Below are 55866 nucleotides of genomic sequence, written 5' to 3'. Positions count from 1 at the left end.
ATTCCGGCTGATCGTCAAGCATTCCAGAATTGAAGCGAAAAAAGCCGAAAAGCTTGAAAAAACGCTGAACCAAGATGGGCATAAACGGTGAAAAGAGCCCCGGCTTCCTGCCGGGGTTCTTATGAAAAAGCCGTTTTTAACCGGTTCAGCCCTTCTTTTACGACAGACAGGGAACATCCGACATTCATTCTGACAAATCCTTCTCCACCCGGGCCGTATTTTGGGCCGGGCTCAAGGATGAGCTTTCCTTTATGAAGCAGCTTTTGCTTCAGCTCCTGATCGGAAAGGCCGAGCCCCCGGCAGTCGAGCCAAATCAAATAAGAAGCGTCAGGGGTCATCATCTTTACTTCGGGCAGCTCGCGGGCCAAAAAGCTGCGAACCTCTTCCATATTGTTTTCAATATAAGGAATTAAGCTGGCGAGCCAAGGTTCCCCTTTTGAGTAGGCGGCTTCAATTCCTGTAACGGCAAAAGTGTTTAAAGAACCCAGCCCCACGCGATGCATCGTTTTCATGAATGCGTTTCTCTTCGCCAGATCGGGTATGATGACGGCTGATGCCTGCAAACCCGCCAGATTAAACGTTTTGCTCGGGGCGATGCATGTGATGGAAAGCTCGGCTAATTCCCGGGAAATAGAAGCAAACGGGGTATGCTTCAATCCGCGGAGCATCAGGTCGGAATGAATTTCGTCCGAGATGACGGTTACCTGATGTGCAAGACAAAGCTCACCTAGTTTTGTCAGCTCATCCTTCGTCCAGGAACGGCCTGAAGGATTATGCGGATTACAAAGAATCAAGAGCTTCACATTCGGTTCCTGCAGCTTTGTCGCCAGATCATCAAAATCCATTTCATAGCGCCCGTTTTTTTCAATTAAAGGATTATGTAAAAGGGTGCGCCCGTTTTTCTTCACCATTTCAAAAAACGGAGTGTAAACCGGCGGCTGCACGATAACGCCGTCTCCCGGCTCTGTATACGTTTGAACAGCGATGCCAAGAGCGGTGACGATGCCGGGGCTGAACGTGATGAATGATGGATCGATCTCCCAGCCGTGCCTTGTGCCGAGCCATCCGGCAACAGCTTTTCTTGTGGCTTCATTTGCTGAAGTATAGCCAAACACGCCATGCTCTACGCGCTGCAGAAGGGCATCGATGACATCTTGGGGAGCGCGAAAGTCCATATCCGCCACCCACATCGGCAGCGCATCTTTCACACCGAACAGCTCCTGTGTCATATCCCACTTGACGGATTGCGTTCCGCGTCTATTATGTTCTATATTAAAATCCATGATCTCACCTCATGTCTCTTTCATATGTTATACATTAACGAGGATGACAGGAGATTGCAATGTTTAATCAAAGAAAAATAAAAGGGAGTGGCAGCCATGGAATGGAGCCGTATTTTAGCTTGGGCATTCCAGCGTCATCTCAATCCGCTGAGCTGGTATATTCGGCCAGTCTTTTTGATTGTGCTTGTCTATTTTTGCTATAAACGAAGCTGGAAGGGCATTGCAGCCACATTTGTGCTGATGATGAGCAGCATGGTCTGGTTTCCTGAACCGGAAACGATCAACCGGGATATGCAGGTTGTGTTGGAGTATGAGCGCATGCTTCTTGCCGATCCTGTAAAGGCGATTCTCACCGTTATGTTGATGATGATGTTTCTCATCCTCATCGGAACGGCATTTTGGCGGCGGTCCATCAAGTGGGGGCTGGTGCTTGTGAATGTGACGCTCATCGGCAAGGTTGCGCTCTCATTATTATTCACCGGGGAAAGCGGCTGGGCGCCCCTGGGAAACACTCTGTTTGGCCTGATTCTTGTAAACGGCATCGGCGCATATGTAATCGCAAGGCGAAAAAACAGAAAGGCGGATGTCTAAAACAAGCTTTTCTTCCCGGAAAGCCTGTGCCCTGTGGTACAATAGCTGTGTAAAATTACAGGGTAAGCGGTGATAAACATGGAAGAAAGTCAAGCAGCGATGCAAATCATCCAGACGGTAAAAAAATGGGACCCTTTTCAGGCAGGACAGGATTTTTATGAAACAGAGGCGGCGGAAATCGTTCAGGCCGTTTACACAGAAGACGATCCTGAACAGCTTGGGAAGACGATTCAAGCCGTTTTTGAAGTATCTTTTGATCAAGTGCTGCCCTTGGAGGACTGCATCAAGCTGGCGGAGAAGCTGCTCGTGATTAAAGATAGCAGCACTTGCTGACATAAAAGCGCGCGACGAGCTGCCGGTTTTCCGGCGGCCTTAAAAAAAACCGCCAAAACAGGCGGTTTTTTACGTGAGAATAAACTCCCCGATTTTGTCGGATACGTAATCAGGATTTTCTTCCGGGACAAGATGCCCGGTATCCTTTAAAGAAAAGAACCTTGAATCAGGCAGGTCCTGGTGCAGCCTTTTCCCAATCTGCACAGGAACGATGCGGTCTTCTTCCCCCCAGATTAAAAGAGAGGGCGTTTCAATTTTTTTCAGATCGTCAGGTGTTAAATCTCCTTCCCGATGGCGGATCAGCCGGGCGAGGGCCCTGAAAATCTGATCGTCGAGAAACGGCTTCAAATAGCCGTCGATCATTTCCTGATCGATCAAAGAGCTGTCATATACGACGTTCTTCAAATTTTTCAGTACGCCCTGTTTGGCAAGCCAGCGTTTAATGTATAAATAAAAATACGGAATATGGCTTCCGAAAATAAGCGACCGGGGCGACCGTTTCAAATATCCGGAACTGCACAGCAGGACGATCTTTTGAAACAATTCAGGCTTCTCTCTGACTGCATAAAGCGATATTTGACCGCCCATAGAATGGCCGACGAGAACGGCTTCCTTAATGTTCAGACCTTCAACCAGCTCGATGACCACCCTGGCCATATTCTGGTAAGAATAAATAAATGTCTGTGATTTTTCCGATTGGCCGAACGGAGGGAGGTCAATGGCGATTAAGTTGAATTCATCCTTCAAAAGCGGAATGATTTTTCTGTAGCAAAACGATGAGGAGAGAAAGCCGTGCAGTAATATCAGCGTTGTTTTGCCGGGATTTTCGTAATGTTCATAATATATATCAACCCCTTGAATCTTCTGTGTAGAAGGTTTTGTTAACAGCATAATCAAACTCACTCCGAATGGTTTTCTGTCCTGTAATGTGACCGGCTTCGCGTTGTCAGGCCAGCCTTTTTGTATGTTACTTATCGTACCCGAAAAAAATTTTTTCACGCTTTGATTTCGTTTTTTTACGGACTTACATTCACGGAAAATCGTGCTATAATATTCAGAAGATTTCTCGACAAAATAAAGGTGTGATAGCAGATGAAGTTAACAGAAAAAGAAACCGAAATTTTAGAAATTTTAGAGGAGAACAGCCGCCTGGAACCAGAAACGATCGCCAAGATGGCGAATATTTCCCAGGAAGAAACAAAAGCAATTATTGAAAAGCTTGAGAAAGAAAAGGTGATCATAGATTATTCGGCGATGATCGACTGGCGCAAAGTAGACGGCCATGAAGGCGTGACAGCGATGATTGATGTCAAAGTGACGCCGAAACGCGGCGTCGGGTTTGATGAAGTAGCGGAGCGCATCTACAGGTTTCAAGAAGTTGAATCCGTTTACTTAATGTCAGGCGTTTATGATTTATCTGTTGTCATCCGCGGCAGAACGATGTCGGATATTTCGCACTTCGTATCAGAAAAATTATCGACGCTGGAATCCGTCGTATCGACAACTACCCACTTTATTTTAAAGAAATACAAGCATGACGGTAAAGTTTTTGACTCCGGTGATGATGACAAAAGAATCGTGGTGTCTCCTTAAAATGAGATCAACGTATGTATCCAAAGCAGCACAGCAAATTAAACCGTCCGGGATCCGCAAATTTTTTGACCTTGCGTCCACAATGGAGGGCGTGATTTCCCTGGGCGTAGGTGAGCCTGACTTTGTCACGGCGTGGAATGTCCGCGAAGCCAGCATTATCTCCCTGGAACAGGGCTACACATCTTATACAGCCAATGCCGGTCTTCTGTCGTTAAGGAGGGAAATCAGCGGATATTTACACAAACGTTTTCATCTTGATTATTCACCGGAGAATGAGCTGATCGTGACCGTGGGGGCAAGCCAGGCGCTTGATATTGCGGTAAGGGCGATTTTAGATCCTGGTGAGGAAGTAATGATTCCGGAGCCTTGTTTTGTCGCCTATGAGGCGCTTGTTTCACTGGCGGGGGGCAAGCCGGTTCACATCCATACGACGGCAGAGCGCGGGTTTAAAGCGCGTCCTGAAGATTTTGAAGCTGCCCTGACGGAACGGACAAAAGCGATTATTCTTTGCACGCCATCAAATCCGACCGGGTCTGTTTATTCAAAAACAGAGCTGGAGGCAATTGCGGCTTTTGCGGAAAAGCATGATCTGATCGTCATCGCCGATGAAATTTATGCCGAGCTTACATATGATGAAGCATATACGAGCTTTGCCGAAATCAGCGGGATGAAAGAGCGGACGATTTTGATCTCCGGGTTTTCAAAAGGTTTTGCCATGACAGGCTGGCGCCTCGGATATGTCGCCGCTCCGGCTTTTTTAAGGGACCCGATGCTGAAAATCCATCAATATTCGATGATGTGCGCGCCGAGCATGGCGCAGTTTGCGGCTGAGGAGGCTCTGAAAAACGGTTTGGACGATGTCGGAAAGATGAGGAAAAGCTACCGGCGCAGACGGAACCTTTTTGTCGACGCATTGAATGAGATCGGGCTGGACTGCCACCATCCGGGAGGCGCATTTTACGCGTTCCCGTCCGTCAAAAAAACCGGCTTGAGCTCAGAAACGTTTGCCGAAGAGCTTCTCTTAAAAGAAAAGGTGGCCGTCGTACCCGGCAGTGTCTTCGGGCCGAGCGGCGAAGGCTATATCAGGTGCTCCTATGCGTCATCTCTTGAACAGCTTCAGGAAGCGCTGGTCAGAATGAAACGATTTGTTCAAAGCATATAACTAAAAAAAGCGGCACCTTTTATAAAGGTCCGCATCCAACATAAGGGGGGAATACTAGAAAGCCTAATTTATTCTCAGTATTCCCTTTTTGCTTGATTTTAAACTTCTATTTTTGAAAAAAGTTTTTTGCTTAAAACCGACTTGTATGATATAATTTTTTATTGCGTATAAAAAGAGTAAATTCATAAGATTTAGGAGTTGTTAGTTATGACGGCAAAATTTGAAGTGGGCAGTGTTTACACTGGAAAAGTGACCGGATTACAGGCGTATGGAGCGTTTGTTGCCTTAGATGAAGAAACTCAGGGACTCGTGCATATTTCTGAAGTAACGCATGGTTTCGTTAAAGATATCAATGAACACTTGGCGATCGGCGACGAAGTGCAGGTGAAAGTACTTTCTGTAGACGAGGAAAAAGGGAAGATCAGCCTTTCTATCCGCGCTACACAGGCAGCTCCTGAACGTAAAGAAAGCAAGCCTAGAAAACAGAAGGCGGTTCAAGCTGAAGAAGCTTCAACTCCTCAAGGCTTCAACACGTTAAAAGATAAGCTTGAAGAGTGGATTGAGCAGTCAAACAGAAAAGACTTAATTAAAAAGTAAGGTTTAACACAAAAAACTCCGGTTTCAGACCGGAGTTTTTTTCATGTATCCGCTGATTTAGGTTTACCGCATTTCCGGCTGTTTCGCTTCATCACGGACGGTTTCCTCGTTAGGCTTAAAGAGAAGCCCGAGGTTGATTAAACCGGCAATACCCACAAGCGCGTAAATCGTCCGGGAGAAGGCGGATCCTGGACCTCCAAAAATAGCTGCGACCAAATCAAATTGAAAAAAACCAATCAGTCCCCAGTTAATAGCCCCAATAATCGTCAGTACTAATGCAATTCGTTGAATGGTGCTCATATACTTGTTCCTCCTTTTTTATATCATAAAACATTTATAGATTGTGACGGTTTTGGAAAGTTTATACGTGAAAGAGCAGATCGCTTTACATGGCGGAAGGTCTTTCAACATAATAGTGGTTAAAGGAGGAGATTGCATGGATAACTTTACATATTGGAATCCCACAAAACTCATATTCGGCCGGGGCGAAGTCGAAAAGCTTGCAGACGAAGTGAAAAACTACGGCCGGAATGTGCTGCTCGTATACGGAGGAGGCAGCATTAAACGAAACGGTTTATACGATCAAGTCGTCTCCATCCTCGAAAAAGCCGGGGTGAATGTTCATGAGCTGGCGGGCGTTGAGCCGAATCCCCGGGTTGCAACCGTGAATAAAGGTGCTGCCATTTGCAAAGAGAAGGGTATTGACTTCCTTTTGGCAGTCGGAGGCGGAAGCGTCATCGACTGTACAAAAGCGATCGCCGCAGGTGCAAAGTATGACGGAGACGCCTGGGATATCGTCACGAAAAAACATATCCCGACTGAGGCGCTGCCGTTTGGGACGGTATTGACATTGGCGGCGACAGGATCAGAAATGAATTCCGGGTCCGTTATTACAAATTGGGAAACCAATGAAAAATACGGATGGGGAAGCCCGCTGGTATTCCCTAAATTTTCGATCCTTGATCCGGTCAACACCTTCTCGGTTCCTAAAGACCATACGATCTACGGGATCGTTGACATGATGTCACACGTGTTTGAGCAATATTTTCACCATACGAAAAATACGCCGTATCAGGACCGGATGTGCGAATCCCTGTTAAAAACGGTCATTGAAACGGCTCCGAAACTGATAGAAGATCTGGAAAACTACGAACTGCGGGAAACGATCCTCTATACGGGTACAATTGCGCTTAACGGGATGCTGTCAATGGGCGCCCGGGGAGACTGGGCGACACATAACATCGAACACGCCGTTTCAGCGGTGTACGATATTCCGCATGCCGGAGGGCTCGCAATTCTCTTCCCGAACTGGATGAAACATACGCTGTCTGAAAATGTCGGCCGCTTTAAACAGCTCGCCGTGCGCGTCTTCGATATTGATGTTACGGGCAAAACAGATCGTGAAGTCGCTTTGGCGGGAATTGAAAAACTGTCTGAATTCTGGACCAGCCTGGGGGCGCCGAATCGCCTCGCAGATTACGACATCACGGATGAAAAGCTTGATGTGATTGCCGATAAAGCGATGGCAAATGGCGAGTTTGGCCGTTTTAAAACATTGAATAAAGAAGATGTTGTGTCTATTTTGAAGGCTTCTTTGTAAAATGCCGGCAAACGGCTCGGGAAGGACGGTCCTTCCCGGCCTTTTTTTATATGTTGTCAATTTGACAAAAATCTAATGTTCGCTGAGAAAATCCGATTTTTCCGCGTGTGTCGCCTGATCTGTACCTTTTTCATCACTTGATTTCACAGTGGAGTTCATATAAAGTGAAAAGGGAAGAGGCTGTCGCCGAAAATCGACATGTCAAAAGCCCCGGCTGCATATAAATGAAAGCGCTGGCGGAATTTGAAGAAAACAGTGAGTACTGGAGGTTTATTAGATGACGCATGTCCGTTTTGATTACTCAAGAGCATTGCCTTTCTTTAAAGAAAAAGAACTTACATATTTGCGTGATTTCGTAAAAGTAGCCCACCACAGCATTCATGAAAAAACAGGTGCTGGAAGCGATTATTTAGGCTGGGTCAACCTTCCGACAGATTACGACAAGGACGAATTTGCGCGCATCAAAGCATGCGCCGAAAAAATTAAAAACGATTCCGACATTCTGCTCGTCGTTGGTATCGGCGGTTCATACCTCGGAGCCAGAGCTGCGATCGAAATGCTGAACCATTCATTCTACAACGTATTGCCGAAAGGAAAACGGAAGACGCCTCAGGTGATCTTCATCGGCAATAATATCAGCTCTTCTTATATGAGAGACGTGATGGATCTTCTCGAAGATGCCGATTTCTCCATCAACGTCATTTCCAAATCAGGAACGACGACAGAGCCGGCGATTGCTTTCCGGATTTTCCGCAAGCTTCTTGAAGATAAATACGGAAAAGAAGAAGCAAAACGCCGTATTTATGCAACGACTGATAAGGCCCGCGGCGCATTAAAAACACTCGCCAATGAAGAAGGCTATGAATCATTCGTCATTCCGGACGATGTCGGCGGGCGTTATTCCGTTCTGACAGCAGTTGGCTTGCTGCCGATCGCCGTAAGCGGAGCCGATATTGATGAAATGATGAAAGGCGCTGCAGACGCCAGCAAAGACTTCGCTTCCTCAGAGCTGGAAGACAATCAGGCTTACCAATATGCAGCGGTCAGAAACATCCTTTACAACAAAGGCAAAACAATCGAGATGCTGATCAATTACGAGCCGGGCCTTCAGTACTTCGCTGAATGGTGGAAACAGCTGTTTGGCGAAAGCGAAGGAAAAGACGAAAAAGGAATTTATCCGTCTTCCGCCAACTTCTCCACCGACCTTCATTCTCTAGGACAATATGTGCAAGAAGGAAGAAGAGACTTGTTTGAAACGGTTGTAAACGTTGAAAACCCAAGACATGAGCTGACGATTGAAGAAGCGGAAAATGACCTGGACGGCTTGAACTACCTTGCCGGCAAAACGGTCGATTTCGTCAATAAAAAAGCGTTCCAGGGCACGATGCTTGCACATACGGACGGAAATGTTCCGAACCTGATTGTGAACGTACCGGAAATGAACGCTTATACATTCGGATATCTCGTCTATTTCTTTGAAAAAGCCTGCGCGATGAGCGGATACCTACTTGGCGTCAATCCATTTGACCAGCCTGGGGTAGAAGCATACAAAGTCAACATGTTCGCCCTTCTCGGCAAACCTGGCTTCGAAGAGAAAAAAGCCGAGCTTGAAAAGCGTTTGAATCAGTAACATAAAAACAGCCTCCTGTGCTTATCGTGCGGGAGGCTGTTTTTATGTTTCTTAGGAAGGAGGTATGTTCAGGTACAGCGGAACCTACTGGATGAGCCCTGCAAATTGATCTCTTTGATCCGCTTTCGCAGACAGGGACGCCCGCTACAGATTCATCGGTACTATCATCGTTCAGCCGATTATAGAAGAGAGCGTCTGGAAAACGGTAGGAGCTGCTTTGATCTTTATCATCGTTCTGTTGTTGATTGAATACTTGAAAATGAAATTCGATTTTTTGGAAAATGTGATTTCTGGAAAGGCTGTAGTGTTGGTCGAAAATGGAGCACTCAATCTGAAAAATCTTAAAAAGCACAGGATGACCGTTGATCAGCTAGAAATGAGGCTGAGAACGCAAGGCATCTCCAAAATGTTTGATGTGAAAAACGTAACGCTGGAATCAAACGGTCAAATCGGCTATGAATTAACAGATGAGGCAAAACCGCTAACCGTGGGTGAGTTCAAAAATTTGCTGCAGCTCCATACCTCAGCCAAAAGCGCATCCGCAGACGACAACCTGTTCAAAGAAATTTCCGAAGGCCACCCGGAAAGCCATGACAAGCAATTGCAATGAAGATCCGCATGAATTTTTTCATACAGGACAGTCTAAAAAGCAAAAAGGAGTTTTTACATGATCAGCATCCCTTCCGACATAGAAAACCGTTCTTTTTCACTTTATCATTTGGAACAAACGCTGAAGCCGCTCGGTTACGTCATCAGCGGAGGCTGGGAGTATGACCGCGGCTTTTTTGATTATAAGCTCGATGATTCTGACGGATATCTTTTCTTGCGTCTTCCATTTGAGGCTGAAGACGGGCAGCTTGATTCACAGAATGCAACGGTCAAATTGGGCCGGCCGTTTCTGCTCCGCCATGTCTACCAGGAAGCGCTCGACGATCATGTGATACAGGGAAACTTCCGGGCATCTTTTGACCAATTTGCAGAGCCGAAGGAAAAAGACGCCGATATTCCTGATGTGTATCAGGACCTGGGGCGTTCTACCGTAAAAGAGCTGGAAAAAGCACTCTTATTCTAAAACGACAGCAGCTTATCCGATTTCTTGACCGTATAAGAAAAAGAAGGCGGCAGAATAGGGCCGTCTTTTTGCTGAACACCGACAATGAAAATATCGTCCTTCATAAAATGATGGACAACCTCTTTAAAAGTATTGCCCGCCATCCGTTCGGGAACGGGAATGGCGTGGATTTTCAAGTGAATGTCGGCTTCCTGAAAAATCGGCTCAGGAAGCTGACTTTTTATGAGAAAATGCTGGAGCATTGCCGTTTTCAAAAGCTCCGCCGTACTGATGATTTGATTGGCTCCTGCCCGCTCGGCATTTTTTCTTTGTTTTTCCGTTACGATTTCGACCACGCAATAAACGGAAGGATTGAGCCCTTTTACAGCAAGCAGTGTCAAGATCGACTGCATATCCGCGTCCGCTTCGTTTTTGTGCTGGTCGGCGGTGATAAACACGATCTCGGCCTCTTCAATGTTGGCTTTTTTTAAAACAGCATCATCTGCTGCATGTCCGCGGATGAAATGGATGTTTTCCATGAGGGGGCCCTCCCTTAATGTTTCGTCGATCAGCACGATCGTTTTGCTAGCATCGGCGGATTGCAATGTCCGCATCAATTTATTGGCTTTTTCATTCCAGCCGATCAAAATCATATGGCCGCTGCCCCTATAATGCACCTTGCCTTCCGTATAGCTCTGCTGTTTGCTGAACGCGGCTGTTGCCATCGTCGCGAAATACGCCGTGACAAATGCCGCTCCCAATAAAATAAGCAGCATGCCGACGGTTTTCCCCAAGGGAGTTTTCGGTACAAAATCGCCGTATCCGACCGTAGAAACCGTGATGAGCGCCCACCAGATTCCTTCAAAGACATTTGGAAATTGATCAGGCTCCACCAATGAAATCAGCTGACCGAACAACACGATCAATAAAAGAATGATGATTGCAACGCGAAGATATAACGGCCACCTGAGCCATGCGATAAACACGCGGTTTGATTTCATGCTTTTTCACCATCTTTCAAAAGAGAAAACGACAATATTTCTTTTATGATCGCGTTTAATTTTTGATTGATGCTTTCTTTCCCGTACTGCTCGATCGCATGCCTGATGATGTCAGCCGTTTCATCTTCATAGTCAATCAGCGGCTCGTCTTTTTCCGATTCGTTGTAAAGCAGAATGAATGCATCGAGTCCTTCATTCATTTTGTCTATTGCCGTGCTTAATTGTTCTTTTTCTTGATCTGTTACTTTCACCGTGCCACCACCTGAATGAACTTTTTAAACAGTATGTCCCTCTTTTGCAAAAAATTTTCAGTGAATAACGATCCGCGCGTAACGGACAATAAATAGGAGTTCACTCTCCGAGTCCGTCTGATTTTTTAGACGTCCGGGCATATTGAATCTTGTCTTTCCATACACTTTTACAAAACGGGTGAGGGATGAGAGACGCATGTCCTGTTTGACGAGACTCATCATGATTTTCATTGGCGGCCAGCTTATGGCCGGGGCGTCCGTTCAATTTATTTTTGATTTAAATGCCGTTCATCATTCTTCTGACGGGGTTTTTTGGAGGGAATTTTTCAAGGAGCTGATCATGAGGCCGCCTTTATATGTGATGATATCAGGGATGGTGTTTTTGTTTGTCGGGGTCTGTTTCCCGCGAAAAAGCAGGTAATGCACTTTTCTGTACAAAAGGGAATCCCTCACATAAAATATATAATAATATTATGATCAAACCATTTAACATAAGAGGGAAGATGATTGCATGAGCATGATTTTTTACTTGTTGACATTTGCTGCATTAGGTTTGTCGATTTGGGCACAATTTAAAGTAAAGGGCAACTTTGAAACATATTCGAAAGTAGAGGCTTCAAGCGGGAAAACTGGAGCTGAAGTGGCCAGACAGATTCTCGATCGAAACGGCCTTTACGATGTACCGGTTGAGCCGGTAAGAGGAACCTTGACAGACCATTACGACCCGACAACACGCGTCGTGCGCTTATCTGAACCTGTATACTATGGCCGTTCGATCGCATCGGTATCCGTTGCGTCCCATGAGGTCGGACATGCCCTGCAGCATCAGGAATCATACGGCGCACTTGTTTTAAGACATAAAATCTTTCCGATCGCGAATTTTTCTTCAGGTGTGGCGCCCTTCTTGTTCCTTGGCGGCATGCTGCTCGGAAGCTTTAATCTGATCGGCCTCGGCATCATTTTGTTTTCAGCGGCCGTATTCTTTCAGCTCGTGACATTGCCGGTTGAATTCAACGCAAGTTCAAGGGCAAAGAGGATCATCGTTTCAGAAGGGATGATCCGCAACACGGAAGAGCGAGGCGTAAGCAAGGTGCTTGATGCCGCGGCCTTGACGTATGTCGCCGCAGCGCTTGTTTCATTGTTTGAATTGCTGCGCTTTGTGGCGATTTTCCTGTCCGGTCGTAATAATGATTAACCTTTAGTCAGAGGAGGTGACCCCTTACCATGTTTGGTAAGGGTTTTTTTTGAATATCTTGAATATCATACTCGTCATGCTTTTAATTGCGGCCACAGCCTTTTTCGTCGTCGCCGAGTTTGCAATTGTTAAAATCCGCGGCACAAAAATCGATCAATTGGTGGAGACCGGGGATACGCGGGCGATTGCAGCCAAAAAGGTGATTTCAAATCTTGATGAATATTTGTCAGCCTGCCAGCTTGGCATTACCATCACCGCTCTGGGGCTCGGCTGGCTCGGGGAATCGACGTTTGAGAGAATCATTCACCCGCTATTTGCATACATCGGCGTTCCTGAAACCGTTTTAGGAATCGCATCGGTTGGGACGGCTTTTGTCGTGATTACGTTTTTGCATGTCGTGATGGGAGAACTTGCGCCCAAAACGATTGCGATTCAAAAAGCGGAAGCCGTCAGTTTATGGACGGCAAAGCCATTGATTGTGTTTTATAAAATCATGTTTCCCTTCATTAAGTTATTAAACGGCTCAGCCCGGGCCCTGGCCAAGCTGTTCGGTTTTCATTCGGTGCGGGAGCATGAAGTGGTGATCAGTGAGGAAGAGCTGAGGCTCATGCTTTCTGAGAGCTTTAAAAAGGGAGAAATCAACCAGTCTGAATACAAGTACGTCAACAAGATCTTCGAATTTGACAACCGGCTGGCGAGAGAAATCATGGTGCCAAGGACGGAGATCGCGGTGATTTCTTCAGATGAGCCCATCAAAGATGCGATTGAAACCGTGATTAATGAACGCTATACGAGATATCCGGTAATTAAGGATGATAAAGACCATATTATCGGCATCATTAATAGCAAGGATTTATTTAAAGCGTACTTTCTTGATCAGTCAATTGAAATGTCCGAGCTCATGAGGCCCGTCATCAGGGTGATTGAAAACATCCCCATCCAGGAGCTTTTGATCCGGATGCAAAAAGAACGCATCCATATGGCGATCCTTGTGGATGAATATGGGGGGACTGCGGGCCTTGTAACCGTTGAAGACATTTTGGAAGAAATCGTCGGGGAAATCAGAGATGAATTTGATCAGGATGAAATGCCGCACATCATTAAAAAAGGCGAGAATCATTACATTATGGACGGCAAAGCGCTCATTGACGAGGTGAATGACCTGCTTCACATTGCGATCGACAATGAAGAAGTAGATACGATCGCCGGCTGGCTCCTCACACAAAAAATGGAGCTGAAAAACGGCGATGTTTTTAAGACTGAAGGGTGCGAATTTAAAATTCTTGATGCGGAAGACCATCATATTCGCTTTGTTGAAATCAAAAAAACAGATTTTTAAATGGGATGACAGCTGCCGGGATGCCGCGGCTGTTTTTTTTAGTTCTATAGCCATTGGTTATTTCTAAATGATGGGGAATGTCTGAAAGATAAGAATATGTATCCATGAGATTTCATGACTTTTTACGAATGTGCCCTTGTCCATTCTTTTTTATAATAGCATGTGTACATAAGAGGAGGTTAACACACGTGAACAGACATCATTCGATCAGATCTTTCCTGCTGGCCGGCTTCACATGCGTCATGCTTTTTGCGCTTCCGCTGACGGCTCTTGGCGCTTCTTCATCAACCCCGTCCGATAAAATGTATATTAAAAACAATAAATATTACATATTCAACAATGTATGGGGAGCTGATCAAGTCAGCGGCTGGTGGCAGTCCATCTATCACAACAGCGATTCTGATTTAGGCTGGGTATGGAATTGGCCAAGCAGCACCAGCTCGGTCAAGGCTTATCCGTCAATCGTGAGCGGCTGGCACTGGACTGAAGGCTATACGCCGGGAAGCGGCTTTCCGACCCGTTTGTCAGAGCAAAAGAATATTATGGCAAACGTCAGCTATTCAATCAGCGCGAGCGGAACGTATAATGCCGCATATGACATTTGGCTGCACAAAACAAATAAAGCAAGCTGGGACTCGGCTCCGACAGATGAAATCATGATTTGGCTTAACAATACCAATGCCGGCCCGCTTGGTTCATATGTGCAAACCGTCTCGATCGGCGGCCATAAATGGAAGGTGCACAAAGGCTATGTTGATGCAGGAAACGGAAAAGGCTGGAATGTTTATTCTTTTGTCAGAACGTCAAATACTCAAAGTGCAAGCTTAAACATCCGCCATTTCACAAACTATCTGTCAAATCAAAAGAAATGGCTTGATAAATCCAAGTATGTAAGCAGCGTGGAATTCGGCACAGAGGTGTTCGGAGGCACGGGGCAAATCAATATTTCCAATTGGGATGTGAATGTCCGTTGATTTTCAATCACCGCACTTTTCAAAAGGGCGGTTATCGCTGGAGCGTATGAGCTGATTCTTCCGGAGGATCCGCAAATTTTCGCCTATTTGCGCAAGCTTGGCACCGAGACCGCGGTCGTCATGGTGAATCTCAGTCCGCATTCGGCATTCTACCGGCATCCCGCTTATCCCTTATCAAGTGCCGGGCTGCTAACCCCAGCAACAGCTGACTTCCTTGATGATGCAGCCTTATGAAGCACCCGTTTACCTATTTTCCAAACAGGAGATCAACAACTTATAGCGAATTGAAGAAATGGCAGCTAAAGAAAGGAGCAGATTCAGATGCTGAAGAAAATCACCATTCAGACGAACCGGCGGGATGAAATGATCGATATCACGGAGGAAGTACAGCGGTTTATCAGTGGAGAGGAAGTGTCAAGCGGTGCTATTGTCGTCTATTGTCCCCATACGACGGCGGGCATTACGATCAATGAAAATGCCGATCCCGATGTAAAACGGGATATGCTGAGACGGTTTGATGAAGTGTATCCGTGGGAACACCGGCTTGACCGCCATATGGAAGGAAATACGGCGGCCCATCTGAAAGCGAGCACGGTCGGCGCGTCCCAGCACATCATCATTGAAGACGGAAGGCTTGTACTCGGAACATGGCAGGGAATTTACTTTTGCGAATTTGACGGTCCCAGATTGCGGACTTGTTATTTCAAAATCATAGCCGGCTAAAAAGGCTCTTAAGAAGCCGATCATTCAGGCGCCGATGGCTGGCGGGACCGGCGACGCTCCGGCTCGCCGCAGCCGTTTCCAATAACGGTGGTTTAGGAAGCCTTGCCGCGGGATATCTCACTCTGGAAGCGCTGAAAAGGCAGATCGAAGCAACAAAAGTGCTGACATCAGCTATATTTCAAGTCAACCTTTTCATCCCGAAAAAAGGGAAAACGTCAGTCAGAAACGGCTGAATGACTGGATGGGAACAATTCCTTTATCACAGTCTGCAGAGCCTGTGACCGGAGAGGGACAAGACTGGAACGATTTTTACGATAAAATAGAGCTTATTCACTTTTGGGCTGCCTCCCGCGGATGCCGTTGCCGAACTGAAAAAACTGAACTGCTGTTTAATCGGCACCGCGGTCATTATGGTGCGGCCAGTGGGGCGATCCGCCGTCAGGGAAACAACGGTAAAAAAGCTGATGGATCACTTGTGCCCGCACGCATTATCGAATCATCTGGGATAACGCCGGAATATCGACCCGTGTGACTTGGGTAAGGAGATGAGCGGACGTCTGCGCACCCGGCTTTCTGAGCCGGTTCAGCTTTTCAATGATGCTTTCCGCACTCAGAATGCCCAAGCCGTGTGCCGCATATTGATTATTTCCCAAATAAATGGCGTTTTCCCCGCGCCATTGGGGTCTTTCCGGATCGAATTCGGGATTTTTGAAATACAGGCAGTCTCCAGGCAGAAAATCGTTTCCTTTTTCGGTGTAGATCGGGAGTTTCTCATAATGCCAGTCATACAGAATGATTCTTTGATAATTCCGGTCAAATGCTTGATCGCCGATTGTTTTGAGCAGCGCCATATAAAAGATGATGACGATTGCAGTCGCGCATTCAAACGCGTAAAGAGAGCCGCTTCCAAAAATGTTTTTAATCGCATGGGAAGCGGACGCTCTGTACTTCAGTTCCAAAGCTCCTTCAGGCGACACCCTCCAGAACTCCTCATTGCCATATGTTTTTGAAAAGGTGGCAAACTTTGCTCCGCTGTTGATCAGCGCTTTTGCCGATTCGACCGTATTCTCTCTGAAGGTTAGTTCAAATAGAAGCTCGCCGGATGTGCGGTATCTATATTGGGAAGGCATTGAAAGCATCTGATTGACAATGTCCTTTTGAGTCCGGCTGATGTTGAATTTCTCAGCATCCTCGGGGCGAAGCCAATATCCTGAAATATTGATCATGAAAAAGCACCCTTTTTTCTTTTTTTATTATCGTATGCCTACAGCTTGGGCAGGGGAAACGGCTTTCTTGATAAGGCGTTTTTTGAAAATTACTTTTTTTCTTTTTTTGATGTAAAAACAAGGCTGCCCTCCGATATTAAATGAGTAAAAAAGAAAAAGGGGCAATGGAAAATATGAAAAAATTATTGGATTGGATCAAGCGTCCGTCTATTTCAAAAAGATTAATATTTTCATTTATATTGGTTTTGACAGTTCCGATTCTCGTTCTTGCGGCAAGCTCGTATTATACGGCCAGCAGCACGCTGCATGATGAAATCATGAGAAGCGCCAAGGACAATGTGGATGAATTAAATGACATCATCAATCAAAATGTCGGCAGCAAAGAAACCGATGTTGCCTATTTTAGTGAATGGATCAATCAGAACGCTTACAAAGGAAAAGGCCTGACCCCTGACCGCTTTAAAAGAAAAGTTTGAACAGTATGCCAAGCAAAACAAGGATGTTGAGCTTGTATACACAGGATCTGAAAAAAGCGAATATGCCCAATATCCGAATGTCAAGCTGCCGAGCGGATATGACCCTGTGAAGAGGGATTGGTATAAGCAGGCGGTTGAGAAAAAAGGCCAAACGGTCATCACAGAACCTTATCAATCTGCATCAACAGGACATATGGTCATCACCATCGCTAAACAAACCGATGACGGCGCGGGTGTTGTAGCGCTTGACATGAACATCGATCAGCTGATTGAATCCGCAAACGGCGTCAGCATCGGGAAGCAGGGATTTGCATTTATCTCAAGCGCTGACCAAAAATACGTTGCCCACCCGAAAATCAAGGCAGGTACTGACCTTGAAAGTGATTTATCTGCGGAAATGTACAGCAAAGACAAAGGAATGTTCAAATATACGGATCAGGACAAGGAAAGAGAAACAGCTTTTACGACAAACAAGCTGACAGGCTGGAAGATCGGCGGAACGATGGTCACAGATGAAATCACAGCTGCGGCACAGCCCGTTTTCAACATGGCTGTGATCATTTTAGCCGCGGCGATCGTGCTGGGAGGCATACTTGTCTACTTCATTGTCCGCGCCATCAGCAAGCCGTTGAATCAGCTTGTGTCGTCTGCAAAGAGCATCAGCAACGGCGATCTGACACAGACGATCGAAGTCCGCTCCAAAGACGAACTCGGCCAGCTTGGCACAAGCTTTAACGAAATGGCGGAATCGCTGCGCTCTTTGATCAGCGCGATTCAGGAATCGGTAGAACATGTCGCCTCTTCGTCTGAACAGCTGACAGCAAGCGCAGATCAGACGAGCAAGGCGACAGAACATATCACACTGGCGATCGAGCAATTCTCAAACGGAGCCGAAAGCCAGAATGAAAAAGTCGAGACAAGCTCGCAGCAGCTCAATCAAATGAACGGCAAGCTGTTTGAAGTGACGGAAGTGTCAGAAGCGGTCACAGAATCATCGATCAAATCAACGGAAATTGCCGAAACCGGCGGAGAGCTCGTGCAAAAAACCGTCGGCCAGATGAATTCAATCAACCAGTCAGTCAAACAGGCCGAAGGCGTCGTCAAAGGACTTGAAGCCAAGTCGAAAGACATTACAGCCATCCTCCGCGTTATTAACGGAATTGCCGACCAAACGAATCTGCTGGCGCTGAATGCCGCAATCGAAGCGGCGCGCGCCGGGGAATCGGGCCGGGGATTTTCTGTTGTGGCTGAAGAAGTGAGAAAGCTCGCCGCCCAATCTGCCAGTTCGGCCAAAGAAATTGAAAGCTTAATCCAGGACATCGTCAAAGAAATCGAACATTCGCTCACCATGTTCCAATCGGTCAATTATGAAGTGCAGTCAGGCCTGAACATTACCGAAGACACCGAGGCGAGCTTCAAGCATATTTATGATATGACAAATGAGATCGCCGGCGAGCTGCAAACGATGAACACAGCGGTCGAACAGCTCTCAAAAGGCTCTGAGGAAGTATCGGAAGCGGTCGAAGAGATAGCCGAAGTTTCAAAAGAAAGCTCGGCAGGCATACAGGATATCGCCGCATCAGCGGAAGAACAGCTGGCATCAATGGAAGAAATCAGCTCATCCGCCGCCACGCTTGAACAAATGGCTGAAGATCTGCGCAACCTGACGAAAAAATTTAAGATTGAATAAAAGAGGAAGCTGCCAGTCAGCTTCTTTTATTTTGAAAATTTTTTGAAATACTTATAAAAGTTTTTTTATATACAAAAAGATGATAAAGCTCCGATATTAGTTTCATATCACGAAAAGGAGTTATCTAAAATGAAAAAACTACTGGACTGGCTCAAACGCCCGTCTATTTCCAAAAAGCTGTTTTTAAGTTTTCTAGTGGTTTTAACGGTACCGATTTTAGCGCTGTCCTACAGCGCCTATCAGACGGCGGGGAGCACCCTTGAAAATGAAATCATGAGGAGCGCCCGCGATAATGTCGAACAATTAAATGAAATCATTGATCAAAATATCGGAAAAAAAGAGCATGCGGTGACATATTTCGGCGATTGGGTCAATGAAAAGCTTTATCAAGAAAAAGGCAATGCTTCATTGAAAAAAAAGTTTGAGCAATATGCGAAGCTCAATCAGGATGTCGAAGCCATCTACACAGGCTCAAAAGACGGTTTGTTCGTCCGCTATCCTGAAGAGAAGATGTCAAGCGATTATAATCCGGTTGAAAGAGACTGGTATAAAAAAGCCGTCGAGAAAAAAGGGGAAGTGGTTGTTACAGATCCTTATGAGACCGCTTCAACCGGAACGATGGTTGTCACGATTGCCAAACAGACGGCGGACGGCTCGGGAGTGGTTGCCGTCAACATGAAAATAGATGACCTGATTCAAACGACAAAGCGCGTCAATATCGGAAAAAGCGGATTTGCGTTTATTTCAAGCGCCGAAAAAAAATACGTCGCCCATCCGAAAATCAAAGCCGGAACGGCAGGTGAAGGCGATTGGGTAAAGCAAATGTACGGCAAAGAAAACGGCGTCTTTACATACACGTTCGAAGGCAAAGAAAAGCAAATGGCTTTCACCACCAATACATTGACCGGCTGGAAGATCGGCGGAACGATGTTTGCAGATGAAATCACAGAAGCGGCGCAGCCGGTGTTCAACATGGCGATGATCATCCTGGCTGTGGCGATTATTTTGGGCGGCATTCTCGTCTACTTTATTGTCCGGGCCATCAGCAAGCCGTTGAATCAGCTTGTTTCCTCAGCGAAAAGCATCAGCGGCGGGGATTTGACCCAGCAGATCGAAGTGCGTTCCAAAGACGAATTCGGCCAGCTGGGCGTGAGCTTCAACGAAATGGCCGAATCTTTACGCTCGCTGATCGGCGTCATTCAAGCATCGGTGGACAATGTCGCCGCTTCATCGGAAGAGCTGCATGCAAGCGCGGCGCAGACAAGCAAAGCGACAGAGCATATTACGATAGCGATTGAACAATTTTCGGACGGAAACGAAAGCCAGAAAGAAAAAGTGGAAGCAAGCTCACACCAGCTGAATGAGATGAATGACGGGCTGCATGACATGTCCAAAACATCGGCCGCCATTACCGACGCCTCTCTGAAATCAACCGAGATTGCCGGAAAAGGGGAAGCGCTCGTCCAAAGAACGGTCGGCCAGATGAATTCAATCGACAGGTCTGTCAAACAGGCTGAAGCAGTCGTCAAAGGACTTGAAGCCAAATCAAAAGACATCACAAGCATCCTGCGCGTCATTAACGGGATTGCCGACCAAACCAATCTGCTCGCGCTGAATGCCGCGATTGAGGCGGCGCGCGCCGGAGAGTCGGGAAGAGGCTTCTCGGTTGTCGCTGAAGAAGTACGGAAGCTGGCGGCCCAGTCGGCAGGATCGGCAAAAGAGATCGAAAACTTAATTCAGGAAATCGTCAAAGAAATCGACAACTCGCTGAACATGTTTCAATCGGTCAACCATGAAGTGCAGTCAGGACTTGCTATTACTGATGAAACAGAGTCAAGCTTCAGAGCGATATACGATATGACAAATGAGGTTGCCGGCAAGCTGCAGACGATGAATGCCGCGGTCGAGCAATTATCACGAGGTTCACAGGAAGTATCAAGCGCTGTCGGGGAAATAGCAGACGTTTCCAGAGAAAGCTCAGCAAGCATTCAGGACATCGCCGCATCAGCGGAAGAACAGCTCGCTTCTATGGAAGAGATCAGCGCATCATCCACAACGCTGGCCGAGCTGGCTGAAGAACTGCGTGATTTGACAAAGAAATTTAAAATCGAATAACCAAACACCCGGATTTTATATCCGGGTGTTTTTTGATTATTTTGAACGATAAAAAGTTAAAAAATACATATAAAAATTTAAATAAGAATCCGATATTAAAGATATAAAAGAAAAGGGGTCAACAAGGACATGTCAAAAATTATAAATTGGGTCAAACGTCCCTCAATCGCAAAAAAATTAATTCTTTCATTCTTGTGTATATTAACCGTTCCCATAATAATACTTTCTTATAGCGCCTATCAAACGGCAAGCAGCACGCTTGATACTGAAATTATGAGCAATGCCCGGGAAAACGTGGAACAGCTCAATGGCATCATCGACCAGAATATCAGCCAGAAGTCGAGAGCCATCTCTTACTTTAGCAGCTGGATTAAAGAAAGTGCATTTAAAGAGAAAGGAAACGCCTCTTTAAAAGAAAAATTTGAGCAGTACGCCAAGCTGAATGAAGATGTTGAAGGCATATTTGCCGGATCGAAGGACGGGCTGTTCGTCCGTTATCCGTTTCAAGAGATGCCGAACGGCTATAATCCCGCAGACCGGGACTGGTATAAGAAAGCCGTTGAAAATAAAGGCAAAGTCGTGGTCACAAATCCTTACAAGACAGCTTCAACCGGAACGATGGTCGTCACCATCGCCAAACAAACGGAAGACGGCTCAGGAGTCGTGGCCGTCAATATGAAGATTGAAGCGCTGGTTAAAGCGACAAAACGCGTGAAGATTGGAAAAAAAGGCTATGCATTCATAACGAGCGCCGATAAAAAGTTTGTAGCCCATCCGACAAAAGAAGCGGGCACAGAAGTTGAAGACAGCAGCTGGTCCCAGCAGATGTACGCAAAAGAAAAGGGAACGGCGAAATTCAACCTGGACGGCGACAAGCAAATGGCTTTTGCGACAAATAAGCTGACAGGCTGGAAGCTTGGCGGAACGATGTATACCGAGGAAATCAAGGAAGCTTCCCAGCCGGTCCTGAACGCCGCTCTGATTACATTGGCTGCAAGTATAGCGGCGGGCGTCATCCTGATGTTCTTTATCATCAGATCGATCACAGGTCCGTTGAAGGAGCTTGTTTCTTCAGCGAAAAGCATCAGCGGCGGAGATCTTACGCAAAACATCAACGTCCGTTCCAAGAATGAGATTGGGCAGCTTGGCACGAGCTTTAATGAAATGGCCGAATCTTTGCGCTCGCTGATCAGTGTGATCCAGTCATCTGTTGAGAATGTGGCGTCTTCCTCAGAGCAGCTGACGGCAAGCGCGGATCAGACAAGCCAGGCGACTGAGCATATCACAATGGCCATTGAACAGTTTTCAAACGGCAATGAAAGCCAAAGCGAGAAAGTCGAAACAAGCTCACATCAGCTGACAGACATGAACCACCGTCTGCTGGACATGTCGAAAGTCTCCGCAGCCATCACGGATTCATCGGTTCATTCGACGGAAATTGCCGGAACAGGCGGAGAGCTTGTCCAAAAAACGGTTGGACAGATGAACTCAATCAATCAATCCGTGAAACAGGCCGAATCTGTCGTCAAAGGTCTTGAAGAAAAATCAAAAGATATTACGGCGATATTGAGGGTCATTAATGGCATCGCAGACCAGACGAATTTGCTCGCTTTAAATGCCGCAATCGAAGCTGCAAGAGCGGGAGAAGCGGGCCGAGGGTTTTCAGTTGTCGCTGAGGAAGTGCGGAAACTTGCTGAACAATCGGCATCCTCAGCAAAAGAAATCGAAGGTCTTATTCAGGAAATCGTCGAGGAGATCGGAAAATCGCTCGACATGTTCCAGGCGGTCAACCGTGAAGTACAATCAGGACTCAGCATCGCGGACGAAACAGATAGAAGCTTTAAGCAGATTTATGATATGACAAACAAAATTGCCGGTAAGATCAAATCGATGAACACAGCTGTTGAACAGCTGTCAGCCGGGTCCCAGGAAGTCGCCGGCGCCGTTGAGGAAATTGCAGAAGTGTCAAGAGAGAGCTCCGGAAGCATTCAGGATATTGCCGCTTCGGCGGAAGAACAGCTCGCCTCCATGCAGGAAATCAGTTCTTCTGCGGCAACGCTTGAACAAATGGCCGAAGAGCTCCGAGATTTAACGAAAAAATTTAAAATCGAGTAGCTCAAAAACAGCTGCCGGCTTTGCCGGCGGCCTTTATCCATAAAGGAGGGCAAACAAGGAACCGCCGTCCATTGTATAATAGGAAAAAAAAGCCGCCTTGGCAGGCGGCGGCTTTGTTATGTTTGATCAGCGGGAAAAACGAGGCCGATCTGCCTGCGGGCTTCATCCATAACCGATAAGGCAGCAAGAGAGCGTTCAAACGTATTCAGCTCTGATTCAATACGGCCCTGTTGGATTAAATCGATAAATTCTTCTATTTCATAAAACATGGCCGGTTTTTCGTCGGGAACCGTGATATCTTCTATCTTCCCGTCGCGATAGCGGATTTCTACTTTTTCGGGCCGGTGGATCTTATCCATGATGATCGAGCCGTCTTCCCCTTGAATTTCCGCCGGAACATAGGAATTGGAGATTTTCGAATGCATCAGGACGGCTTCATGGTCTTCATACCTCAGCAGCACTGTTCCTTCCCCATCGGCGCCCGATTCGAGAATCAGCCCGTTTGCTTTGACTTCAAGCGGCTTCCCGAACAGGACGACAGCGGGATGGACGCAATACACGCCGATATCCATCAGCGAGCCGTTCGAAAAAGCGGGATCAAACGCATTTAACACAGTTCCGTTTTTATAAGCGTCATAGCGTGAAGAATATTGACAATAGCTGGCTGTAAAGCGGCGGATTTTACCGATCCGCGGCAAATGGCTGATCATGTTTTTAAAGTTTGGAAGGAACGTCGTCTTCATCGCTTCCATGAACGTGACTTTGTAAGTCCGGGCGGTTTTCACCATTTCTTCGGCCTCTTTAACATTGGATGCGATCGGTTTTTCGCATAAAACGTGTTTTCCGTTTTCCATGAACAGGACCGACTGTTCTTTATGTAGCGAGTTTGGGCTTGCGATATATACGGCGTCAATCATATCGCTTTTCGCCATTTCTTCGGCATCGGTAAAAACAGCAGCCACGTTATATTTTTCAGCGAATTCCCGCCCGCGCTCTTCTGTTCTTGAATACACGGCAGTTAATTGAAATTTATCCGTCATCCCGGCCGCTTCAAGAAAGCGGTCGGTAATCCAATTGGTTCCGATGACCCCGAACCGTATCATAGAAATCTCCCCCTTCGTCCTATTTGCTTATATTATACCGCGTACAGCCTGGCGGCAGATAGTCTTGTTTTGAAGACGGCAGCCGGACCAGACAAAAACGAAGCAGGATAGGCGTATATGTATAGCGCTAGCGGAAAAAAAGACCAAAACATTCGGATATTATTTTTCAGTATAGGAGGAATAGTGTACAATTTATAAAAACGACAATGATAATGGAGGATCGCCATGAACTCTTTACATATGTGGGGCGGCAGATTTAAACAATTCTTTTTAGACAACAAATTCGTGCTGTTTCTGCTCGTCCTGCTTTTGATTGGACTGAACATATTAGTATTTACAAAAGCATCTTTTATTTTCACTCCTTTTATCGTTCTTGTGGAAACGATCGCATTGCCCGTTGTTCTGACGGGAGTCGCCTATTATCTCTTAAATCCGATCGTTGATTTTTTAGAACGTAAAAAAGTGAAAAGGATTTATTCGATCCTTCTTCTCTATATCGTCATCATCGGGTTGATTACGATCTCGATCGTCTCTGTGATTCCGCTGTTGAGAGAACAGATTATGAGCCTTGTCGACAATTTCCCGAGATATGTCCATATTGTCGAGGATCAAATTAAACAGCTGATCGGAAGCCAGTTTTTCAACCAGGCCCAGCAGACGCTCAACATCAATTTGACGGATTTGGCGAGCAAAATATCCGATCAGGCCAGCACGATATTAAACAGTACGTTCACCGGTGTCGGGACCTTTATCGGCGCCGTGACGGAAGTCGTCATTTCGATTGTGACCGTGCCGTTTATCCTGTTTTACTTATTGAAAGACGGCAAAAAGCTGCCGCTGTTTATTTTAAAATTTGTCCCGACCCGTTTAAGGGAGCAGACCTATGTGGTCATGTCAGAAATGAACCACCGCCTGAGCTCCTATATCAGGGGACAGATCATCGTCAGCTTTTGCATCGGCTGTCTTTTATTCATCGGCTATTTGATCATCGGCCTTGATTATGCTTCACTCTTAGCGCTTGTCGCTGCTTGTACGAGCATCGTTCCGTATTTGGGACCGACGATTGCGATCACACCGGCGATTATCATCGCTTTGGTCACCTCCCCGTTCATGCTGGTGAAGCTGATCATCGTCTGGACCGTTGTACAGCTGTTTGAAGGAAAATTCATTTCTCCGCAGATTATGGGGAAAAATCTGCACATTCACCCGGTCACCATTATTTTTGTGCTGCTGACATCAGCGAAGCTGTTCGGCGTCATCGGCGTGATCCTTGCCATTCCGGGGTATGCCGTCATCAAGGTTGTGGTCACGCATTTGTTTGATTGGTTTAAAAATCGTTCAGACCTCTATGAAAAAACAAACGAAGATATATCATAATCGCAGTTTTAAATTGAATAGCCTGTTAGAGACAAGTATTAAAATTTGGCGCATTGAAGCGTGCCATGCGAAGGGAAGGACTTATGAATATTTGGGATATCATTGTTGCCGTCATTTTAGGAATTGTTGAAGGTTTGACAGAATATGCCCCTGTTTCATCCACAGGCCATATGATCATCGTCGATGATCTCTGGCTGAAGTCGAAAGAGCTGCTGACACCGGAAGCGGCCAATACCTTTAAAGTCGTCATTCAGCTCGGCTCGATCCTGGCTGTCGCCATCGTGTTCAAAGACCGCATTCTCAATTTGCTCGGTTTGAAGAAAAACATAACGGAAGCCCAAAAAGAAGGAAGCCGCTTGTCGCTTGCCCAAATTGCGGTCGGACTTGTACCCGCGGCAGTATTAGGATTTTTATTTGAAGATTATATTGACGAGTACCTGTTTTCCGTCAGAACGGTGGCTGTCGGACTCATTGCAGGCGCGGTGCTGATGCTCGTTGCCGACTGGATCAATAAACGAAAAACCGCAACAGACTCAGTCGACCGGATCACCTATAAACAGGCGCTCGGCATCGGCCTGTTCCAATGTCTCGCTCTCTGGCCAGGTTTTTCCAGATCGGGGTCGACGATTTCCGGCGGTGTCATGCTCGGATTGAACCATAGAGCAGCCGCGGATTTTACATTTATTATGGCGATGCCGATCATGGCGGGGGCAAGCCTATTATCATTGATCAAAAACTGGGAATCTCTCAGCGTCGACCTTTTGCCGTTTTTTATAGCGGGATTCATCAGCGCCTTTATTGTCGCTCTGTTTGTCGTCCGCTTCTTCCTGAAATTGATCAATAAAATTAAACTAGTTCCATTTGCCATCTACCGGATCATTTTAGGAATCCTCCTGTTTGTTTTGTTTCTGTAAGTTTTGGAATATCATTCCGCAACAAAACCGAATGGTGCTTGTGGAAGAACGCCTTCCTCACAGGCGTTTCATTGAAAGCCAAACCGATTTCATTTCAGAAATCGGTTTTTTATATGGGTAAATAGATTTATATTCTAATATTTCCCACTATCATACAGCTCCCAAGCTTACTATACTGTAAAGAGGGAGGAGATATTGAAATGTTTTTTGCCACAGTTTTATTGTTGTTGATGATAGGTCTGATACCTATTGTATATAAAGCGAATCGCAACACAAAAGACGTCAAAGTCAACACGATTTCCGTCAAGCGGGCAAACGGCTCCGCTTTCAAGAAAAAGCTGAACATTCTTCACCTGTCAGATCTTCATTTAGAAAACATTTCGATCTCACCGAAGCAAATTCTGGACATGGCAAGAAAAACGCAAGTCGATCTCATTGCTTTAACAGGAGATTTTCTTGATCGAAAAAGAAATATTCCAAAACTGGCAAACTACTTGAAAGCACTGCAGGAGCTTAAGCCTGCATACGGCATGTACGCCGTGTTTGGAAATCATGACTATGTGCTGAAAGGCCGGCACTTTGACAAACTGAAAAGCGTATTAGAGGAAAACGGGTGCGTCACCCTTCGAAATGAACATGTCTCCGTTCAAGTGGACGGCGGGACGCTGAACATTATCGGCATCGATGATTACAGTACGAACAGAAGCAATATCCGCGATGCCTACAAAGGGGTTAACGATGGCTATCATCTCGTTTTGACGCATGACCCGAACGTTGTGCTTGAGATGAAGGAATTCCACTTTGACTACCTTCTTTCAGGTCATTTTCACGGCGGACAAATTCATTGGCCGAAGCCGTATCACCTCATCAAGATGGGGAAACTTGTCAGGATGAATATGATCAAAGGATTGAATTATCTTCATGACAAACCATTCTACATCAGCGAGGGGCTGGGCCAGACCGGTGCCAATATCCGCATTGGAAGCCGTCCTGAAGTGACATTTCATCACATTTCATAAAAAGAAGAGACTGGTGCTTTTTTTAGAGGCATCAGTCTCTTTTTTGTCATTTCTGAAGATAGGAATTAAACAGCTTTTCTTTCGAGATAAACAAATAATGGGAAGGAGGGATTTTGCGAAAAGAAAATTGAGTTGAAGTTAAATACAAAATCGGAATTTGCGTCAGCTTTTTAAACATCCGGTAGAACCGATTGGCAGGCTCAACGGCTTCAAAACCGAGCCTTTCAACCCCTTTATGCAGAGTCGTAATGCCGATAATCCCTTTGATTTGATCCGCTTTTCGATGATTCTGTATATACTCCGCTAAAATCGGCATCGAGATGCACGTCTTTTGATAAATGAGAATGCCTCTTCTGACAGCGCTCGCAATATTTCGCAGCTCTTTGATCAGCTTAATATTATGGAGATGAATTTTGATAAGAACGTCATTCTTTCTAATCATCGTTCCGTCGCTTAATACGACATCGATCCCCTTGTATCTTGTTAAGCGGACGCGAAAAATGCTTGATTGACTCCGATCAATGAGTGTCAGTCTTGAAAAAAAATAATAAAAAGGGTCAATCACACTCCAAATTGACAAAAAACAGCTTCTCAAGTCGTCACCTTCCTTAATTCAAAAAATGCACTTATATTTTGGCTTGGTTATTTGAAAAATATAAATGGAAAACAATTTCATGGAGGACAGCGATGACAACGATTCTGATTTTTCCTTTTCTAAGCATTTCAACCGGCCATCACCACGTTGCCGATTCTCTTCACGCAGAGCTGAGCCTGCAAGCACACCAATGTGAAAAAATCGATATTTTTTCACATGCCTATAAAAAACTTGAGAAGGTTTCCTCCACAGCATACTTAAAATGGATCCAATATTTCCCGAAAGCATACAGCTCTGTGTATCATCTGTTGGCGTGCGGAAAACATCAGGCCAAAAAACGCCATATCATGTATGAGCTGATATTTTTAAAGAATATGAAACAGATCATTGCAGAAAAACAGCCGGATATTGCATTTTGTACGCATGCGCTGCCGTCCTATTTGCTCAATCAGTTAAAAGATCAATTTCCAAACTTGATCGTGGTGAATGTTTATACAGATTATTTCGTCAACCGAATATGGGGGCGGGAGCATACTGATTACCATTTTGCGCCGATCAAAGATATTAAAGATCAGCTCATCGCAGAGGGAGTTGATAAAGAAAAAATCTTTTTAACCGGCATCCCGATCGACCGTTCATACAAAACAGCGTCCGAACTTGTACGTAAAAAAGAGAAGGGCAACATTCTCGTTACCGGCGGAAGCATGGGGGTAGGCGGAATGTTTAAGCTCGTACGGGAACTCTCGCCCCAAGGGAACATGACATACCAAATATTATGCGGGAAAAACCGAAAGCTCTACCAATATGTAAAAAGTTTGCACCATCCTGATATCAAAGCGTTGCCTTATATTGAAAGCAAATCTGAAATGAACCGGTTATACGGGCAGGCTTCGGGAATCATAACAAAACCGGGGGGCGTCACGATCAGCGAATGCATTGAAAAAAAACTGCCGGTTTTCATTTATCATGCGCTTCCGGGGCAGGAGGAAATGAATCTGAGCCTGCTGAAGAAAAAAGGTCTTGTCATCGAGCTGAATAAGGGAAAAAAACAGCCAATTGAACAGCAGCTTCTTGCCTTTTTCAACTCGAAAGAAGGGATCAGACGCCATCACATGCATGTCAGCCAGTATTTGCAAGAAACGTCTGACCGCAATATCAGCAAAATATTGGACGAGATCATTCATAACAGCAAAAAAGCAGGGAATGCCAACGCGTAAGAAAGGAGTTACAGTCTATGAAGAGTAGCATCAAAAAGAAATCCGTCATCATGCTGCTGATCGATTCGCTGATGCACGAGCCGCTCAGCCAAGCGGTCAGAAGCGGACAGGCTCCCGCCATGGCATTTTTAATGGAAAACGGCCATTACGAACCGGAAGTCGTCAGCCCGTTTCCAACAATGTCAGTCACTGTCGACAGCACGCTGCTGACAGGTGTATACAGCGACCGCCACAAAGTGCCCGGCCTTGTCTGGTTCAATAAACAGGAAAACCGGATCATCAACTATGGAAGCCATATTAGAGAGCTGCTGAAATTAGGGATCAAGCAATCATCACGAGACATTTTTTACAATTTGAATCAGCTCCATCTGAATAAACAAGTCAAAACGCTTCACGAAGAGCTGGCCGACAAAGGCATTAAAACATGCTCCATCAATGCGCTCATGCACAGGGGGAGCAGGGACGGCTATTTGCATGTTCCCGTTCTTGCTTCTTGGGTGACAGGGCTGAATCATAATGTGAAAATCAATGCGCCACAGCTCTTTTCTTACGGAGGCTTTTCTAAAATAAATCCCAGAAACTTTTCTCTTTTGAAGAAATTTGGATTCAATGATTGCTTTTCAGTGAAGGAATTGAATCACCTGATTCATAAAAACCAAGTTCCCCCGCTTGCTCTCGTCTATTTTCCCGATCTTGACCAGCATGTACATAAACATGGCAGAAACGATGTGAAAGGAGTGGCAAAGGCCGACGGGCATGTGCAAAAGATTTTGGACAGCTTCCCTTCATGGAAAGATGCCATACAGCAAAACATCTGGATTGTTTTGGGAGATAACGGACAAGCATGGATCAGCGGAAATAAAAAAGAAGCGCTGATTGATCTAAGGGGCCTCTTGGATGGCTATCAAATCGTGAAATTAAAAAACGGAGTGACGCCTAAAGATCAAATCGTCCTGGCCGTTAATGAACGGATGGCGTTTATTTATACACTGAGCAAAGAAAAGCTTCCGTTAAAACAGGTTGCTGAACCGCTGCAAAAGGATGGGAGAATCGACATTATCGCCTGGAAAAATGAAAAGGATGAAATCGAGGTGATGCCAGGGGGGCGAAATGGGAGGCTTACATTTAAGCCAGGGGGACGCACAACTGACGAATATGGCCAGTCATGGTCATGTGAAGGCGATACCGATGTGCTTAATATCACCATCAGCGAAACAAAGATTGAATACGGAAAATTCCCGGATGCTTTCGCAAGACTGTACAGCTCATGTGTTTCCCATGAAGGCGACTATTTGATCGTCAGCGCAAAGCCGGGCTACGAATTTATCGGCGAAGGTTCACCGACGCACATCGGGGGAGCCAGCCACGGCGCCCTCCACAAGCAGGATTCACTCGTATCGATGATCATCACCGGAACCGATACAAGGCCGAAGCATAACCGGACCCTCGATGTAAAGGAATGGGTTTTACAGCTGGTGGAATCACTTGGCGGTGAGAAGGAGCGCCCTCAGTAATCTCTGCTTTATGACGGCTGCCGGAGGCTTTTGATAAATGCTGCAATTGCCGAGGCGGCCATCACAAATAGAGATATCATTTTGATTGCCGTCTGAAGCAGAGGATTTTCAACGATGATATTGGAATAAATGCATAGAGCCAGTATGAATAAAGCGATGTGCAATCCGTATTTTTCCATCATGGTATAAGTTTCCCTCCTTCGACCTAATCACCGCAGTTTATGCACTAAACGGTGAAAACGGTTAAGTTCTTTTTTATCATTCATCTGTCCTCTTATTGAAAGAATTATTTCTCAGGAAATGTTAGAAAGGAGCTGTTCCCGAAGGGGATGCAGGAACAGCTCCGGCAACACGCGAACTGTACTATATGAATAGGGATTTAGTCGAAATAAACAACAGCATTGCCCTTTAAAGCAACGGGTGAAGCTGTTTTGTTTATCGCTTGGATGACATAAGTTTTGCCCGCCGTTAAAATGTTGGCGGCAAATCCTCGTGAAAAATAGCCGTTCAAATTTGTGACGTCAATATAGCCCAGCACAGGGCCTATTTCACTGCTGTTGACTCTTTCGCGGATTTGATATCTGACGTTTGCCCTTGCGCCTTGCGCTTCCTGATAGCCGGTGACCGTCAGGATCGTCTGATGCTTGTAAATGACCGTATCTAAGGTGACTTCTCCACCGGTGGTTGAAATCGTTTTGTTCCATTCTCCGACCGTTTCGATTCCCATCAGCTTAACATCTGACACTTGATGCAGCGGCTTTGCGGGGGCTTTTTCCTGGGCGGATGCAGCACCTGCCGCCGAAAAGACAAGTGCTGAAGCGGACAGCAGGGAAACAGCCGTTTTTTGAAACTTCATTTTTCCCACTCCTTTGTTTTTTTTGGATACATTGAAAGGTATTAGACACGAGTAAAATATTTCCTGTATTTAAAATATTAAAGTTTTGTGTCTAAAACGGGAAAAAGAAAAAAGACTGCATACTTCTTTGATACGAAACAGTATAAAAGGCGTGGTTCTTTGGACTTATGTTCCAGGCCGATTCCCTCAGCATTTTCTGTTTTTTCTTACAAAAAACGATCCATTTCACCTATTCATTCATATAGGACCTTCTTGTAACATTAACATATTAATGCTATTACAAATTCATCCACCAGAGGAAAATAGTTTTTATTGACTAGGACAATGGAAAGGAGCCGCTGCCATGAGCGAAGGATTTTGGGATTCAGTGGGTAACTTTTTACATATTTCTTATACAGAAAATGAACGCAAACGGGATGATTATAAAAATCTATATGACTATTTGTCTGATAAAGAAAGTGAAGTGAAGACGAAATTATCGGAGGCCAAATCGGCGAAGGCTTCTTATCAAGCAAGCAATCTTCCAGACTTGAAAATTCCTTCCCACGAGTTTGAGGATGCACGTCATGAAAAGGATGCTGAACTAAAGACTTTGATCAAGCATTTTGACGACATGATCGATGATATTCATAACGCGAAGACGAAGGCGAAAAGCAAATGGGAGTATTATAAAGCAAAAGCGGAAGCAGAAGAAAAAAAGGCATAAAGGAGGGGCAGCCGAATCATGGATGGATATGGTTATTACAATTATAGCTACAACACTGCCGAATCAAAAGTCAGCGGGGAATCCGTGGAAATTTCACATAATGGAACGATTAAGGCTCTTTCCCATGCAAAAACAATCGAAAAACATGTCGGCGACTCGCTTCGTCAGGCAAAGGACTTGAAATCCTACATAGAAAGCGGGAAATGGAACGGGAAAACGCGTGATGCATTTTTAAGCTATCTTGAATTGATCATCCAATTAAATGAGGATATGAAAGATGCTTTGAACGATCATACCTCGGCACTGAATGCATTAGAGAAAAGCATCGGCGATTTTTCGAAACTCAGTGAAGTAAAAGAAATACAAAACCTATAACATGGGAAGGGGAATGACATGCAGGTGAAAATAGATAAGCTGACGGCGGCGGAGCTCTATGTTTTGGCGGGAGCGGCCGGAGTGAATTACATATTCGGTCTTCCTGAGCGCGAACAGCTTGCCCTCGTCGAGCCTGACTGTGCAGTGGGAGCAAGGGACAGCCTGATTCAAAAAGGGGTACTGACAGAAGACGGCCAGCTGACACATGCCGCTTTTTTCTTGACGGAAATGCTCAAACATTATCATGCAAGTGAAGAATACGTACGCTTCAATAATGTGTTGTGCGCCTTTCTTCCGGATGATGAGGAGCGCGTGATCGCGCTTACCGAAATAAAACCGGGCAAAGAATACACATTTGATTACCTGGAAAAACGGGAAGTCTATTTATCTATCATTTCAAAGGTTTCTTTTTTGCGGAGGGAACCGCGTGAAAAGGATCGCACCTTTTTGACAAAACCGATGACCCCGGGCGAAAAAGCGGAAGTAAGGGAAATGGATCTCGACGAAAAAGAGATTCTGGCTGTTGAAACATTCAGGTTTGCTTCAACTCCAAGTTTGATAGATCAGGGGTTCCAGACAGCCAACCTGTACTTTACGAAGGGCGAAGATTTGATTTGCATTGATCCGCTGCATGAACGATATGAATGGGTCAGCCTTTATATCATGAACAATCGGATTTATGATGCGCTGCACATTAACTTTAGAGCGGGGAGGGCGATGATATGAATGCCGAAGGCGGAGCAGGAGGCGGAGGAGCCAACATCCATCTTGAGTTTGAAGAAATGATCACCATCGCAAATAAGCTGAAAAGCATTTGCGACATCTATACAGAAGGGGTCCAGCCCGAAATCAAAAAACTCGTAGAATCTGATTTTTATCAAGCGGGACAGGCGATGAAAACGATTAAAAGCTATTCGGATATTCTCGGAAAAACGATGGAGCTGTTTGATAATTACTCAATGGCCGCGCAGATTGTCAACTATGCTATGGAAAAAATGTATGAAACAGATAAAGAGCTCCAAAAACTCTACCAGATTCAGAAATAGAAATGAGGCGATCATCTGATGGATGTGAAATACAGCCCGGAGGCCTGGCAAGGCATGAAAGACGGCCTGGATACATTAACGGGCGGAAAATTCGGGGGCGGAGCAAAGTCCAGCCTTTTGAAACTCGATGACCTCTTGGAAGATATCGAGTCCAAAATTGATGACAAGGACAGCGACGGCAGCATCAGCTTTAGCCATACAAGCAAAAAAAGCAAGATTGATGAGCTGTTTAAAGATTATCAAAAACTGACTGGTTATTGCCTGAAGGCAGGCGGTTTAGTGGAAGACCATATTGATGCGCCTTTTGCCAAAAAGCTCGACGCTTTCGCGGATAAAATGGAAGGCCTGTCACTCCACAACTACAAGACCAAAAACCGCATCGGCTCCAAAGAAACAACTTATGTCGGCTACGGCATGAACAAGACGGCTGTCCAGGAAGACAAAGCGGAAATCACCGTAAATGACATTTTCAAAGACTCGGCAGCGTTTGATCATGTGCTGAACGAAGAATATAAAGCGTTTAAAGACCAAAATCCCGACATCGAATTGAACTATGAAGACTATTCGAAGGCGATCGTGTCAGCCCGCGGCTTTGAGTACGAATCGGTCAGCGACGTTCAAAAAAATCAGGAATTGTGGCGTGATCTCATCATCGGCGGCGGTGTAGTCGTGCTCACCATCTTTTGTGCACCCGTGGGACTCGTTGTAGCAGGTGCATACGGAACAGCCCAAATCTCCAGTGCAGCCACAGGGAAAGACTGGATGACGGGGCGCGAGTTAAATACAGGAGAACGATTTGAAAGAGGCGCGTTCGGGGCACTCGACATACTTCCGGGAGCAGCCGTGGCGACCCAATCGTTTAAAGGCGTAGCGACCATCGGCAAATTATCAAGCAGAACGGAACATGTGGTACAATCGTTAAAAGACAGCAAGACCCTCTGGTCCAACCGCATGCGCGTCAGCAGGCTGAAAGCCCAGGACAAGCTGAATGACGCAGGCTTCGCCATCAAAAAACAGTTCGCCAAAAGCGCAGACGCCTTGAGCGACATCGCCAGGGGAACGGAAGTGCAAGGCGGCACCCTCGCCCGAAAAGGCACCGATTTCTACGGACATGTGAATGACGCTCATCAAGCTTCGAAATCGAAGATACAGGAGTCGATTCAGCGGATTGAGACTGGTAAGGGTGTTGGGAAAAATATACACAATGACGGTAAGGCAACAATTGGGACTAAATCAGTACAAGCTATAAAAAACCACTTTCCAGATGATCAACAGCTCGGTAAAAGATTTGATTTTACGATTGAGAATGGTAGAATCAAAAATATTAATGGGATAAATGAGGTTGATTTTGTTATTGATATGGATGGAAACCTGCATATCGGTCGTGGTCATTCTTATTTAGCCAATGGTAAAGATGTGCAGGCTGCAGGGAAATTGAAAATAAATGGTCAAGGTCAGATTAGAAGAATTAGTAATGAATCAGGTCACTACAGACCTAATGCAGACCAAGCAAAAAAATATCCTGATGCTTTTAATCAAACGGGGTTAAATGTAAAAAATGCTTGGCTAGAGATTCATGAGTTTGAGAGTAATATATCAAATTATATTGTTGACGATAAAATAATATTTAATCAAAAAATAAAATGAGTAAAGGAAGGTGAAATAATAATGGAGAAAATAACTCAAATGAATAAAGAAATATTTAAAAAGAATTTATTAAAAACTTTAAAGGAATTAAAACAATTTAAACAATTAAACTATGTAAATAGTAAATTTTTAATAATGCCTATAGAAGAACCTGGAAAAGTGCTTGATGGCCGAGATCAAAGAATGCGCTTATGGGCGTTAAGTGAAAAAAATATAGGCAATAGATTTTTGGAAATTGATGAAGTTGTGAATTTACTGGGTAGTCAGTCTCCATTTGTACCAATATGGATTGACGTATCTTTTGTTGAAATGAAAGAAGACGTAGCAATTTTCAAACTAGAGTGTAGCTTAAGATTTAGAAAACCAACATTGTTAAGAAATGCAGAAACAGGACATGCCCCTTTTAAAGCTATTCTATAATATGAATAAATTAGAATCACAATAAACACTAGTTCTATCGTATATTTTAATTTAAAAAATAACCATATAATTATAGCGCATAGAAAATTCTATGCGTTTTTTTATCCCTGATCGAGATCTAATGACTGAAAGCCCAGGACAAGCTGAACGACGCAGGCTTCGCCATCAAAAAACAGTTCGCCAAAAGCGCAGACGCCTTGAGCGACATCGCCAGGGGAACGGAAGTGCAAGGCGGCACCCTCGCCTACAAAGACACCGATTCTAACGACACGTCAACAGCGTCAACAAGGCTTCGAAAGCGGAGATTCAGGACTCGATTTATAAGGTTGAGAAGGACATTGGAGGCAGGGAAGAGAAAATAAGTATTAAGATATGCCTATTTTTAAATATCTCAAAAGGACATGAGGAAATTGCCCACGAAAGAATTATGATAGAAGAACTGAGAGGACAATCATTATATTTCTGTAATGAATGAAAGAAATAAGATTATAGGTAATCCAACAATTGGATAACCTAATTGAGTCTACGAATCGGATGAATAAAAGAGAGGTGTGAAGATTAGCAAAGGGTTAAAAAATCATGGATAGATAAGGAAGGTAATTATTGGCGGTGGGATCAACGACATGGTAGATTAAAAAAATGGGAATAGAAGAAGAACTCGGTATCTTGGTGAGTGCGATTCAGTTTTAGGTTTTAATACAAAGCAAGGGAACTCTTCTATAAGATTTCACGGAGGTTGATTAATTTTGCACCACGGTAAGAAGTTTATTGAGGAATATCCTGAATACAGTACACTTTTTTATAAGCTTTACATATCTAGAGAACTTGATGATTGGTTTCTAGATATTTGTAAGAAGGAGGATACATTAGTTCCAGAGGAGTTAGCAAATATTGAATTGGTAAAAGAAATAAAAATTCAAAATAAAGTTTCCCCTTCTTATGAAATCTTTATAGATTTAAAAGATATAATTGGAAATGAGGGCTTTATAATATCCCAACAAGTAATTATAAAGGTTTCAAAAATAATTCCAGTTTATATTATGGACTTGAGTTATAGGATTAGTCATAGATTGTTATGTGACAACAAACTTGATTTAAATGGTTCTGCAGAAACACTGGAGATTATGAAAATTGAAAAGCTCGTTAGAGAGTTTTTTGCTAAAAATAATTTTAAAGAGTTAAGCTACCTATATGATTATTATGATACAGTTTTTGAGTGGAAAGATGTACCCGATCTAGAACCGTTTAATCGAAGGTTTACTCTAGGGGATGCTGTCTTTGTAGATAATTTAGACATTTGCAAGTAATTGGATGAAGTTTCATACCTTGATGGCATAAGCTTTTCAAGGTTTTTTAATCTTTAAACATCTTTACAATTAAATTTGCAATACCATCACACGCGAATAACAGAGCTAAGTGGTAACAAACAGGGACATCGGCCAGTGAGCAAACAAATGCGGATTTTTAAATGAGACAAGGAAATCTATTTGTGAATGATATAGATTACAAAAAAATATTCATCTGGCTCTAAAAGTACTTTTAATGACTTAAAGGTGAATACATATTAGAAGAAACCATTTCAAAATAAACCAATTCCGCAAACAATTCTTGATGAAGCAACAAAAGCAGGATGATTATTAGGGATATTAAGGGGAAGGTGTATAATTGACGATGAAAGTTTATTATTGTGACGAATGGTCGGATATCAAAAAGAAGCCTTGGAACATTCTTGATGACCGTACTGCGTACACACGCCATCAAAAACATGAACCATATACGGCGGTATTAACTGCAGATGATAACACTAAATATATTGTAAATGTAACAAATGAATGGGTGTCGGTAAGTTTTTATGATGATTTCACTCGTAAGTATCTAAATTATGACTTTGAAGTTATCAGTGATGGTAAGATTTTTTTAAGAACAGCGATGTATTGGGAATATGATGATGAAACTGATAAGGAAGTAAGTAGTTTGATTTTGAGCTTCCGCGAAGATGGCTATATAGCGATGAAAAAGAAAGACTTTAAGACCGGTACGGTCGAGGAGCGCGAGACTAGCGATACTCTTGGAACAAACTGGGATGTATTTCCCGGATTTGGCCAGTATTTTCATTTGTGCAGAGAGGAAAGGTAACGAGTTCAGAGCACTCTCCGGTGCCAAAGCTTCAGCATTCCGTTCCCCCTATACACCTAACGAAAACGCTGGATTCGGCGGCCGGTGTTTTCTTTTATGATCAAAAACGCATCTTTTCGGACGAAATGGCAGAAAAAACAAAAAGAAAGAAGACAAAAAAACACCATCAATGATAAGATAGAGAAAGCGACATAAATATGGTGCAAGACATATGACAAAAATGAAGAGGGAGATTTGGCAGCATGGCTGATAAAATAACGATTCTTAGAGAAACATTTGAAAATGGAGAAACGGGACAGGAAGTCGAAGGATTGACTCTGATGATAGACGGCAAGATGAAGGACGTGTTTGACATCCTGATCAGCCAAAACGATGATTACAATGATTATACAGAAATCATGAGAGACATTGTGATCGCGGGTGTTAATCATATCATCAGCAAATAATGAACACGCGGATTATTCGAAGGAAATCTTTTTGGCGGCTGAGTCAAAAAAGCACTTGCTTTTAAACGGAAAAACATCTATAATAAATCATGTCTCAAACAAACGGGGCATTAGCTCAGCTGGGAGAGCGCTACACTGGCAGTGTAGAGGTCAGCGGTTCGAGCCCGCTATGCTCCATCTCGGAAACCCTTGGTTATCAAGGGTTTCTTTTTTTATTTTCCTTTTATAAAATTTGGTCGTATTCCTGAATCGTTGACAAGGCATTTTCTCTCAGAGAGGTTAATTTAAAAAACAAAGGGAGGCACTGCCAATGAGTATGGGCCTTTTTTTGATGGAAACAGATGTCTTTTTGGCAGTAGCTGCTTGTACAATTTGATCTCATCCCATTTGTCAATGCATAAATAGTGACTACACCTATTTACTGGAAATATGTTTAATCTAAAAAAATGGATATGTTAACCTTATTTGTATAAAATCAAGGGGGATTGATTTTGATTGTTTTTTAAAGTTCATAAGTCTTTTACTAATAGGGTTTATCATTTTAATGCTTATAGGAGAATACGCACCATTCTTGGCTATGCCATTATGGATCATTTTAATAGTAGCCTTGGTTATATGTCTTTATTACGCAATCAAACTTGAAATGAAAAATTTTAAAAACAGGAAGGAATAATAAAAAAAATATATATAAGTGGTAATGTCGGGGTGAGGTAATAGAGATATTTCTCTAAAAAAGGCCCAATTGCTCTTTAGAGTGTAAACTTTTTAGATTCAATTTTTTTGAATGATCCCTTTATATCAAAAGGAAGGAAAGAAATATTTCTCTGATTAGCTTGATAAAATTTATATAAAAGAAGCAATTAAAGCAGTTAAAGAAAAAGAAACCGGTTTACAACACAAGGTAAATTGTCATGGGCTGTCGAAGCCTTAAAAGCATCCCGGGGAAAGTTACCAACAAAGGTCAAAACATCTGCTAATTGAGACTATGGTTGGTGTCTAACAAAAATATCCTATGCTATGCTTTGAAAATGAAAGATATCTACTAGGAGGTAGTTATGGAAAACAACGAACCAAGCCTTAAAGTAATAAAGTGGTTCACCTGGATAATACCAATAGTGATTATAGGATTAATATTTCTCTTTAAAAATATTAATAATCCTGTAACTGATGCTTTATTCTATATTGTATGTGCAGGTGTTATAATCTTAGTGCTTTTCAGCATAATTAAAGAGAAAAAAGAAAAAAGCAAATGATAACAGGTTTTCAACCTGCTTTTGTGGAAAATTTAATTGAATAGTATCCTCAATGTTACATAGACGTGTTAAATCCTTGTTGAAGAGTGTAAATAAACAATACAATGTATTACAACAGTGAACACTTCTTTTTGTCATCTTCTTGCTCTTGCCTCATTATCTCACTTCTTCCCTATAGTTTTATATCTTAAATGAAAAAAGGTTTTTAGCCGCCCTGCAAAAGAGCGGCTAAAAACCTTTTATTTTTTGTCTTCAATCGGAATAAACTCGAATATTTCCCCTGTTTGGACAGACTTTGCAAGTCTTAGCAGCCAGTCATAGTAGGGCTTTGAATGTTCGAGCTGCTCGTAAATGGCTTTTGCTTCGTCTTTTACGCTTTGTTCCAGTCCGTCGTCTTCCATCACGTTCTGCAATGCCTTTTGAGCGTCTTGGATGGCCATGAGATTGACTTTTACTTCTCTTTCCCACTTTTGCGGAAAAAAGCTGGTGAAAAATTTAAAGAAATCTTTTTCAGCCACAAAGCTGTGCTTTCTTCTTCCTCTATGAAACGTTTTTTTCACGATATTTAAATCTTGAAGCTTTTTCACGCCCGTGCTCATACTGGGCTTGCTCATCTGCAGCTCTTCCCGCATTTCGTCCAGCGTCATTTCATCTGAAAGGTACATGGTTCCGTACAAAATACCCGCACTCCTGGTTATCCCGTACAGATCCATCGTTTCTGCGATTGAATCAATGACTAAATCCTTTGCTTGAGCGATCGCATCCTGTGCCGACAGATCACGGTTGTATTCCATCATTTTCCTCCTTTCGCAGGAGCGGAAACATCTATATCCAGACTCAATGCCTATAGAAATCGGGATCGGTCTGGAAATCCGCGTTAAGTTTGTTAAGTAATTTCTTTATGTTCTTTATCTTAACGAAAGAATTGAAAAAGTCAAAATGAAATTTTTTTGGAGACGGCTCAACCCGCATGGGGAGTGCGATCACATAAAATTCAAAAAAATCAGCCCGCCGATTTTCCTTTGACAGCGTTGGGTGCGCATGGTAAATTCAAAGTGTTAAAAACGTTAAAATTTTATTTAACAAACTTTGCGTAATGGGGAGGTTGCTTTTATGAGTCAAACGCTTTTCATTGACGGGCAATGGGTGAGCGCCGAAAAAGGCGGCACACGGAAGATTATCAATCCTTTTAACCAGGAACAGATTGAAACCGTCGGTGAAGGAGACAGAGAAGACGCTGTGAAGGCTATTGCCGCTGCACGCCGTGCATTTGACGAAGGCGAGTGGGCCAATACAACCGGTCTCGAGCGCGGCAACATTGTTTTAAAGATTGCGGAGCTGATCAGACGCGACCATGATGAGCTGGCAGAGCTTGAATCGCTGGATACCGGTAAAACGCTTGAAGAAAGCAAAGCCGATATGGAAGATATTGCGAACGTGTTTCAATATTATGCCGGACTTGCGGATAAGGACGGGGGAGAGGTGATTTCTTCGCCGATTCCGGATTCAAAAAGCGAAATCATCAGGGAGCCTGTCGGTGTCTGCGGACAAATCACGCCGTGGAATTATCCGCTTTTACAGGCAAGCTGGAAAATCGCTCCCGCTTTGGCCGCCGGAAACACGATCGTTGTGAAGCCAAGCGAGATCACGCCGCTTACGACCATCAAGATATTTAAATTAATGGAAGAAGCCGGCGTTCCGAAAGGTGTTGCCAACCTCGTACTCGGACCTGGGGATACGGTTGGCGATGAGCTTGCCGGAAATACGGACGTTGATCTGATTTCCTTCACCGGCGGGATTGAAACAGGAAAAAAAATCATGCAGGCGGCAAGCACGAATGTGAAGAAAATCGCTCTTGAACTCGGCGGAAAAAATCCGAATATTGTGTTTAAAGACGCCGATTTTGATGTTGCTGTTGATCAGGCGCTGAATGCGGTGTTTTTCCATGCAGGGCAAGTTTGCTCTGCGGGATCGCGGCTGCTAGTAGAAGAATCCATTCATGACGAATTTCTGGCTGAGCTTGTGAAACGGACAAAAAACATCAAGCTTGGCAACGGATTTCATGAGGATACGCAGAGCGGTCCGCTCATTTCTGCTGAACACCGGAGCAAGGTTGAAAAATATGTGGAAATCGGTCTTGCCGAAGGCGCGAAGCTTGAAACAGGCGGCAAGCGTCCTGACGATCCTGAACTGCAAAACGGCTTTTTCTATTTGCCGACGATATTCTCCGGCTGCACATCAGATATGAGAATTGTGCAGGAAGAAGTATTCGGCCCTGTGTTAACAGTTGAAACATTCAGCACCGAAGAAGAAGCGGCCACTCTTGCAAACGACACCATTTACGGCCTTGCCGGCGCCGTTTGGACAAAAGATATAGAAAAAGGGGAGCGCGTTGCTTCCAAACTGCGGATGGGCACGGTTTGGATCAATGACTTCCATCCTTACTTCGCTCAGGCGCCATGGGGCGGATACAAGCAGTCAGGCATCGGCCGCGAGCTCGGCCGCCTCGGTTTTGACGAATATACGGAAGTGAAGCATGTGTACCGCAATACAAAACCTGCGGCAGTCAATTGGTTTAAAGCATAAGAGGGAGGAGATTCACGATGACGTTAAATATGAAAGTAGAAGCAATGAATAAATTCCACACGTTCGAAATTCCGACCGTCATTAAGCACGGTATCGGAGCTGTCATGCAAGTTGGTGCAGAAGTGAAAAAGCTCGGCGTAACGAAAGCGCTGCTTGTCACAGACCCTGGCATCTATCAAGCAGGTGTGACAAATCCTGTTGTTGAATCTTTGCAGGAGGCAGGCGTCGAAGTGGCCGTCTTCAATAAAGTTGAACCAAATCCGCCTGTACGCCTTGTAGCAGAAGGATCAAAGCTTTATGCCGAAGAAAACTGCAACGGTCTTGTGGCAGTAGGCGGCGGAAGCTCAATGGATACCGCGAAAGCGATCGGAGTGGAAGCGACTCATGAAGGAACGGTGCTTGATTACGAAGCGGCAGAAGGAAAAAAACCGCTTGAAAACCGGATTCCTCCGCTCACCACGATTCCGACAACCGCGGGTACCGGTTCAGAGGTCACGCAATGGGCGGTGATCACCGATGAGGAGCGTGAATTTAAATTCAATACGGGCGGACCATTGATCGCGGCCCATTTAACAATCATCGACCCTGAATTGCACGTCTCAATGCCTCCACATGTAACGGCAATGACAGGAGTTGACGCTTTGGCGCATGCGATTGAATGCTATACGATGAAATTTGCGCAGCCGATCACTGACGCGGTCGCTCTGCTTGCGATTGAATATGCCGCTCATTATATCCGCAGGGCGTTTGCAGACGGGGAAGATCTTGAAGCAAGATACGGAATGGCTCAGGCAGCCATGCTTGCAGGCCTTTCCTACGGAAGTGAGTCAGCTGGCGCTGCCCACGCGATGAGTCAGACGCTCGGCGGGATCATCCCGGTCGCGCATGGCCAATGTGTTGCCGCAATGATGGGGCCTGTAATGGAATACAACTGGAAAGGCTACCCTGAAAAATTTGCGCGGATCGCAAAAGCATTTGGCATTGATACAAGCGGCATGACGACGGAAGAAGCGGCGAAAGCTTCCGTGAACTGGATGTATCAGCTTGTAGAAGATTTAGAGATTCCCAGCTTAGAAGAGCAGGGCGTGTCGCCTGACATGATTGAACGCCTGGCAAAAGAGGCGATGAAAGATCCGCAAACAGTCGGAAATCCAAGAGATCTAAACGAAAAAGCCTACAATTGGATTTACAAACGCTGCTTTCAATTAACGCCGAAAACTGTATAATGAAGCGCCAAAACCCGCTTGTGGCTAAGCTACAGCGGGTTTTTCCGATTTGAAGAAAAAAAGGAAGCATTGTAAAATCATTCTTATATTCGAAAAAAGGAGATGGGTGGAATGTGGGAAAGACGGACGGCGGCGACAGAGAACATATACATAGCTGATACAGCATCATTTGTGACAAAGAAAAGAGAAGAAATCTCTATCGATTACGGAGGAATTCCGGGTGACCTGCATTTCGGCCTAACAAAGGCGGCCGGAGCCCGCGAACCGATGTATAAGAGAGGCACAGAAATTTTTAATAGGCGGCAGATTTCGATCGTGTCGGTTGAAGAATGTCTGGTGATCGCAGAAAAGCTAAACATCCCTGTCGTGCTTCCGGAATGGCTTGGTGCCAATATCTCATTGAGCGGGCATCCGCATTTGACGCGATTAAGAGAAGGAAGCAGATTGGTTTTTCCAAGCGGTGCCGCCCTTTTGTGTGAAGGAGAAAATGAGCCGTGCGTTCAGCCTGGAGAGGTCATTCAAAAACAGTTTCCGGACAAGCCTAAGCTCGCTTCCCGTTTTGTCCGCCAAGCGATGGGCAGAAGAGGCATCGTCTGTGTCGTCGAACGGCCCGGGCTGATTTGCCAAGGCGACCGGGTCGATGTTTGGTCATACTCTCCTAACGTCATAAAAGATGCGAGATCATTCGCGTAATAGAAGGGGGGCCTGAAAGGGCCTCCCTGAATATTCAAGATGATAATTTCCTTTTGATGTCCTGAATCTGTTTAATATGCCGTTTTTCATGATGGCCGATAAAGTCGATCCACTGCTCGACCGTAAGTTCCAGAAAAATAGGATGCGGGAGCACCCTTTGAAAATCTGCTTTATGAAATGAGGCAATGATTGAAGTCAGCTGTTGTCTGGCATGATCGAGTTCCGTTTTAATCGTTAAACAATCTTTGGTTTTTCTTTCAGGTTCTAAGAAATCAGGAGCTTTTCGTTTGTCATACCGGTTTTCAGAGGCCTCCACCGGTTTTGCTTGAATGGCTTTCAAAGGCGCGCTTCGGATGTTTTCCTTAAACAACTGAGCTGTTTTCAGGTCAATTTTTTTGAGGTGATCTAGCACCTCTTGAATACTCCACTCATCTTTTCCCGGTTTCGTGTTGATTACATCATCTGAAAGACCTTGTATCTCGCTCCATGTTTCTTTTCTTGCTTCATTAAAAACGCTCATCATATCCCCTCCTATATTCACTTTATTATCTGAAAAGCCGGTAATAACCAAAAATTAATAAAAGAAGGGGTGTTTGAAGGCGACGTTTTCAGCGGTGTCTGCGGAGAATCCATTTTAGCCTGTCAGAATGTCTTCACTTGAATAGCGGATGTTCTCCTGTTCAGGCCTTGCCAGTGAAAATGCCAATGTTAACGGACCAAGCTTGCCTAAAAACATAATAAAAGCAATCAACAGTTTTCCCACAGGCGAGAGCTCCGCCGTGATTCCCATCGACAGCCCCACCGTTCCAAAGGCTGAGACAATCTCAAACAAAATGTGCAAAAATGGCTTTGGTTCTGTAATATTTAAAATAAAAACGGCTGATAAAATGAACAATATGCTAATGGTCGAAATGGCCAGCGAACGAATGACCGCTTTGTCTTTAATCGTCTTTCTGGCGATAGATATTCGGTTTTTTCCTTTTAGGAAAGACGCCGCCGACAGAAGAATGACGATAAATGTGGTAAGCTTGATCCCGCCTCCGGTCGAGGCGCTTCCTGCTCCGACAAACATGAGCAGCAGCATTAGAGTCAGCGTGCTTTCGTGCAGGCTGCCGATGTCCAAGGTGTTAAATCCCGCCGTTCTCGGTGTAACCGCCTGAAAATAGGAGCCCCAAAGCTTTTCATCCAGAGGAAGTGTTCCAAGCGTCATTTGATTTTGATATTCAAGGGAGAAAACGATGATCATCGCCATGATATTGATGATGAACGTTCCCCAAATCATGAGTTTTGAATGAAGGCTCAATTGTTTAAAATTGCGTTTATGCCATATGTCGGATAATACGGTAAATCCTATCCCTCCCGTGATAAACAAAAGGGTGATGACGATATTGACCAGGGGATTTCCTTCATAGCGCATGAGGCTGTCCGGCCAAATTGAAAAACCGGCATTATTAAAGGCTGACACAGAGTGGAAAAGACTGTAAAACATACCGCGATTCCAGCCGTATTCGGGAACCCATTGAAAAGCCAATATCGCCATCGCCAAGATTTCAATTGAAAAAGAGTAAAAAAACAAACTGCGTATCAATTTAATGATTCCGCCTATAGAAGTCTGATTTAGCGATTGCTGAATCAGCAGCCGCTCTTTGAGGCCGATCTTTTTTCCGAGCATAATAAAGATAAGTACCGCAAAAGACATGATTCCAAGCCCTCCGACCTGGATCAGGATCAGAATCATCAGCTGACCGAATAATGTGAAATCCCTGCCTGTATCAACAACGGCCAATCCAGTCACAGTCATGGCGGAGGCTGCGGTGAACAGCGTATCAATCCAGCTCATCGGGACATGCGTTGCGAGCGGCAGCTTTAACAGCAGAGTCCCCAGAAGGATAAAAAATAAGAAAACGAGTACAAGTAATTGAGACGGACTTGCCTGAACAGATTTGAATTTCATGTCTAATCTCCCTTTTTTTCAAACGTTTCAATATCTCTCGTTTGTCCGATTACAATTAAAATATCGTTTTCGTAAATGATATCCTCGGCGCTGGGCGCAACGATGAATTGTCCGCCGCGTTTAATTCCGACAATATTGCACCCGTAATTTGCGCGAACGTCGATTTCCCCCAGGCTTCTGCCGTCAAGCTTTTTTGTCGCGACAATTTCAACAATGCCGTAGTTTGGCGACAGTTCGACATAGTCAATCATTTTTTCGGATGTAATATGGCCTGCAATCCGGTTCGCCATATCCTTTTCAGGCTGGATGATTCTGTTGACGCCGATTTTTTTAAGGACTTTTTGATGATAATCATTCTGTGCTTTTGACCAAACTTGAGGCACACCGATTTCGATTAATAAAAGCGAGGTTAAAATACTGGCTTCGATGTCGTCTCCGAATGAGACGAATGCATGGTCAATATTGCGGATGCCGATCTGTTTCAATGTATTTTCATCAACGGCATTTGCGCAGACGGTGTATGTCGCATACGGTGAATATTCATTGACTTTCTCTTCTGATTTATCCACACCGATGACTTCTGTTCCTTTTTTATAGAATGCTTTGACAAGACTGCCCCCGAATTGTCCGAGTCCGAAAACGGCATATGTTTTCTCCATCTAACTCACCCTTTGATTCATGTTTGGTGTTAGTGTTTGCTTTTTTTGAAGAAAAACACAGGGGGATTTATGAAATGTTTAGGCGGAGGATGGAGAGGGAGGCAGGCTTGCCGCTGATGACGCCAAGCCTCCGTTGTTTGAGGAAGGGTCAATCAAGCGAGCCGCCGGGTTCGCGAATGTCTGTTTCATGGCTGGCTGCCGTCACTGCGGCGATGCGCAATCCTTCTACAATCGTTTCAAGACTGAGGCTCGGTTCTTTTTTATCGACCGTTTGTTCAGGAAGATACGGGATATGGATAAATCCTCCCCGCATTTGTGATGATGAATGGTTTAAAAGATGCATCAACCGATAAAATAAATGATTGCAGACAAAAGTGCCCGCTGAATTTGAGACAGATGCCGGTATCCCGCTATTTCTCAAGCTTTTCACAATGCGTTTGATCGGCAGGGTCGACCAATAAGCGGCAGGTCCGTTTTGGACAATTTCTTGATCTATGGGCATCCGGCCTTCATTATCAGCGATGCGGGCATCGTCAATATTAATCGCCACGCGTTCAGGTGTGATGTGCGGACGTCCGCCGGCTTGTCCCGTACAAATGATAATGTCGGGGCGGTGTTTCTGAACCGCTTCTTTCAACACATCAGCGGATGTATGGAAAACAGTCGGGATTTTTTCAGCGGCAATTGAAATATCTTCAATGTTTTCACCATCCAGCTTTTTAACGGCTTCCCACGCGGGATTGACGGATTCCCCTCCAAAAGGATCAAAACCTGTTAAAAGCACTTTCTTTTTCATATGAATCTCTCCTTAACAAGTGGAATAACAGACATGCTCTAAGCACAAAATCCCCATTCAGCTGTAGACTGAATAGGGATTTTGACGAGGTATTTATCCGCCTGCCCCGCGGGAGGCCAGAAGTATTTGCTCGCTTTTAGAGACCGCTTCAGGTGTATGGTCGGCAAATGAATAGCTGAATATTGCGCCTAGTACAAAGGCCGCCAATAAAAACTTTTTCATCTATTCTCCTCCTCTTCCGGCGAGTTTGCTCGCCTTATCTGTTTTAATGTAGAAGTATATGGCTTCTTCGTATAACTTCTTTTCTTTGTAATAATTCGCCACATCCATAAGCAATTCCTCTAGATCGACCCATGCTTTTTCTGTTTCTAATTCGTGAACAAAATCTTTGATCATTTCCATTTTATTCTGATCGCTTGAGTATAATGTATGTAAAATTTTGAATTTCAGGTCGAATATTTTGCTGTTCATTTCCCGGCATTTTTTAAAACCTATATCCATCCATTGAAAAGCTTTTTCCTGTGAATCGGTTTTGAGGAGCGATCTAACGGTTTCATACACACAAAGAAGGTATGCGTACTGTGCCTTCGATTCAAAATCATGGATGGCAAAAGCTTTATTGTAATATTTCAGCGCTTCTTCATGTTTATCTTCCTTGCTTTTTAAAAAGCCCATATTATAGTAGGTATAAGGCAGAAGATAAAGATCACCGATTTGTTCGGTTTTTTGAATTGCTTCATTTAATAAAGCTTCGCTTTCGGAAAATTTAAATTGGTCGATATAATTAAGCCCGATCAGCATCTTGCAGTTGATGACCCGTTTTGCATAACCGTCATATCCTTGGAAAATTCCTGACGCAATATTGATATGATGGATTGAAAGCCAAGTCGCTTTTAAATTATAGTACAGCACGCCGATTTTATAGTGGAATTCGGCTTTTTCGATTTCACTGTGAATCGCTCCGAGTCTTTTTTCCGCTATTCTGAAAAAATTGAGCGCTTCTGTGTGATTTTGTTTATAGTCTTCATAAATCCCTTTAAACAGGTAAAAATAATAGTTCAGCTTGTCATCCGTGCTTTTTGGATCATTATCGTGAAACTCGATGGCTTCCAGCTTTTCAGTAGCGGATTGGCTGATATCTTCAAGAAGGAGCCTCAAACGAAAATCGAGCATTTGATAATAGAGCAGAACGTCCTGATCTTCCTCCATTACTTCAATCGCTTTATCTATGTCGTCTTTCATTTCAATAGAGCGTGAAATGTCTCGTTTTTTCATCAATATGTACCAATCGTTCAGCATGTTGGCGACTTCCTGTGAAGCCACGGCTTTGCCCATTCTCTCCCCTCCAATCTTTGTGAATTTTTTGTAAATTGAAGTTCTATTTATCATAGCATATACTGCCGGAATCTGTGAATAAAGCCAAGTGCTCATCCTTTTTACATTGTCCAGGCGGAGAAAACGCAATGATCCATTTAGACCAGATCATGGTTTCTTGTAAATTTGAAATGCACGCCTTGCTTTAAAGCTAAACCGTCATTTCCCAAAAAAAATGAGAGAAGAAGGCAAAGACAACGGCCAACGGAATACAGGAGATCATAACGGTTCCATTGACAAGCCCGTCAGCTTCGCTGATTTTCAGGGCTTCCCTGTAACCGATTAAAAAATGAATGATGGAAAGAACGTAGCATACGAGCATCAAATAGTAAGGATTCAAAAGTATACCTCCTCTATTCGCTTTACTATATTACATTCAATGAAAACGAAGATTATGCCCCTTTTTAAAAGAACGAAATATTATAGACGAAAACGATGTTGAATACAATACATGTTTTTTTTATTATTTCCACTATAATCAAAAGGAAACATAAATTTAGGGGGTCATTGATCATGAAGAAAAGGATGATGCCGCTGTTGATCTGCGCGTTCTTATTAGTGCCGGCAGCAGAGGCTTTCGCAGCTCCGAAACAATCTGAGCTGAGCGGGTATCTTCAGGAAATAGGAATGACAGAAAAAGAATTGGATGCCTATTTACAAGATACATATGATGAAAGTCTGAAAGATTTTGAGTCAACTGAAGAGTTGAGGGATTTTTTAGGAGAGAGACTCAATCAAAAACGGCTTGCTTCGTATTTAAAAAGCTACGGCTTAAGTGAAAAAGAAGCGGTCGCTCTTCTCGTTGACAATGGCTATATGGAAAATGGACAAAACATCCTCGATGTTTTCATGTTCGAATATGAATTGGATGATGCGCTTTTTTCAATTACATATGATGAAGGAAGCGTGGAAATCAAAAATCCGTTTCAGGAGCTTGGCATAGATGATCAGGAATGGGAGGCGCTTACAGCACACCTTCGCAAAGTCCGTGAAAAAAATCCGAATCTTGAATTTGAGTTGATGGAGATCGGAGAGCGGCTTGAAGCAGTTGCCGATTTTGAGACGGTAAAAGAGCTGAAACCAAAAGATATCGCCCAAATCCTTTCTATATTACATGATCTTCAGCAAACGCTTGAGGTAAAAACGAAATATTATCTTGTCAAAGACGGAAAGAAAAAAGAAGTATCTTTGACGACGCTTGTCAGCGCGGATGAGCTGAAAGGGGCAAGTCTTCTTGTTGAAGTGTACGATCTTGCAGGAAATTTCGTACTGGACGCTTTGTTTACGCCTGACATGATTGGATCAGATTTGCTTCACCAAACCGGAACAAAAGTGAAGCAGACCAAAAACGCCGTTACACACGAGGCAAAAACGCATCGTGTGAAAAAGACGGTGAAAGGGGCTAAGCTTCCAAAAACCGCCGGTCACTATGCCGAATGGTCCATTTTTGGCTTTGCGCTGATGCTTGGCGGATTTTTTCTGCTTAGAAGGGTTCGCAAAACGGCATAAGCAAAGAAACTGCCCATTCTAAACCGATTTGGAATGGGCGTTTTTGAGAAGAGGTGAATGGATATGAAAGCGTCTCTTAAAAAAAGGATTGTATGGCTTTTTGCCATTGCGATGATCACGGGAGGACTGTATGTCGCAGCAGTCAATGTGTCTAAGCTTTTACAGGGCCGCGCCCTTGCTTCATCTCAGCAGCTGAAAGAAGAAAAGCCGGCTGTTCATGCTGAAAAAAAGCAAAAAACAGCGATTGAGCGGACATTTGAAAGCGGTGAAAAAATCGGCGACCTGGTCATTCCGAAAATCAATGCAAGGATTCCGATTTACCATGGAACAGACGAAGATGAGCTGCAAAAAGGAGTCGGCCATTTTGCCGGATCCGTGCTGCCTGGCGAAGATGACAACTCGGTTTTATCAGGACATCGCGACACCGTTTTTAGGAAGCTCGGCGAAGTCGGCAAGGGGGATAAGCTCATTGTAAAAGCTTCCTATGGAACTTTTACATATCGAGTGAAAAAGGTGCGGATCGTGGATGCGGATGACAGGACCGTCATCGTTCCAAAGCCGAGAGCCACACTGACTGTTTCCACATGCTATCCCTTTGACTTCATCGGTTCTGCCCCTGAGCGTTATGTATTGGTTGCCGATTTAATAAAAACGTAAAAACAGCGGAACCTAAAAAGGTGTCCGCTGTTTTTTTATCTTGTATTGACGCCCTGCCCCAGAAGCCTTGGCGCCGTCAGCAGCAACAGGCACAGCACGATTGTGCAAATGATGAAGGATGGAAGCATATATGTGCCATTATACGTTAAAGTATAAATCCAAACCGGCGTTCCTTTAGGCGTATAATTTGCGAAAAAGACCGCGCCGCTGATAACATGGGCGAAATACTTCAACCCGCTTCCAAGAAGGACGGCGAGCGTAACGTATGACACAAGCTTTCCTTTTTTTTCAGCCGCTGATGCATGTCTGATCGGTCCGGCGAATAAACCTCCGATTCCGGCGGCCGTTGGTGCGACAAAATAATCGAGAAGAAATTGAATGGGGTGAACCACGTAAAGGCCCCCGGTGACAAACTGGAGTAATCCGGCCAAAAATCCGGTAGTAAGCCCGGCCTTCAGCCCCCATCTGAAAGAAATCAAAAAGATCGGTATCATCATGACGGCGATTGAGCCGCCCTGCGGCATTTTTAAAAACATGCCTGAAGCCAAGTCCAATATGATCGCGATTCCTGTCATGATTGCAATTTCAATCAGCTGGACAAGTTGTTTTGATTGATTCATGGTAACCCTCACTTTTGATGAACAAAGGGATACTGGACTTCTTTCCCAATAAAAAAGCAATGCGGGGAAGGAGTAGGAAAGTTTCCACGCACTGCTTTGGATGCAATAAGTATGACTTTGCCACATCCCTACGCCAGCGTTAACTAACAGGTTCAAAGGGTCAGAACGATTCGTTCACTCTCAGCCTGAAGGCTCCCCTTGTGGTCATCAATGTTATTTAGTTATATTCTACTATACTAAAAAATAAAACGGACGACAAGCTTATTTTTCAAAATTTTTTGCTTAATTTCTCCAATATGTAGCAATGTGATCGGCTTTTCCTTTATAATAGAATTTATTCGTACGTACAAGTTGCAGTAAAGGGTTGATCTGATGAGCGAGCATACAAAATACAGCATGGTCAAAAACCAAATTAAATCATGGATATATGAGGGAAAGGTTAAGCCTGGAGAAAAAATTCATTCGGAAAATGAATTGATGAAGATTTTTGATGTCAGCAGACATACAATCCGGCAGGCGATAGGCGATTTGGTTCATGAAGGTCTTCTGTACAGGGAACAGGGGTCCGGGACATATTGCTCGCACCGTCTTAGGCCTTCTGAAAAAGGAAAGGAAAGACATAAAATGATCGGCGTCATCACGACATACCTGTCCGATTACATTTTTCCCTACATTATAAGAGGGATCGAATCGACGTTGTCGAGCGAGGGCTACACACTGATCGTAGCGAGCACGAATAATGACATTGAAAAAGAAAAGCAGTGTCTTGTCAACATGCTTGAAAAAGACATTGACGGATTGATCGTTGAACCGACGAAAACTGGAAGCTTCAATCCCAATTTAAATTACTATCTGACGCTGGAGCAGCATCACATCCCCTACCTGATGATCAATCAGTTCTACCAGGAATTGAACCCGCCCCATTTTATTTTGGATGATGAATACGGCGGTTTTATCGCGACTGACCATTTAATCAAGCTCGGCCATGAAAAGGTCTTCGGACTTTTTAAACAGGATGACATGCAGGGCGTCAACAGGATGAAAGGATTTATCCGCGCCTTTAGAGAAAACGGTCTGTCTTTTTATCCGGACATGGTCGTCACCTATACGACAGAGAACAAAGAAGAAAAGACGGTTTCTGAAGTCAGAAAACGTCTGTCTTCTTCCGAGCGTCCGACCGCCATCTTTTGCTATAATGATCAAATTGCTCTATTGGTGCTTGACGTGATCAGGGAATTCGGTTTGAAAGTTCCTGAAGACATTTCAATCGTCGGCTATGATGATTCACATTTAAGCCAGGCGTCGGAGGTGAAGCTGACGTCAGTGACCCATCCGAAGATGCAAATGGGAATTGAAGCAGCCAAATGGATGATCGCAAAAGTGGAAGGGCGAAACACGGATCAGCTGGAACATTCCACCGTGTACAAACCGGAGCTCGTTGTCAGACAATCGACCGCGAATGTAAAAAAGAGCTGAATTTATAGTTGGTAAAACTCTGCGACAAGTCAATAAGAAGAGGCTGGATCACTGTCTTGAGGTTGATCATCTTGACGGTGATCTTTTTTCCATCGTATAAATATGGAGCTTCACGATAATATAAATAAAAAAGTGACGGGGAGAAACATTAATAATGAATTGTTGACATATAATTTTTCTTGCGGTTTTATCTTTCGCCAAAGCTTTACCGGAAATCTTTCTGACAGTCCATTCTTTAAAACAGCCGACAACGTTACTTCTGCACCCTGAAATTCATACGTAAATCATGGAACCATAGGAAAGAGCGGTAAGTCGAACGGCAGGGACTTCACAAAAGCAGACTCAATGAATGCCTGATTAAACTTGAGTATTATTTTTTCAAAAAAACTATTGTGCGAAATGAAAATAGATGATATAGTAATGTTCGTCCCTAAAAAGACAGCTTTATAAAACAACTGCTTAAATATTTTTAAAAAAAGTTGTTGACATTCACTTTGCTAGAATGTTATATTAATAAAGTCGCTTCTGAGCGAAGCGGAAATGATCTTTGAAAACTAAACAAGACAAAACGTACCTGTTAATTCATTAAATAAATCGCACATGCGAATGTGCGTAGTCAGGGGCCTGCACGATGCAGGTCATGCAGATGTTGTCACAGGATGTGACGAACTTAATCTGCGCTCCATTATTTCATGGAGAGTTTGATCCTGGCTCAGGACGAACGCTGGCGGCGTGCCTAATACATGCAAGTCGAGCGAACCGACGGGAGCTTGCTCCCTTAGGTTAGCGGCGGACGGGTGAGTAACACGTGGGTAACCTGCCTGTAAGACTGGGATAACTCCGGGAAACCGGGGCTAATACCGGATGCTTGATTGAACCGCATGGTTCAATTATAAAAGGTGGCTTTTAGCTATCACTTACAGATGGACCCGCGGCGCATTAGCTAGTTGGTGAGGTAACGGCTCACCAAGGCGACGATGCGTAGCCGACCTGAGAGGGTGATCGGCCACACTGGGACTGAGACACGGCCCAGACTCCTACGGGAGGCAGCAGTAGGGAATCTTCCGCAATGGACGAAAGTCTGACGGAGCAACGCCGCGTGAGTGATGAAGGTTTTCGGATCGTAAAACTCTGTTGTTAGGGAAGAACAAGTACCGTTCGAACAGGGCGGTACCTTGACGGTACCTAACCAGAAAGCCACGGCTAACTACGTGCCAGCAGCCGCGGTAATACGTAGGTGGCAAGCGTTGTCCGGAATTATTGGGCGTAAAGCGCGCGCAGGCGGTTTCTTAAGTCTGATGTGAAAGCCCCCGGCTCAACCGGGGAGGGTCATTGGAAACTGGGGAACTTGAGTGCAGAAGAGGAGAGTGGAATTCCACGTGTAGCGGTGAAATGCGTAGAGATGTGGAGGAACACCAGTGGCGAAGGCGACTCTCTGGTCTGTAACTGACGCTGAGGCGCGAAAGCGTGGGGAGCGAACAGGATTAGATACCCTGGTAGTCCACGCCGTAAACGATGAGTGCTAAGTGTTAGAGGGTTTCCGCCCTTTAGTGCTGCAGCAAACGCATTAAGCACTCCGCCTGGGGAGTACGGTCGCAAGACTGAAACTCAAAGGAATTGACGGGGGCCCGCACAAGCGGTGGAGCATGTGGTTTAATTCGAAGCAACGCGAAGAACCTTACCAGGTCTTGACATCCTCTGACACCCCTAGAGATAGGGCTTCCCCTTCGGGGGCAGAGTGACAGGTGGTGCATGGTTGTCGTCAGCTCGTGTCGTGAGATGTTGGGTTAAGTCCCGCAACGAGCGCAACCCTTGATCTTAGTTGCCAGCATTCAGTTGGGCACTCTAAGGTGACTGCCGGTGACAAACCGGAGGAAGGTGGGGATGACGTCAAATCATCATGCCCCTTATGACCTGGGCTACACACGTGCTACAATGGGCAGAACAAAGGGCAGCGAAGCCGCGAGGCTAAGCCAATCCCACAAATCTGCTCTCAGTTCGGATCGCAGTCTGCAACTCGACTGCGTGAAGCTGGAATCGCTAGTAATCGCGGATCAGCATGCCGCGGTGAATACGTTCCCGGGCCTTGTACACACCGCCCGTCACACCACGAGAGTTTGTAACACCCGAAGTCGGTGAGGTAACCTTTTGGAGCCAGCCGCCGAAGGTGGGACAGATGATTGGGGTGAAGTCGTAACAAGGTAGCCGTATCGGAAGGTGCGGCTGGATCACCTCCTTTCTAAGGATATTATACGGAATATAAGACCTTGCGGTCTTATAGGCAGGTGCGTTTGGATCTTGTTTAGTTTTGAAGGATCATTCCTTCAAACAAGTGTTTCTTCTTAAAGGATCACTTGCTAATAACGCCACATTATGTGGCAACGCAAGTGTTTGCACATCCTGTGCGGCACTGCACGTTGTTCTTTGAAAACTAGATAACGAAAGTAGACATTCACATTCAATTGTAATGCAAGATATCACGTAGTGATTCTTTTTAACGGTTAAGTTAGAAAGGGCGCACGGTGGATGCCTTGGCACTAGGAGCCGATGAAGGACGGGACGAACACCGATATGCTTCGGGGAGCTGTAAGCAAGCTTTGATCCGGAGATTTCCGAATGGGGAAACCCACTGCTCGTAATGGAGCAGTATCCATATCTGAATTCATAGGATATGAGAAGGCAGACCCGGGGAACTGAAACATCTAAGTACCCGGAGGAAGAGAAAGCAAATGCGATTCCCTGAGTAG

The 55866-nt window shown here is 44.6% G+C and carries 62 protein-coding genes, 1 tRNA gene, 2 rRNA genes, 2 pseudogenes and 1 riboswitch (2 of these 68 cut by a window edge); of the genes and pseudogenes, 47 read left to right on the top strand and 20 right to left on the bottom strand.

What is annotated here, in order from left to right:
* Positions 1-91 carry the final stretch of a hypothetical protein gene (locus tag R5H20_RS18545; RefSeq protein WP_006638867.1) on the top strand. Its footprint begins 107 nt before the window's first position, so 91 of the gene's 198 nt are visible here — the last part of the coding sequence; its start codon lies beyond the left edge, outside the window; its stop codon occupies positions 89-91.
* A gap of 28 nt (positions 92-119) precedes the next feature.
* Here R5H20_RS18545 and R5H20_RS18540 read toward each other — a convergent pair whose 3' ends face one another.
* Positions 120-1283, bottom strand: a complete 1164-nt coding sequence (locus R5H20_RS18540) for a MalY/PatB family protein (RefSeq protein WP_006638866.1) — start codon at positions 1281-1283, stop codon at positions 120-122.
* A 96-nt stretch (positions 1284-1379) separates the two neighbouring features.
* On the opposite strand from R5H20_RS18540, the gene R5H20_RS18535 reads away from it, so the two are divergent.
* Together R5H20_RS18535 and R5H20_RS18530 are read left to right on the top strand one after the other, a co-directional pair.
* Positions 1380-1874, top strand: a complete 495-nt coding sequence (locus tag R5H20_RS18535) for a hypothetical protein (RefSeq protein ID WP_006638865.1) — start codon at positions 1380-1382, stop codon at positions 1872-1874.
* A 78-nt stretch (positions 1875-1952) separates the two neighbouring features.
* Positions 1953-2207, top strand: a complete 255-nt coding sequence (locus tag R5H20_RS18530) for a DUF1871 family protein (RefSeq protein ID WP_006638864.1) — start codon at positions 1953-1955, stop codon at positions 2205-2207.
* Between the two features lie 69 nt (positions 2208-2276).
* Here R5H20_RS18530 and R5H20_RS18525 read toward each other — a convergent pair whose 3' ends face one another.
* Positions 2277-3098, bottom strand: a complete 822-nt coding sequence (locus R5H20_RS18525; protein WP_029418721.1) for an alpha/beta fold hydrolase — start codon at positions 3096-3098, stop codon at positions 2277-2279.
* A gap of 201 nt (positions 3099-3299) precedes the next feature.
* Between R5H20_RS18525 and R5H20_RS18520 the strand changes: the two genes are divergently transcribed.
* From R5H20_RS18520 to yugI, 3 genes are all read left to right on the top strand, one after another.
* Positions 3300-3800 carry an Lrp/AsnC family transcriptional regulator gene (locus tag R5H20_RS18520; protein ID WP_003184796.1) on the top strand — a complete coding sequence of 167 codons (501 nt, stop codon included), beginning with the start codon at positions 3300-3302 and terminating at the stop codon, positions 3798-3800.
* 1 nt (position 3801) lies between these two features.
* The gene (locus R5H20_RS18515) at positions 3802-4962 is read left to right on the top strand and encodes an aminotransferase (RefSeq protein WP_006638862.1); all 1161 of its coding nucleotides are present in this window, start codon (positions 3802-3804) and stop codon (positions 4960-4962) included.
* A 207-nt stretch (positions 4963-5169) separates the two neighbouring features.
* Positions 5170-5559: a S1 domain-containing post-transcriptional regulator GSP13 gene (gene yugI, locus R5H20_RS18510; RefSeq protein ID WP_006638861.1), complete on the top strand. Its 390-nt coding sequence runs from the start codon at positions 5170-5172 to the stop codon at positions 5557-5559.
* 63 nt (positions 5560-5622) lie between these two features.
* On the opposite strand, the gene R5H20_RS18505 is transcribed toward yugI, so the two are convergent.
* Positions 5623-5859 (bottom strand): DUF378 domain-containing protein, encoded by a 237-nt coding sequence (locus tag R5H20_RS18505; protein WP_006638860.1) that lies wholly within the window; start codon positions 5857-5859, stop codon positions 5623-5625.
* A gap of 136 nt (positions 5860-5995) precedes the next feature.
* Here R5H20_RS18505 and R5H20_RS18500 point away from each other — a divergent pair, with 136 nt between their 5' ends.
* The 4 genes from R5H20_RS18500 (at position 5996) to R5H20_RS18485 (ending at position 9861) form a co-directional block, all read left to right on the top strand.
* Positions 5996-7159, top strand: coding sequence for an iron-containing alcohol dehydrogenase (locus R5H20_RS18500; RefSeq protein ID WP_006638859.1), 1164 nt, complete (start codon positions 5996-5998; stop codon positions 7157-7159).
* A 277-nt stretch (positions 7160-7436) separates the two neighbouring features.
* On the top strand, positions 7437-8789 hold the full coding sequence (locus R5H20_RS18495) for a glucose-6-phosphate isomerase (protein WP_006638858.1): 1353 nt from the start codon (positions 7437-7439) through the stop codon (positions 8787-8789).
* Positions 8790-9006: 217 nt separating this feature from the next.
* Entirely contained in the window at positions 9007-9399 is a 393-nt protein-coding gene (locus tag R5H20_RS18490) for a DUF421 domain-containing protein (protein ID WP_006638857.1), read from the top strand.
* Between the two features lie 57 nt (positions 9400-9456).
* Positions 9457-9861 carry a YugN-like family protein gene (locus tag R5H20_RS18485; protein ID WP_006638856.1) on the top strand — a complete coding sequence of 135 codons (405 nt, stop codon included), beginning with the start codon at positions 9457-9459 and terminating at the stop codon, positions 9859-9861.
* On the opposite strand, the gene R5H20_RS18480 is transcribed toward R5H20_RS18485, so the two are convergent.
* Both R5H20_RS18480 and R5H20_RS18475 read right to left on the bottom strand, forming a co-directional pair.
* Positions 9858-10841, bottom strand: a complete 984-nt coding sequence (locus R5H20_RS18480) for a potassium channel family protein (RefSeq protein ID WP_006638855.1) — start codon at positions 10839-10841, stop codon at positions 9858-9860. The two genes, R5H20_RS18485 and R5H20_RS18480, sit on opposite strands and share 4 nt — an antisense overlap.
* Positions 10838-11092 (bottom strand): hypothetical protein, encoded by a 255-nt coding sequence (locus tag R5H20_RS18475; RefSeq protein WP_006638854.1) that lies wholly within the window; start codon positions 11090-11092, stop codon positions 10838-10840. The genes R5H20_RS18480 and R5H20_RS18475 overlap by 4 nt, the downstream gene beginning before the upstream one ends.
* A 196-nt stretch (positions 11093-11288) precedes the next feature.
* On the opposite strand from R5H20_RS18475, the gene R5H20_RS18470 reads away from it, so the two are divergent.
* The 7 genes from R5H20_RS18470 (at position 11289) to R5H20_RS18440 (ending at position 15556) form a co-directional block, all read left to right on the top strand.
* The gene (locus tag R5H20_RS18470) at positions 11289-11513 is read left to right on the top strand and encodes a YuzI family membrane protein (protein WP_006638853.1); all 225 of its coding nucleotides are present in this window, start codon (positions 11289-11291) and stop codon (positions 11511-11513) included.
* Positions 11514-11609: 96 nt separating this feature from the next.
* A complete protein-coding gene (locus R5H20_RS18465) occupies positions 11610-12287 on the top strand; it encodes a zinc metallopeptidase (RefSeq protein ID WP_006638852.1) in 678 nt (225 codons plus the stop codon).
* 76 nt (positions 12288-12363) lie between these two features.
* Positions 12364-13626 (top strand): hemolysin family protein, encoded by a 1263-nt coding sequence (locus R5H20_RS18460; RefSeq protein ID WP_373870141.1) that lies wholly within the window; start codon positions 12364-12366, stop codon positions 13624-13626.
* 188 nt (positions 13627-13814) lie between these two features.
* Complete coding sequence (locus R5H20_RS18455) at positions 13815-14600, top strand: GH12 family glycosyl hydrolase domain-containing protein (RefSeq protein WP_006638850.1); 786 nt, start codon at positions 13815-13817, stop codon at positions 14598-14600.
* Positions 14601-14687: 87 nt separating this feature from the next.
* A complete protein-coding gene (locus tag R5H20_RS18450; protein ID WP_236834934.1) occupies positions 14688-14834 on the top strand; it encodes a hypothetical protein in 147 nt (48 codons plus the stop codon).
* Positions 14835-14921: 87 nt separating this feature from the next.
* A complete protein-coding gene (locus tag R5H20_RS18445) occupies positions 14922-15323 on the top strand; it encodes a secondary thiamine-phosphate synthase enzyme YjbQ (RefSeq protein ID WP_006638849.1) in 402 nt (133 codons plus the stop codon).
* Positions 15296-15556: a nitronate monooxygenase gene (locus tag R5H20_RS18440; RefSeq protein ID WP_006638848.1), complete on the top strand. Its 261-nt coding sequence runs from the start codon at positions 15296-15298 to the stop codon at positions 15554-15556. Before R5H20_RS18445 ends, R5H20_RS18440 begins: the two co-directional genes overlap by 28 nt.
* A gap of 255 nt (positions 15557-15811) precedes the next feature.
* Here R5H20_RS18440 and R5H20_RS18435 read toward each other — a convergent pair whose 3' ends face one another.
* Complete coding sequence (locus R5H20_RS18435) at positions 15812-16549, bottom strand: protein-glutamine gamma-glutamyltransferase (RefSeq protein ID WP_006638847.1); 738 nt, start codon at positions 16547-16549, stop codon at positions 15812-15814.
* Between the two features lie 173 nt (positions 16550-16722).
* On the opposite strand from R5H20_RS18435, the gene R5H20_RS23660 reads away from it, so the two are divergent.
* The 6 genes and pseudogenes from R5H20_RS23660 (at position 16723) to R5H20_RS23640 (ending at position 22945) form a co-directional block, all read left to right on the top strand.
* Complete coding sequence (locus tag R5H20_RS23660) at positions 16723-17025, top strand: MCP four helix bundle domain-containing protein (RefSeq protein WP_238548709.1); 303 nt, start codon at positions 16723-16725, stop codon at positions 17023-17025.
* Positions 17000-17722 (top strand): annotated as a pseudogene (locus tag R5H20_RS23655) (cache domain-containing protein); the annotation flags it as partial. The gene R5H20_RS23660 and the pseudogene R5H20_RS23655, both read left to right, overlap by 26 nt.
* Positions 17723-17764: 42 nt before the next feature.
* Positions 17765-18715, top strand: coding sequence for a methyl-accepting chemotaxis protein (locus tag R5H20_RS23650; protein WP_373926331.1), 951 nt, complete (start codon positions 17765-17767; stop codon positions 18713-18715).
* A 129-nt stretch (positions 18716-18844) separates the two neighbouring features.
* The gene (locus R5H20_RS18425; RefSeq protein ID WP_006640609.1) at positions 18845-20830 is read left to right on the top strand and encodes a methyl-accepting chemotaxis protein; all 1986 of its coding nucleotides are present in this window, start codon (positions 18845-18847) and stop codon (positions 20828-20830) included.
* A 129-nt stretch (positions 20831-20959) separates the two neighbouring features.
* A pseudogene (locus R5H20_RS23645) lies at positions 20960-21952 on the top strand (cache domain-containing protein); the annotation flags it as partial.
* A gap of 42 nt (positions 21953-21994) precedes the next feature.
* Positions 21995-22945, top strand: coding sequence for a methyl-accepting chemotaxis protein (locus tag R5H20_RS23640; RefSeq protein WP_411859082.1), 951 nt, complete (start codon positions 21995-21997; stop codon positions 22943-22945).
* A 116-nt stretch (positions 22946-23061) separates the two neighbouring features.
* Here the strand turns inward: R5H20_RS23640 and R5H20_RS18415 are convergent, their stop codons facing one another.
* Positions 23062-24048 carry a Gfo/Idh/MocA family protein gene (locus R5H20_RS18415; protein WP_006640611.1) on the bottom strand — a complete coding sequence of 329 codons (987 nt, stop codon included), beginning with the start codon at positions 24046-24048 and terminating at the stop codon, positions 23062-23064.
* Between the two features lie 225 nt (positions 24049-24273).
* Between R5H20_RS18415 and R5H20_RS18410 the strand changes: the two genes are divergently transcribed.
* The 3 genes from R5H20_RS18410 (at position 24274) to R5H20_RS18400 (ending at position 27358) form a co-directional block, all read left to right on the top strand.
* Complete coding sequence (locus R5H20_RS18410; protein WP_006640612.1) at positions 24274-25425, top strand: AI-2E family transporter; 1152 nt, start codon at positions 24274-24276, stop codon at positions 25423-25425.
* 83 nt (positions 25426-25508) lie between these two features.
* Complete coding sequence (locus R5H20_RS18405) at positions 25509-26339, top strand: undecaprenyl-diphosphate phosphatase (protein WP_006640613.1); 831 nt, start codon at positions 25509-25511, stop codon at positions 26337-26339.
* 200 nt (positions 26340-26539) lie between these two features.
* Positions 26540-27358 carry a metallophosphoesterase gene (locus R5H20_RS18400; RefSeq protein WP_006640614.1) on the top strand — a complete coding sequence of 273 codons (819 nt, stop codon included), beginning with the start codon at positions 26540-26542 and terminating at the stop codon, positions 27356-27358.
* 46 nt (positions 27359-27404) lie between these two features.
* On the opposite strand, the gene R5H20_RS18395 is transcribed toward R5H20_RS18400, so the two are convergent.
* Positions 27405-27953, bottom strand: a complete 549-nt coding sequence (locus R5H20_RS18395) for a YkoP family protein (protein WP_006640615.1) — start codon at positions 27951-27953, stop codon at positions 27405-27407.
* A gap of 92 nt (positions 27954-28045) precedes the next feature.
* On the opposite strand from R5H20_RS18395, the gene R5H20_RS18390 reads away from it, so the two are divergent.
* Together R5H20_RS18390 and R5H20_RS18385 are read left to right on the top strand one after the other, a co-directional pair.
* Positions 28046-29170, top strand: coding sequence for an MGDG synthase family glycosyltransferase (locus R5H20_RS18390; RefSeq protein ID WP_006640616.1), 1125 nt, complete (start codon positions 28046-28048; stop codon positions 29168-29170).
* A 17-nt stretch (positions 29171-29187) separates the two neighbouring features.
* A complete protein-coding gene (locus tag R5H20_RS18385; RefSeq protein WP_006640617.1) occupies positions 29188-30684 on the top strand; it encodes an alkaline phosphatase family protein in 1497 nt (498 codons plus the stop codon).
* 8 nt (positions 30685-30692) lie between these two features.
* Here the strand turns inward: R5H20_RS18385 and R5H20_RS18380 are convergent, their stop codons facing one another.
* Both R5H20_RS18380 and R5H20_RS18375 read right to left on the bottom strand, forming a co-directional pair.
* Positions 30693-30866 carry a hypothetical protein gene (locus R5H20_RS18380; protein ID WP_006640618.1) on the bottom strand — a complete coding sequence of 58 codons (174 nt, stop codon included), beginning with the start codon at positions 30864-30866 and terminating at the stop codon, positions 30693-30695.
* A gap of 197 nt (positions 30867-31063) precedes the next feature.
* Positions 31064-31540, bottom strand: coding sequence for a hypothetical protein (locus R5H20_RS18375; RefSeq protein WP_006640619.1), 477 nt, complete (start codon positions 31538-31540; stop codon positions 31064-31066).
* A gap of 343 nt (positions 31541-31883) precedes the next feature.
* Between R5H20_RS18375 and R5H20_RS18370 the strand changes: the two genes are divergently transcribed.
* The 6 genes from R5H20_RS18370 (at position 31884) to R5H20_RS18345 (ending at position 35734) form a co-directional block, all read left to right on the top strand.
* Complete coding sequence (locus R5H20_RS18370) at positions 31884-32246, top strand: hypothetical protein (protein WP_006640620.1); 363 nt, start codon at positions 31884-31886, stop codon at positions 32244-32246.
* A gap of 18 nt (positions 32247-32264) precedes the next feature.
* Positions 32265-32621 carry a WXG100 family type VII secretion target gene (locus R5H20_RS18365; RefSeq protein WP_006640621.1) on the top strand — a complete coding sequence of 119 codons (357 nt, stop codon included), beginning with the start codon at positions 32265-32267 and terminating at the stop codon, positions 32619-32621.
* A gap of 18 nt (positions 32622-32639) precedes the next feature.
* Positions 32640-33347 carry a DUF5081 family protein gene (locus tag R5H20_RS18360; protein ID WP_006640622.1) on the top strand — a complete coding sequence of 236 codons (708 nt, stop codon included), beginning with the start codon at positions 32640-32642 and terminating at the stop codon, positions 33345-33347.
* Positions 33344-33667 carry a hypothetical protein gene (locus R5H20_RS18355; RefSeq protein ID WP_006640623.1) on the top strand — a complete coding sequence of 108 codons (324 nt, stop codon included), beginning with the start codon at positions 33344-33346 and terminating at the stop codon, positions 33665-33667. The genes R5H20_RS18360 and R5H20_RS18355 overlap by 4 nt, the downstream gene beginning before the upstream one ends.
* Before the next feature lie 117 nt (positions 33668-33784).
* Positions 33785-35314 (top strand): hypothetical protein, encoded by a 1530-nt coding sequence (locus tag R5H20_RS18350; RefSeq protein ID WP_268381804.1) that lies wholly within the window; start codon positions 33785-33787, stop codon positions 35312-35314.
* A 21-nt stretch (positions 35315-35335) separates the two neighbouring features.
* Complete coding sequence (locus R5H20_RS18345) at positions 35336-35734, top strand: hypothetical protein (protein ID WP_006640625.1); 399 nt, start codon at positions 35336-35338, stop codon at positions 35732-35734.
* Positions 35735-35835: 101 nt separating this feature from the next.
* Here the strand turns inward: R5H20_RS18345 and R5H20_RS18340 are convergent, their stop codons facing one another.
* Positions 35836-35964 (bottom strand): hypothetical protein, encoded by a 129-nt coding sequence (locus R5H20_RS18340; protein ID WP_259331044.1) that lies wholly within the window; start codon positions 35962-35964, stop codon positions 35836-35838.
* A gap of 516 nt (positions 35965-36480) precedes the next feature.
* Here R5H20_RS18340 and R5H20_RS18335 point away from each other — a divergent pair.
* The 5 genes from R5H20_RS18335 (at position 36481) to R5H20_RS18315 (ending at position 39569) form a co-directional block, all read left to right on the top strand.
* Positions 36481-37041 carry a hypothetical protein gene (locus tag R5H20_RS18335; RefSeq protein ID WP_006640626.1) on the top strand — a complete coding sequence of 187 codons (561 nt, stop codon included), beginning with the start codon at positions 36481-36483 and terminating at the stop codon, positions 37039-37041.
* A 364-nt stretch (positions 37042-37405) separates the two neighbouring features.
* The gene (locus R5H20_RS18330; protein ID WP_006640627.1) at positions 37406-37870 is read left to right on the top strand and encodes a hypothetical protein; all 465 of its coding nucleotides are present in this window, start codon (positions 37406-37408) and stop codon (positions 37868-37870) included.
* Positions 37871-38112: 242 nt separating this feature from the next.
* On the top strand, positions 38113-38316 hold the full coding sequence (locus R5H20_RS18325; protein ID WP_006640628.1) for a hypothetical protein: 204 nt from the start codon (positions 38113-38115) through the stop codon (positions 38314-38316).
* A gap of 104 nt (positions 38317-38420) precedes the next feature.
* A tRNA-Ala gene (locus R5H20_RS18320) sits at positions 38421-38493 on the top strand.
* A gap of 878 nt (positions 38494-39371) precedes the next feature.
* Positions 39372-39569 carry a hypothetical protein gene (locus R5H20_RS18315; RefSeq protein WP_006640629.1) on the top strand — a complete coding sequence of 66 codons (198 nt, stop codon included), beginning with the start codon at positions 39372-39374 and terminating at the stop codon, positions 39567-39569.
* 239 nt (positions 39570-39808) lie between these two features.
* On the opposite strand, the gene cudC is transcribed toward R5H20_RS18315, so the two are convergent.
* Entirely contained in the window at positions 39809-40363 is a 555-nt protein-coding gene (cudC, locus tag R5H20_RS18310) for a transcriptional regulator GbsR (RefSeq protein WP_006640630.1), read from the bottom strand.
* Between the two features lie 319 nt (positions 40364-40682).
* On the opposite strand from cudC, the gene betB reads away from it, so the two are divergent.
* The 3 genes from betB to R5H20_RS18295 all read left to right on the top strand — a co-directional run bounded on the left by betB (position 40683) and on the right by R5H20_RS18295 (position 44074).
* On the top strand, positions 40683-42155 hold the full coding sequence (gene betB / locus R5H20_RS18305; protein WP_006640631.1) for a betaine-aldehyde dehydrogenase: 1473 nt from the start codon (positions 40683-40685) through the stop codon (positions 42153-42155).
* Positions 42156-42172: 17 nt separating this feature from the next.
* Positions 42173-43381, top strand: coding sequence for a choline dehydrogenase (locus R5H20_RS18300; RefSeq protein WP_006640632.1), 1209 nt, complete (start codon positions 42173-42175; stop codon positions 43379-43381).
* A 111-nt stretch (positions 43382-43492) separates the two neighbouring features.
* Positions 43493-44074 (top strand): MOSC domain-containing protein, encoded by a 582-nt coding sequence (locus R5H20_RS18295; RefSeq protein WP_006640633.1) that lies wholly within the window; start codon positions 43493-43495, stop codon positions 44072-44074.
* A gap of 34 nt (positions 44075-44108) precedes the next feature.
* Here the strand turns inward: R5H20_RS18295 and R5H20_RS18290 are convergent, their stop codons facing one another.
* From R5H20_RS18290 to R5H20_RS18260, 7 genes are all read right to left on the bottom strand, one after another.
* Positions 44109-44594, bottom strand: a complete 486-nt coding sequence (locus R5H20_RS18290; protein WP_006640634.1) for a DinB family protein — start codon at positions 44592-44594, stop codon at positions 44109-44111.
* Positions 44595-44708: 114 nt separating this feature from the next.
* Positions 44709-46028 carry a TrkH family potassium uptake protein gene (locus R5H20_RS18285; protein ID WP_006640635.1) on the bottom strand — a complete coding sequence of 440 codons (1320 nt, stop codon included), beginning with the start codon at positions 46026-46028 and terminating at the stop codon, positions 44709-44711.
* A gap of 2 nt (positions 46029-46030) precedes the next feature.
* Positions 46031-46687, bottom strand: coding sequence for a potassium channel family protein (locus R5H20_RS18280; RefSeq protein WP_006640636.1), 657 nt, complete (start codon positions 46685-46687; stop codon positions 46031-46033).
* Between the two features lie 148 nt (positions 46688-46835).
* Complete coding sequence (pcp, locus tag R5H20_RS18275) at positions 46836-47483, bottom strand: pyroglutamyl-peptidase I (RefSeq protein ID WP_006640637.1); 648 nt, start codon at positions 47481-47483, stop codon at positions 46836-46838.
* 93 nt (positions 47484-47576) lie between these two features.
* Positions 47577-47705: a hypothetical protein gene (locus R5H20_RS18270; protein WP_006640638.1), complete on the bottom strand. Its 129-nt coding sequence runs from the start codon at positions 47703-47705 to the stop codon at positions 47577-47579.
* The gene (locus R5H20_RS18265) at positions 47706-48818 is read right to left on the bottom strand and encodes a response regulator aspartate phosphatase (RefSeq protein WP_006640639.1); all 1113 of its coding nucleotides are present in this window, start codon (positions 48816-48818) and stop codon (positions 47706-47708) included. It lies immediately after the preceding gene.
* A 190-nt stretch (positions 48819-49008) separates the two neighbouring features.
* Positions 49009-49197, bottom strand: a complete 189-nt coding sequence (locus tag R5H20_RS18260; protein WP_006640640.1) for a hypothetical protein — start codon at positions 49195-49197, stop codon at positions 49009-49011.
* 173 nt (positions 49198-49370) lie between these two features.
* Here R5H20_RS18260 and R5H20_RS18255 point away from each other — a divergent pair, with 173 nt between their 5' ends.
* On the top strand, positions 49371-50366 hold the full coding sequence (locus tag R5H20_RS18255) for a processed acidic surface protein (RefSeq protein WP_006640641.1): 996 nt from the start codon (positions 49371-49373) through the stop codon (positions 50364-50366).
* Positions 50367-50477: 111 nt separating this feature from the next.
* Positions 50478-51023, top strand: a complete 546-nt coding sequence (locus R5H20_RS18250; RefSeq protein WP_029419241.1) for a class D sortase — start codon at positions 50478-50480, stop codon at positions 51021-51023.
* Positions 51024-51058: 35 nt separating this feature from the next.
* Here R5H20_RS18250 and thiT read toward each other — a convergent pair whose 3' ends face one another.
* Positions 51059-51643, bottom strand: a complete 585-nt coding sequence (gene thiT, locus R5H20_RS18245) for an energy-coupled thiamine transporter ThiT (RefSeq protein WP_006640643.1) — start codon at positions 51641-51643, stop codon at positions 51059-51061.
* A 108-nt stretch (positions 51644-51751) separates the two neighbouring features.
* Positions 51752-51852, bottom strand: a riboswitch (TPP riboswitch).
* 163 nt (positions 51853-52015) lie between these two features.
* Here thiT and R5H20_RS18240 point away from each other — a divergent pair.
* The 3 genes from R5H20_RS18240 to R5H20_RS18230 all read left to right on the top strand — a co-directional run.
* Positions 52016-53119 carry a GntR family transcriptional regulator gene (locus R5H20_RS18240; protein WP_006640644.1) on the top strand — a complete coding sequence of 368 codons (1104 nt, stop codon included), beginning with the start codon at positions 52016-52018 and terminating at the stop codon, positions 53117-53119.
* 689 nt (positions 53120-53808) lie between these two features.
* A 16S ribosomal RNA gene (locus R5H20_RS18235) occupies positions 53809-55358 on the top strand.
* Positions 55359-55618: 260 nt separating this feature from the next.
* A 23S ribosomal RNA gene (locus R5H20_RS18230) occupies positions 55619-55866 on the top strand; it runs 2685 nt beyond the window's last position.
* The 16S and 23S rRNA genes sit together here, the layout of an rRNA operon.

Origin of the sequence: Bacillus sp. KICET-3 (assembly GCF_033261025.1) — a bacterium.
Taxonomy (GTDB): domain Bacteria; phylum Bacillota; class Bacilli; order Bacillales; family Bacillaceae; genus Bacillus; species Bacillus sonorensis.
The sequence above is the reverse complement of the archived record's forward strand: the minus strand, read 5'-3'. Positions and strand labels throughout refer to the sequence as shown.

Coding starts and splice junctions, on each gene's coding strand:
- R5H20_RS18540 (WP_006638866.1), bottom strand. CDS start 1,283: ATGGATTTTAATATAGAACATAATAGACGCGGAACGCAATCCGTCAAG.
- R5H20_RS18535 (WP_006638865.1), top strand. CDS start 1,380: ATGGAATGGAGCCGTATTTTAGCTTGGGCATTCCAGCGTCATCTCAAT.
- R5H20_RS18530 (WP_006638864.1), top strand. CDS start 1,953: ATGGAAGAAAGTCAAGCAGCGATGCAAATCATCCAGACGGTAAAAAAA.
- R5H20_RS18525 (WP_029418721.1), bottom strand. CDS start 3,098: ATGCTGTTAACAAAACCTTCTACACAGAAGATTCAAGGGGTTGATATA.
- R5H20_RS18520 (WP_003184796.1), top strand. CDS start 3,300: ATGAAGTTAACAGAAAAAGAAACCGAAATTTTAGAAATTTTAGAGGAG.
- R5H20_RS18515 (WP_006638862.1), top strand. CDS start 3,802: ATGAGATCAACGTATGTATCCAAAGCAGCACAGCAAATTAAACCGTCC.
- yugI (WP_006638861.1), top strand. CDS start 5,170: ATGACGGCAAAATTTGAAGTGGGCAGTGTTTACACTGGAAAAGTGACC.
- R5H20_RS18505 (WP_006638860.1), bottom strand. CDS start 5,859: ATGAGCACCATTCAACGAATTGCATTAGTACTGACGATTATTGGGGCT.
- R5H20_RS18500 (WP_006638859.1), top strand. CDS start 5,996: ATGGATAACTTTACATATTGGAATCCCACAAAACTCATATTCGGCCGG.
- R5H20_RS18495 (WP_006638858.1), top strand. CDS start 7,437: ATGACGCATGTCCGTTTTGATTACTCAAGAGCATTGCCTTTCTTTAAA.
- R5H20_RS18485 (WP_006638856.1), top strand. CDS start 9,457: ATGATCAGCATCCCTTCCGACATAGAAAACCGTTCTTTTTCACTTTAT.
- R5H20_RS18480 (WP_006638855.1), bottom strand. CDS start 10,841: ATGAAATCAAACCGCGTGTTTATCGCATGGCTCAGGTGGCCGTTATAT.
- R5H20_RS18470 (WP_006638853.1), top strand. CDS start 11,289: ATGTCCTGTTTGACGAGACTCATCATGATTTTCATTGGCGGCCAGCTT.
- R5H20_RS18465 (WP_006638852.1), top strand. CDS start 11,610: ATGATTTTTTACTTGTTGACATTTGCTGCATTAGGTTTGTCGATTTGG.
- R5H20_RS18460 (WP_373870141.1), top strand. CDS start 12,364: ATGCTTTTAATTGCGGCCACAGCCTTTTTCGTCGTCGCCGAGTTTGCA.
- R5H20_RS18445 (WP_006638849.1), top strand. CDS start 14,922: ATGCTGAAGAAAATCACCATTCAGACGAACCGGCGGGATGAAATGATC.
- R5H20_RS18435 (WP_006638847.1), bottom strand. CDS start 16,549: ATGATCAATATTTCAGGATATTGGCTTCGCCCCGAGGATGCTGAGAAA.
- R5H20_RS23660 (WP_238548709.1), top strand. CDS start 16,723: ATGAAAAAATTATTGGATTGGATCAAGCGTCCGTCTATTTCAAAAAGA.
- R5H20_RS23650 (WP_373926331.1), top strand. CDS start 17,765: ATGGCGGAATCGCTGCGCTCTTTGATCAGCGCGATTCAGGAATCGGTA.
- R5H20_RS18425 (WP_006640609.1), top strand. CDS start 18,845: ATGAAAAAACTACTGGACTGGCTCAAACGCCCGTCTATTTCCAAAAAG.
- R5H20_RS23640 (WP_411859082.1), top strand. CDS start 21,995: ATGGCCGAATCTTTGCGCTCGCTGATCAGTGTGATCCAGTCATCTGTT.
- R5H20_RS18415 (WP_006640611.1), bottom strand. CDS start 24,048: ATGATACGGTTCGGGGTCATCGGAACCAATTGGATTACCGACCGCTTT.
- R5H20_RS18410 (WP_006640612.1), top strand. CDS start 24,274: ATGAACTCTTTACATATGTGGGGCGGCAGATTTAAACAATTCTTTTTA.
- R5H20_RS18405 (WP_006640613.1), top strand. CDS start 25,509: ATGAATATTTGGGATATCATTGTTGCCGTCATTTTAGGAATTGTTGAA.
- R5H20_RS18400 (WP_006640614.1), top strand. CDS start 26,540: ATGTTTTTTGCCACAGTTTTATTGTTGTTGATGATAGGTCTGATACCT.
- R5H20_RS18390 (WP_006640616.1), top strand. CDS start 28,046: ATGACAACGATTCTGATTTTTCCTTTTCTAAGCATTTCAACCGGCCAT.
- R5H20_RS18385 (WP_006640617.1), top strand. CDS start 29,188: ATGAAGAGTAGCATCAAAAAGAAATCCGTCATCATGCTGCTGATCGAT.
- R5H20_RS18380 (WP_006640618.1), bottom strand. CDS start 30,866: ATGATGGAAAAATACGGATTGCACATCGCTTTATTCATACTGGCTCTA.
- R5H20_RS18375 (WP_006640619.1), bottom strand. CDS start 31,540: ATGAAGTTTCAAAAAACGGCTGTTTCCCTGCTGTCCGCTTCAGCACTT.
- R5H20_RS18370 (WP_006640620.1), top strand. CDS start 31,884: ATGAGCGAAGGATTTTGGGATTCAGTGGGTAACTTTTTACATATTTCT.
- R5H20_RS18365 (WP_006640621.1), top strand. CDS start 32,265: ATGGATGGATATGGTTATTACAATTATAGCTACAACACTGCCGAATCA.
- R5H20_RS18360 (WP_006640622.1), top strand. CDS start 32,640: ATGCAGGTGAAAATAGATAAGCTGACGGCGGCGGAGCTCTATGTTTTG.
- R5H20_RS18355 (WP_006640623.1), top strand. CDS start 33,344: ATGAATGCCGAAGGCGGAGCAGGAGGCGGAGGAGCCAACATCCATCTT.
- R5H20_RS18345 (WP_006640625.1), top strand. CDS start 35,336: ATGGAGAAAATAACTCAAATGAATAAAGAAATATTTAAAAAGAATTTA.
- R5H20_RS18330 (WP_006640627.1), top strand. CDS start 37,406: ATGAAAGTTTATTATTGTGACGAATGGTCGGATATCAAAAAGAAGCCT.
- R5H20_RS18325 (WP_006640628.1), top strand. CDS start 38,113: ATGGCTGATAAAATAACGATTCTTAGAGAAACATTTGAAAATGGAGAA.
- R5H20_RS18315 (WP_006640629.1), top strand. CDS start 39,372: ATGGAAAACAACGAACCAAGCCTTAAAGTAATAAAGTGGTTCACCTGG.
- cudC (WP_006640630.1), bottom strand. CDS start 40,363: ATGGAATACAACCGTGATCTGTCGGCACAGGATGCGATCGCTCAAGCA.
- betB (WP_006640631.1), top strand. CDS start 40,683: ATGAGTCAAACGCTTTTCATTGACGGGCAATGGGTGAGCGCCGAAAAA.
- R5H20_RS18300 (WP_006640632.1), top strand. CDS start 42,173: ATGACGTTAAATATGAAAGTAGAAGCAATGAATAAATTCCACACGTTC.
- R5H20_RS18295 (WP_006640633.1), top strand. CDS start 43,493: ATGTGGGAAAGACGGACGGCGGCGACAGAGAACATATACATAGCTGAT.
- R5H20_RS18290 (WP_006640634.1), bottom strand. CDS start 44,594: ATGAGCGTTTTTAATGAAGCAAGAAAAGAAACATGGAGCGAGATACAA.
- R5H20_RS18285 (WP_006640635.1), bottom strand. CDS start 46,028: ATGAAATTCAAATCTGTTCAGGCAAGTCCGTCTCAATTACTTGTACTC.
- R5H20_RS18280 (WP_006640636.1), bottom strand. CDS start 46,687: ATGGAGAAAACATATGCCGTTTTCGGACTCGGACAATTCGGGGGCAGT.
- pcp (WP_006640637.1), bottom strand. CDS start 47,483: ATGAAAAAGAAAGTGCTTTTAACAGGTTTTGATCCTTTTGGAGGGGAA.
- R5H20_RS18270 (WP_006640638.1), bottom strand. CDS start 47,705: ATGAAAAAGTTTTTATTGGCGGCCTTTGTACTAGGCGCAATATTCAGC.
- R5H20_RS18265 (WP_006640639.1), bottom strand. CDS start 48,818: ATGGGCAAAGCCGTGGCTTCACAGGAAGTCGCCAACATGCTGAACGAT.
- R5H20_RS18255 (WP_006640641.1), top strand. CDS start 49,371: ATGAAGAAAAGGATGATGCCGCTGTTGATCTGCGCGTTCTTATTAGTG.
- R5H20_RS18250 (WP_029419241.1), top strand. CDS start 50,478: ATGATCACGGGAGGACTGTATGTCGCAGCAGTCAATGTGTCTAAGCTT.
- thiT (WP_006640643.1), bottom strand. CDS start 51,643: ATGAATCAATCAAAACAACTTGTCCAGCTGATTGAAATTGCAATCATG.
- R5H20_RS18240 (WP_006640644.1), top strand. CDS start 52,016: ATGAGCGAGCATACAAAATACAGCATGGTCAAAAACCAAATTAAATCA.